At 72.8% G+C, this 57,166-nt stretch carries 46 protein-coding genes and 1 pseudogene (1 of these 47 running past the window's edge); 29 read left to right on the top strand and 18 right to left on the bottom strand.

All coding sequences use genetic code 11. From position 1 onward, the window contains the following. Both AB0C76_RS12095 and AB0C76_RS12090 read right to left on the bottom strand, forming a co-directional pair. Nucleotides 1-672 carry the 5' portion of a pyridoxal phosphate-dependent aminotransferase gene (locus tag AB0C76_RS12095; protein WP_359963447.1) on the bottom strand. The gene continues 543 nt to the left of window position 1, outside the view, so 672 of the gene's 1,215 nt are visible here — the first part of the coding sequence; the start codon lies at nt 670-672; its stop codon lies beyond the left edge, outside the window. Between the two features lie 101 nt (nt 673-773). Next, nucleotides 774-1,472 carry a hypothetical protein gene (locus AB0C76_RS12090; protein WP_359963446.1) on the bottom strand — a complete coding sequence of 233 codons (699 nt, stop codon included), beginning with the start codon at nt 1,470-1,472 and terminating at the stop codon, nt 774-776. 98 nt (nt 1,473-1,570) lie between these two features. On the opposite strand from AB0C76_RS12090, the gene AB0C76_RS12085 reads away from it, so the two are divergent. Then, nucleotides 1,571-2,281 (top strand): prepilin peptidase, encoded by a 711-nt coding sequence (locus tag AB0C76_RS12085; protein ID WP_359963540.1) that lies wholly within the window; start codon nt 1,571-1,573, stop codon nt 2,279-2,281. Nucleotides 2,282-2,404: 123 nt separating this feature from the next. Here the strand turns inward: AB0C76_RS12085 and AB0C76_RS12080 are convergent, their stop codons facing one another. After that, nucleotides 2,405-4,012 (bottom strand): glycosyl hydrolase family 18 protein, encoded by a 1,608-nt coding sequence (locus AB0C76_RS12080; protein WP_359963445.1) that lies wholly within the window; start codon nt 4,010-4,012, stop codon nt 2,405-2,407. Between the two features lie 387 nt (nt 4,013-4,399). Between AB0C76_RS12080 and AB0C76_RS12075 the strand changes: the two genes are divergently transcribed. From AB0C76_RS12075 to AB0C76_RS12060, 4 genes are all read left to right on the top strand, one after another. After that, complete coding sequence (locus AB0C76_RS12075; RefSeq protein ID WP_359963442.1) at nt 4,400-5,194, top strand: isoprenyl transferase; 795 nt, start codon at nt 4,400-4,402, stop codon at nt 5,192-5,194. A gap of 213 nt (nt 5,195-5,407) precedes the next feature. Further along, nucleotides 5,408-6,742, top strand: a complete 1,335-nt coding sequence (locus AB0C76_RS12070) for a PhoH family protein (RefSeq protein WP_359963440.1) — start codon at nt 5,408-5,410, stop codon at nt 6,740-6,742. Nucleotides 6,743-7,174: 432 nt separating this feature from the next. Further along, complete coding sequence (locus tag AB0C76_RS12065) at nt 7,175-7,933, top strand: transglycosylase SLT domain-containing protein (protein WP_359963437.1); 759 nt, start codon at nt 7,175-7,177, stop codon at nt 7,931-7,933. 483 nt (nt 7,934-8,416) lie between these two features. Then, nucleotides 8,417-9,910, top strand: coding sequence for an AI-2E family transporter (locus AB0C76_RS12060; protein WP_359963434.1), 1,494 nt, complete (start codon nt 8,417-8,419; stop codon nt 9,908-9,910). An 88-nt stretch (nt 9,911-9,998) separates the two neighbouring features. Here AB0C76_RS12060 and AB0C76_RS12055 read toward each other — a convergent pair whose 3' ends face one another. Then, nucleotides 9,999-10,541: an alkyl hydroperoxide reductase gene (locus tag AB0C76_RS12055; protein ID WP_329927374.1), complete on the bottom strand. Its 543-nt coding sequence runs from the start codon at nt 10,539-10,541 to the stop codon at nt 9,999-10,001. A gap of 3 nt (nt 10,542-10,544) precedes the next feature. Continuing rightward, on the bottom strand, nt 10,545-11,096 hold the full coding sequence (locus tag AB0C76_RS12050; RefSeq protein WP_359963431.1) for a peroxiredoxin: 552 nt from the start codon (nt 11,094-11,096) through the stop codon (nt 10,545-10,547). Nucleotides 11,097-11,218: 122 nt separating this feature from the next. Between AB0C76_RS12050 and AB0C76_RS12045 the strand changes: the two genes are divergently transcribed. Then, the gene (locus AB0C76_RS12045) at nt 11,219-12,187 is read left to right on the top strand and encodes a LysR substrate-binding domain-containing protein (protein WP_359963537.1); all 969 of its coding nucleotides are present in this window, start codon (nt 11,219-11,221) and stop codon (nt 12,185-12,187) included. Between the two features lie 7 nt (nt 12,188-12,194). Here AB0C76_RS12045 and AB0C76_RS12040 read toward each other — a convergent pair whose 3' ends face one another. Beyond that, on the bottom strand, nt 12,195-12,824 hold the full coding sequence (locus AB0C76_RS12040; protein WP_359963428.1) for a TetR family transcriptional regulator: 630 nt from the start codon (nt 12,822-12,824) through the stop codon (nt 12,195-12,197). Nucleotides 12,825-12,980: 156 nt separating this feature from the next. Here AB0C76_RS12040 and AB0C76_RS12035 point away from each other — a divergent pair, with 156 nt between their 5' ends. Further along, a complete protein-coding gene (locus AB0C76_RS12035) occupies nt 12,981-15,179 on the top strand; it encodes an MMPL family transporter (protein ID WP_359963425.1) in 2,199 nt (732 codons plus the stop codon). A 63-nt stretch (nt 15,180-15,242) separates the two neighbouring features. Here AB0C76_RS12035 and AB0C76_RS12030 read toward each other — a convergent pair whose 3' ends face one another. The 3 genes from AB0C76_RS12030 to AB0C76_RS12020 all read right to left on the bottom strand — a co-directional run bounded on the left by AB0C76_RS12030 (nt 15,243) and on the right by AB0C76_RS12020 (nt 21,367). Further along, on the bottom strand, nt 15,243-17,048 hold the full coding sequence (locus AB0C76_RS12030; protein ID WP_359963423.1) for an ATP-binding SpoIIE family protein phosphatase: 1,806 nt from the start codon (nt 17,046-17,048) through the stop codon (nt 15,243-15,245). 101 nt (nt 17,049-17,149) lie between these two features. After that, nucleotides 17,150-17,914 (bottom strand): class I SAM-dependent methyltransferase, encoded by a 765-nt coding sequence (locus AB0C76_RS12025; protein WP_359963420.1) that lies wholly within the window; start codon nt 17,912-17,914, stop codon nt 17,150-17,152. Between the two features lie 507 nt (nt 17,915-18,421). Further along, nucleotides 18,422-21,367: a BTAD domain-containing putative transcriptional regulator gene (locus AB0C76_RS12020; protein ID WP_359963418.1), complete on the bottom strand. Its 2,946-nt coding sequence runs from the start codon at nt 21,365-21,367 to the stop codon at nt 18,422-18,424. 237 nt (nt 21,368-21,604) lie between these two features. On the opposite strand from AB0C76_RS12020, the gene AB0C76_RS12015 reads away from it, so the two are divergent. Together AB0C76_RS12015 and AB0C76_RS12010 are read left to right on the top strand one after the other, a co-directional pair. Continuing rightward, on the top strand, nt 21,605-21,889 hold the full coding sequence (locus tag AB0C76_RS12015) for a hypothetical protein (RefSeq protein WP_359963415.1): 285 nt from the start codon (nt 21,605-21,607) through the stop codon (nt 21,887-21,889). A 676-nt stretch (nt 21,890-22,565) separates the two neighbouring features. Further along, nucleotides 22,566-23,324, top strand: a complete 759-nt coding sequence (locus AB0C76_RS12010; RefSeq protein WP_359963413.1) for a GntR family transcriptional regulator — start codon at nt 22,566-22,568, stop codon at nt 23,322-23,324. 190 nt (nt 23,325-23,514) lie between these two features. On the opposite strand, the gene AB0C76_RS12005 is transcribed toward AB0C76_RS12010, so the two are convergent. Next, nucleotides 23,515-25,182: a fumarate hydratase gene (locus AB0C76_RS12005; protein WP_359963410.1), complete on the bottom strand. Its 1,668-nt coding sequence runs from the start codon at nt 25,180-25,182 to the stop codon at nt 23,515-23,517. A gap of 206 nt (nt 25,183-25,388) precedes the next feature. Between AB0C76_RS12005 and AB0C76_RS12000 the strand changes: the two genes are divergently transcribed. Further along, complete coding sequence (locus AB0C76_RS12000; protein WP_359963535.1) at nt 25,389-26,102, top strand: DUF1707 domain-containing protein; 714 nt, start codon at nt 25,389-25,391, stop codon at nt 26,100-26,102. A 294-nt stretch (nt 26,103-26,396) separates the two neighbouring features. Continuing rightward, nucleotides 26,397-26,822: a WhiB family transcriptional regulator gene (locus tag AB0C76_RS11995; protein ID WP_359963407.1), complete on the top strand. Its 426-nt coding sequence runs from the start codon at nt 26,397-26,399 to the stop codon at nt 26,820-26,822. 99 nt (nt 26,823-26,921) lie between these two features. Here the strand turns inward: AB0C76_RS11995 and glpX are convergent, their stop codons facing one another. Continuing rightward, on the bottom strand, nt 26,922-27,962 hold the full coding sequence (glpX, locus tag AB0C76_RS11990; protein WP_359963404.1) for a class II fructose-bisphosphatase: 1,041 nt from the start codon (nt 27,960-27,962) through the stop codon (nt 26,922-26,924). 248 nt (nt 27,963-28,210) lie between these two features. Between glpX and AB0C76_RS11985 the strand changes: the two genes are divergently transcribed. After that, complete coding sequence (locus AB0C76_RS11985) at nt 28,211-28,726, top strand: DUF4245 domain-containing protein (RefSeq protein ID WP_359963401.1); 516 nt, start codon at nt 28,211-28,213, stop codon at nt 28,724-28,726. Nucleotides 28,727-28,856: 130 nt separating this feature from the next. On the opposite strand, the gene AB0C76_RS11980 is transcribed toward AB0C76_RS11985, so the two are convergent. Together AB0C76_RS11980 and AB0C76_RS11975 are read right to left on the bottom strand one after the other, a co-directional pair. Beyond that, on the bottom strand, nt 28,857-29,459 hold the full coding sequence (locus AB0C76_RS11980; protein ID WP_359963398.1) for a malonic semialdehyde reductase: 603 nt from the start codon (nt 29,457-29,459) through the stop codon (nt 28,857-28,859). Nucleotides 29,460-29,606: 147 nt separating this feature from the next. Further along, nucleotides 29,607-29,867, bottom strand: coding sequence for an exodeoxyribonuclease VII small subunit (locus AB0C76_RS11975; RefSeq protein ID WP_359963395.1), 261 nt, complete (start codon nt 29,865-29,867; stop codon nt 29,607-29,609). A 92-nt stretch (nt 29,868-29,959) separates the two neighbouring features. On the opposite strand from AB0C76_RS11975, the gene AB0C76_RS11970 reads away from it, so the two are divergent. Then, on the top strand, nt 29,960-30,448 hold the full coding sequence (locus tag AB0C76_RS11970; protein WP_359963393.1) for a GNAT family N-acetyltransferase: 489 nt from the start codon (nt 29,960-29,962) through the stop codon (nt 30,446-30,448). Here AB0C76_RS11970 and xseA read toward each other — a convergent pair. Next, entirely contained in the window at nt 30,445-31,671 is a 1,227-nt protein-coding gene (xseA, locus tag AB0C76_RS11965) for an exodeoxyribonuclease VII large subunit (protein WP_359963390.1), read from the bottom strand. The two genes, AB0C76_RS11970 and xseA, sit on opposite strands and share 4 nt — an antisense overlap. A gap of 10 nt (nt 31,672-31,681) precedes the next feature. Then, entirely contained in the window at nt 31,682-33,085 is a 1,404-nt protein-coding gene (locus AB0C76_RS11960; RefSeq protein WP_359963387.1) for an APC family permease, read from the bottom strand. Between the two features lie 87 nt (nt 33,086-33,172). On the opposite strand from AB0C76_RS11960, the gene AB0C76_RS11955 reads away from it, so the two are divergent. Together AB0C76_RS11955 and ppgK are read left to right on the top strand one after the other, a co-directional pair. After that, complete coding sequence (locus AB0C76_RS11955; protein ID WP_359963384.1) at nt 33,173-34,147, top strand: 4-hydroxy-3-methylbut-2-enyl diphosphate reductase; 975 nt, start codon at nt 33,173-33,175, stop codon at nt 34,145-34,147. A gap of 131 nt (nt 34,148-34,278) precedes the next feature. Then, nucleotides 34,279-35,025: a polyphosphate--glucose phosphotransferase gene (gene ppgK / locus AB0C76_RS11950; RefSeq protein WP_359963381.1), complete on the top strand. Its 747-nt coding sequence runs from the start codon at nt 34,279-34,281 to the stop codon at nt 35,023-35,025. Between the two features lie 21 nt (nt 35,026-35,046). Here ppgK and AB0C76_RS11945 read toward each other — a convergent pair whose 3' ends face one another. Then, the gene (locus tag AB0C76_RS11945; RefSeq protein WP_359963379.1) at nt 35,047-35,661 is read right to left on the bottom strand and encodes a DUF6542 domain-containing protein; all 615 of its coding nucleotides are present in this window, start codon (nt 35,659-35,661) and stop codon (nt 35,047-35,049) included. Nucleotides 35,662-35,836: 175 nt separating this feature from the next. On the opposite strand from AB0C76_RS11945, the gene AB0C76_RS11940 reads away from it, so the two are divergent. From AB0C76_RS11940 to AB0C76_RS11920, 5 genes are all read left to right on the top strand, one after another. Then, nucleotides 35,837-36,229, top strand: a complete 393-nt coding sequence (locus AB0C76_RS11940; RefSeq protein WP_359963376.1) for a glyoxalase — start codon at nt 35,837-35,839, stop codon at nt 36,227-36,229. Between the two features lie 74 nt (nt 36,230-36,303). Continuing rightward, entirely contained in the window at nt 36,304-37,377 is a 1,074-nt protein-coding gene (gene ychF / locus AB0C76_RS11935) for a redox-regulated ATPase YchF (protein WP_359963373.1), read from the top strand. A 177-nt stretch (nt 37,378-37,554) separates the two neighbouring features. Then, the gene (locus AB0C76_RS11930) at nt 37,555-37,836 is read left to right on the top strand and encodes a type II toxin-antitoxin system prevent-host-death family antitoxin (protein WP_359963370.1); all 282 of its coding nucleotides are present in this window, start codon (nt 37,555-37,557) and stop codon (nt 37,834-37,836) included. Continuing rightward, nucleotides 37,833-38,087, top strand: a complete 255-nt coding sequence (locus tag AB0C76_RS11925; RefSeq protein WP_359963368.1) for a Txe/YoeB family addiction module toxin — start codon at nt 37,833-37,835, stop codon at nt 38,085-38,087. The genes AB0C76_RS11930 and AB0C76_RS11925 overlap by 4 nt, the downstream gene beginning before the upstream one ends. 306 nt (nt 38,088-38,393) lie before the next feature. Next, nucleotides 38,394-39,920, top strand: coding sequence for a hypothetical protein (locus AB0C76_RS11920; protein WP_359963365.1), 1,527 nt, complete (start codon nt 38,394-38,396; stop codon nt 39,918-39,920). Between the two features lie 261 nt (nt 39,921-40,181). Here AB0C76_RS11920 and AB0C76_RS11915 read toward each other — a convergent pair whose 3' ends face one another. Together AB0C76_RS11915 and AB0C76_RS11910 are read right to left on the bottom strand one after the other, a co-directional pair. Continuing rightward, entirely contained in the window at nt 40,182-40,844 is a 663-nt protein-coding gene (locus AB0C76_RS11915) for an HAD-IA family hydrolase (RefSeq protein ID WP_359963362.1), read from the bottom strand. Nucleotides 40,845-40,938: 94 nt separating this feature from the next. Continuing rightward, a pseudogene (locus AB0C76_RS11910) lies at nt 40,939-42,068 on the bottom strand (dihydrofolate reductase family protein). Nucleotides 42,069-42,218: 150 nt separating this feature from the next. On the opposite strand from AB0C76_RS11910, the gene AB0C76_RS11905 reads away from it, so the two are divergent. The 9 genes from AB0C76_RS11905 (at nt 42,219) to AB0C76_RS11865 (ending at nt 57,143) form a co-directional block, all read left to right on the top strand. Next, nucleotides 42,219-43,031: a methyltransferase domain-containing protein gene (locus AB0C76_RS11905; RefSeq protein WP_359963361.1), complete on the top strand. Its 813-nt coding sequence runs from the start codon at nt 42,219-42,221 to the stop codon at nt 43,029-43,031. Nucleotides 43,032-43,191: 160 nt separating this feature from the next. Further along, nucleotides 43,192-44,553, top strand: a complete 1,362-nt coding sequence (locus AB0C76_RS11900; protein ID WP_359963358.1) for a DUF4190 domain-containing protein — start codon at nt 43,192-43,194, stop codon at nt 44,551-44,553. A gap of 116 nt (nt 44,554-44,669) precedes the next feature. Next, the gene (locus AB0C76_RS11895; RefSeq protein WP_359963355.1) at nt 44,670-44,834 is read left to right on the top strand and encodes an SPOR domain-containing protein; all 165 of its coding nucleotides are present in this window, start codon (nt 44,670-44,672) and stop codon (nt 44,832-44,834) included. A 10-nt stretch (nt 44,835-44,844) separates the two neighbouring features. Further along, nucleotides 44,845-45,270, top strand: coding sequence for an NUDIX domain-containing protein (locus AB0C76_RS11890; protein ID WP_359963352.1), 426 nt, complete (start codon nt 44,845-44,847; stop codon nt 45,268-45,270). A 185-nt stretch (nt 45,271-45,455) separates the two neighbouring features. Next, nucleotides 45,456-48,212 carry a SpoIIE family protein phosphatase gene (locus AB0C76_RS11885; RefSeq protein ID WP_359963349.1) on the top strand — a complete coding sequence of 919 codons (2,757 nt, stop codon included), beginning with the start codon at nt 45,456-45,458 and terminating at the stop codon, nt 48,210-48,212. Between the two features lie 448 nt (nt 48,213-48,660). Next, nucleotides 48,661-51,078 (top strand): SpoIIE family protein phosphatase, encoded by a 2,418-nt coding sequence (locus AB0C76_RS11880; RefSeq protein ID WP_359963532.1) that lies wholly within the window; start codon nt 48,661-48,663, stop codon nt 51,076-51,078. A 92-nt stretch (nt 51,079-51,170) separates the two neighbouring features. After that, nucleotides 51,171-52,961 carry an ABC transporter family substrate-binding protein gene (locus AB0C76_RS11875; protein WP_359963346.1) on the top strand — a complete coding sequence of 597 codons (1,791 nt, stop codon included), beginning with the start codon at nt 51,171-51,173 and terminating at the stop codon, nt 52,959-52,961. A gap of 220 nt (nt 52,962-53,181) precedes the next feature. Then, nucleotides 53,182-55,086, top strand: a complete 1,905-nt coding sequence (gene typA / locus AB0C76_RS11870; RefSeq protein WP_359963344.1) for a translational GTPase TypA — start codon at nt 53,182-53,184, stop codon at nt 55,084-55,086. A 431-nt stretch (nt 55,087-55,517) separates the two neighbouring features. Continuing rightward, on the top strand, nt 55,518-57,143 hold the full coding sequence (locus AB0C76_RS11865; protein ID WP_359963342.1) for an ABC transporter substrate-binding protein: 1,626 nt from the start codon (nt 55,518-55,520) through the stop codon (nt 57,141-57,143). Nucleotides 57,144-57,166: the final 23 nt, after the last annotated feature.

Here is a 57,166-nt window from a genome sequence, read left to right as displayed (position 1 = left end):
CGTGGCCAGCGGGACGTGCTCGGCGTCGTCGTAGAGGATCTTGTCGTAGATCTCGTCCGCGTAGACGACCAGCTTGTGGCGGCGGGCGATCTCGACGATCCCCTCCAGCACCTCGCGCGGATAGACCGCGCCGGTCGGGTTGTTGGGATTGATCACGACGATGGCCCGGGTCCGGTCGGTGACCTTGGCCTCGATGTCGGCGAGGTCCGGGTACCACTCGGCCTGCTCGTCGCAGCGGTAGTGCACGGCGGTGCCGCCGGCCAGCGAGACCGAGGCGGTCCACAGCGGGTAGTCGGGCGCCGGGACGAGCACCTCGTCGCCGTCGTCGAGCAGCGCCGTCATGGCGAGCTGGATCAGCTCGGACACGCCGTTGCCGAGAAAGACGTCGTCGACGGAGAGACCGTGCAGGCCGCGGTCCTCGTAGTGCATGACGACGGCGCGGCGGGCGGACAGGAGGCCCTTGGAGTCGCCGTAGCCGTGCGCGGTCGCGAGGTTGCGCAGGATGTCCTGGAGGATCTCCGGGGGCGCCTCGAACCCGAACACGGCGGGGTTCCCGGTGTTGAGCTTGAGGATGCGGTGGCCCTGTTCCTCCAACCGCATCGCCTCGTCGAGCACCGGCCCGCGGATGTCGTAGCAGACGTTGGCGAGCTTGCTGGACTGGATGACCTGCATGCCTGCCTACTTTAGGGCCACGACCGGGCCCCGCGGCGCGTGTCCTGGAACACATGCGGCGGGGCCCCGCGAGGGCTCCTTCGATCGGCAGGCGGGCGCCGTCAGCCGACCTTCCAAACCAGGGGTGCCGTGTCCAGGATGTTGCCGTACGTGAGGAAGGCCGGCGGGTTCTCGTTCGGAACGAGATAGACGGCACACAGCTTCACCGACTGCCCGGGCGCGAGCGTCACGAGCGCCTTGGTGTCGCACTGCGGGATCGCCTTCTCCAGGGTCGGCGCCGGCAGCGCGCCCGCCGAGTGGTCCTTCGGCTTCACCCACACCCGCATCATGTAGGCGTCCTGGGCGAGCGCGGTCCCGGTGCGGTTGGTGAACGTCATGCTGACGTAGTACGGGGTCTTGCCGGTGGTGAGGTCCGGCAGGAAGCCGAACGGGGCGATCTCGTTCGCGGTGCCCTTGGTGATCGAGACGGCCGTGGCGTCCACGGTCGAGCTCTTGCCGAGGTAGCGGCCGGTGCCGCCGAGCGCGAGCGGGTGGTCGTAGCTGACCTGCGTGACGTTGTTGCCGCCCGCGGTGACCGACGGCTGCGGGCCGTCCCCGGGCGCGGCCGGGGCGCCGGTGGCCGCGGAGGGGGCGGCGCCGGGCGTGGCCGGCGGGGTGGCGGTGGCGGGCGGCGCGGCCGGGGCGCCGGTGCTCGCGGCCGGATCGGCGTTGTCCGGGCCGCAGGCGGTCAGCAGCAGCGCGAGCGCCGCGGCCGGAACTGCGGCGCGGGCGGCCCGGGTTGTGAACCGGGTCTTCGTCATGGTCGTTCCCCCGTTGGATGATGTGGGTCGGTGGGCCCCGCCCGCCGGGCGTCCCGCTTCGTCATGCGGGCGCCGAGTGAGAGGGGGTTGCGCCGGTGATGCTAGCGGCCGCCGGGGCGGTGCCGGCCGGTTTTCTGATGGCCCCGCTGCTGCGGGGCCTGGTGGCCAGGTTCGCCGTGCCCGAGGGCGGGGCGTGGTGCCGGGTCTGTCCGTCGTGCGCGGCTCCGACGCTGCTGCTGCCGCCGACCGGGCGCTGCCCGGGCTGCCGGGAGCGGCTGGGCGCCGGCGCGTGGACGGTCGAGGCCGCCGCCGCGGCCGTCGCCGTCGCCGTGGTGCTCGCGGCGGACGGGTCGTCGGCCGCGGCGCTGGCCTGGGCGGCCGGGCTCGGCGTGGTACTCGCCTTCGTCGACGGCCGGGTGCGCCGGCTGCCGTACCGGCTGACGCTGCCGCTGGCCGCCGGACTGGCCGTGCTGCTGGCCGGGTCCGCCGTGGCCGAGGGCCGGCCGGGGGTGCTGGTGCGCTGCCTGCTGGTGGCGCTCACGGCCGGGGCCCTGTTCGAACTGCCGGTCTGGCTGGGCCTGATGGGCCCGGGGGACTCCCCGCTGGCGTTCGCGCTGGGCGGTCTGCTCGGCTGGTACGGCTGGGGCGTGGCGTTCAGCGGGCTGTTCTTCACCGTCCTGCTGGCCGGTCTGTGGGCGGTGCTGAGGGCCGTCGCCGCCCTGGCGCGCCGCCGGCCGGTGCGCGGACTCGACATCCCGGTGGGCCCGTTCCTGCTGCTCGGCACGCTGTTCGCGGTGGTGGTGCGCTGAGCGGCCGGGGCACGCACGGGCGGGGCCCGCAGCACCGGTCGCGGTACTGCGGGCCCCGCCGCGGACGCGCCCGCCCCACCCTCGAGGAGCGGCGCGTCGCGGGGAGTCAGGTCCTTGCGGTGCTCACTGCATCTTGTGGACGAACGGGCCGACCGCGTTGGAGAACGCGTTGCCGTTGCTGGCGTCCCAGTTGGTGGACCAGGTCATCGCGCCGCGGATGGTCGGCCACTTGGCCGGCGGGACGAAGCTGCCGCAGTTGTTGCCGGTGGCCAGGCAGTTGAGCGCGTTGTCCACCACCGACGGGTCGACGTAGCCGCCGCTGGCCGCCTTGGCGGAGGCGGGGACGCCGATGCCGACCTGGTCGGGCCGCAGCCCGCCCTGGATGTGGGTGCAGACCTGCGAGGTGATGAAGTCGATCGTGCCCTGGTTGTAGACCTTGCCGTCGCAGCCGTTCATGCCGCCCGAGTTGTAGAACTGGGTGTTGACGACGGTCAGGATGTCCTTGGTGTTGAGCGCCAGCTGGAAGTAGGTGCCGGCGGTGCTGTACATCCCGATCGTCTCGGGCGCCATCGTCAGGACGAAGCCGGGGCCGACCTTGGCCTGCAGGGCGTGCAGCGCGTCGCCGAGCGGGCCGGGCTGGACGCCGTTCTCCAGGTCGACGTCGATGCCGTCGAAGCCGTAGTCCTTGAGGATCGCGGCGGCGCTGTTGGCGAACGCGGCGCCGGCCGTCGCGTCGCCGACGCTGATCGCGCCGTTCTGGCCGCCGATGGACAGGACGACCTTCTTGCCGGCCGCCTGCTTGGCCTTGATGTCGGCGCGGAACTGTGCGTCGGTGTAGCCGCCGAGGGCCTTGGACAGGCCCGGGTCCAGGGTGAAGCCGATCGCGCCGGTCTGGGTGGGCACGGCGTCGGCGAAGGAGACCGCGATGATGTCGTAGGCGCTCTGGACGTCGGCCAGGCGCTGCGGGGTCGAGCCGTTGTCGAAGTTCTGCCAGTAGCCGGTGACGGCGTGCGCGGGCAGACCGGTGGCCGGTGGCGTGGTCGGCGGGGCGGTCGGGGTCGCGGTGGCGGTCGGCGTGGCCGTGGGGGTCGGCGTGGCGGTCGGAGTGGGGGTCCGGGTCGGCGTCGGGGTCGCGGTGGCCGTCGGGGTCGCGGTCGGCGTGGCGGTGGCCGTCGCGGTCGGGCTCGGCGCCGGGGTGCCACCCGGGCCGGCCAGGCTCACGTCGTCCGCGAGGTAGGCGGCCTGGCCGTACCAGCCGTGCAGGTACAGCGTGATGCTGGTGGCGTTCGGGCCGGTGGTGAAGGTGGTGGCCAGCTGGTTCCAGCCGGTCTGGTTCGACCACACGCTCGGGTCGGTGGCGCCGGTGCCGCGCGCGCCGAGGTAGACGTACGGGCCCTGGACCCACGCGCTCAGCGAGTAGCTGGAGTTGGGCAGCACGCTGACGGTCTGGGTGCACTCGGCGGTGTCCGCCGATGCCGGGGCGGCCTGGAGCGCGCCGCTGCCGGAGTGGACCGGGGCGGAGACGGCGGCGGCGGTGCCGGTGCAGGTCCAGCCGGCGAGCCCGTTCTCGAAGCCGCCGTTGGTGACGAGCTCTCCGACGGCCGCGCTCGCGCCGCCGGCGAGGAGCGCGAGGCCGGTGCCGGCCAGCGCGAGGGCGGTCGCACCGGCGGCGACGGCCGGGAGGGGGCTGCGCCGGCGCTTGTGCGCGGGCTGGTTCGGCGTAAGGGCCATGGGGTGACGCTCCTGGGGGAGGAGCGGCCGCCGCGGTGGGGGTCGCGGCGGCCGCGTGTGGGGGAGGGGAGGTCCGCGGTCATGCTGGAGGAGGGGCCGGGACCGTCGCGTCGATCTCGTTCCGTCCCGGATCAAAAGCTGGACTAGACCATTGCCGGGCGTCAAGCACCGGAACGTCGGCTTACGGATTCCTTAAGGAACCGGAGACCGTTCCGTGGCCGTCGCCGCCGGCCCCGCCCGCGGCCCGCGACACGCACGCCGCGACAGACTTCGTACAGGACCGTGACCAGACCGCTACCTGCGGCTTTCCCGGTCGCCTGCGCGCCGGAGTAGGCTGCGCCGGGGTGGTGACGCACCCGCCGAAATGAGTACGGAGGGGCCGAAAACATGGGTCTGCGCGATGTCGTGGAACGCACGCCGGGGCTGCGCACGCTGCTGCACGGCGCGTACGGGCTCTACGGCCGCCGGGTCGAGGTCCACCTCGCCCGTACCCCCAACCACATCGGCGTGATCCTCGACGGCAACCGCCGCTGGGCCAAGGCCGCCGGCGGCTCCACCGCGTACGGCCACCAGCGCGGCGCCGACAAGATCAGCGAGTTCCTCGGCTGGTGCGACGAGACCCACGTCAAGGTCGTCACCCTCTGGATGCTCTCCACCGACAACCTCGACCGGCCCGCCGACGAACTCGTCCCGCTGCTCGGGATCATCGAGGACGCCGTCACGGGCCTCGCCGCCGCCCGCCGGTGGAAGGTGCACCCGGTCGGCGCGCTGGACCTGCTCCCGCAGCACACCGCCGACGTGCTCAAGCGCGCCGCCGAGGAGACCGCCGGGATCGAGGGCATCACCGTCAACGTCGCCGTCGGCTACGGCGGCCGGCACGAGATCGCAGACGCCGTCCGCTCGCTGCTCCAGGAGCACGCCGAGCGCGGCACCTCGATCGAGGAACTGGCCGGGATCCTGGACCCGGAGCACATCGCGGAGCACCTCTACACCCGCAACCAGCCCGACCCGGACCTGATCATCCGCACCTCGGGCGAGCAGCGGCTGTCCGGATTCCTGCTCTGGCAGAGCGCGCACAGCGAGTTCTACTTCTGCGAGGCGTACTGGCCGGCCTTCCGCAAGGTCGACTTCCTGCGGGCGCTGCGCGCGTTCGAGCAGCGGCACCGGCGCCTGGGCCTGTAGCGCCCGCCGCTCCCGACTGACCCCCCGTAGGGGTGGCCTACCCGGCCGCCGCGCGAGGCCAAACGTTCACCGGCAATGATCCGTCAGTTCGCCAGGGGCGCGAATGCACCGCCCCTCGCCTGGGAATACTCCAGTCAGTCCGGTCCCGGGGCCACCGGGGCAGCGGGGCCGGCTTGCCGCGGATGACGCAGGGTCATCCGCTCTGGAGGCCTAGTGGTCAGTTCCAAGAGCCGCCGGACACCAGACCGGCGCACGTACGTTCTCGACACCAGCGTGCTCCTGGCGGACCCTCTCGCCATGACCCGCTTCGAGGAGCACGAGGTCGTCCTCCCGGTGGTCGTCGTCACCGAGCTGGAGGCCAAGCGGCACCACCCCGAGCTGGGCTACTTCGCCCGCCAGGCGCTGCGGCTGCTCGACGACTACCGCATCCGCCACGGCCGGCTCGACGAGCCGATCCCGGTCGGAGAGCTCGGCGGGACCATCCGGGTCGAGCTCAACCACTCTGACCTGTCGATACTGCCGGCCGGCTACCGCTCCGGGGGAGGCGAGGCGGACACCCGGATCCTCGCGGTCGCCCGCAACCTGCAGGCCGAGGGCTACGACGTCACCGTCGTGTCCAAGGACCTGCCGCTGCGGATCAAGGCCAGCTCGGTGGGCCTGCTCGCCGAGGAGTACCGGGCCGAGCTCGCGATCACCTCCGGCTGGACGGGCATGTCCGAGCTGCACGTCGCGGCCGACGACGTGGACGCGCTGTTCGCGGCCGGCCACGACGCCGCGGTGGACATCGAGGGGGCCGCCGAGCTGCCCGTCCACACCGGACTGGTGCTCACCTCGGAGCGCGGCCGCGCGCTCGGCCGGGTGACCGGCGACGGCCGGGTCCGGCTGGTGCGCGGCGAGCGGGAGGCGTTCGGCCTGCGCGGGCGCAGCGCCGAACAGCGGGTCGCGCTGGACCTGCTGCTCGACCCGGACGTCGGCATCGTCTCGATGGGCGGCCGGGCCGGCACGGGCAAGTCCGCGCTGGCGCTGTGCGCGGGGCTGGAGGCGGTGCTGGAGCGGAGGCAGCATCGCAAGGTGATGGTCTTCCGGCCGCTGTACGCGGTCGGCGGGCAGGAACTCGGCTACCTGCCGGGGTCCGAGACGGAGAAGATGAGCCCCTGGGCGCAGGCGGTCTTCGACACCCTCTCCGCCGTCACCACTCCGGACGTGATCGAGGAGGTCATCGCACGGGGGATGCTGGAGGTCCTGCCGCTCACCCACATCCGCGGGCGCTCGCTGCACGACGCCTTCGTGATCGTGGACGAGGCGCAGTCGCTGGAGCGGAACGTCCTCCTGACGGTCCTGTCCCGGATCGGCCAGGGCTCGCGGGTGGTGCTCACCCACGACGTGGCGCAGCGGGACAACCTCCGGGTGGGCCGGTACGACGGCGTGGTGGCGGTGGTGGAGAAGCTGAAGGGGCATCCGCTGTTCGCGCACATCACCCTCACCCGCTCGGAGCGCTCGCCGATCGCGGCTCTGGTCACGGAAATGTTGGAGGACATCCACCCGTGATCCACAACTGACCGGGACATAGTCGGACAATCCGGTCAACTTTGCATGTGGGGCCCGCTCCTGACGGAGCGGGCTCCGTCCGTTTCATCACATCGAGTACCTGTCTGTCCGGAGAACTCCCGTGCGATGAATGTGACATGCGCCACGCGGACGGGAATTGCGTCGAACGTGTCCGGTGCGGCATGGTGAGGTTTCTGTCAGGCCCCGCGTACGGCGCGGCAGGGCTTCCGGGTGACCGGAGTCCGGCCCGGAAGGTCCGCCAACTCCGTTCGGTGGACGCACAATTGAAAACCGATGAGCCGTACGCCGCCCGATTCAAACGCCCGGTCGCCTCACCTCGGCCGGACGCCGGGCCAGCACCTCCCGTGACCAGAGCAGCTACGGAGGTCCGTGCCAAGGGGCATGTTGCGTCCGCACGGTCACGCGTGGGCGATGCTGGAAGGAAACCATGTGACTCGGATCTCGGTCCGGGGAGTTGCTGTGGCCTCCGCCACCGCCGTCACCGCCGTCGGTGCCGTCGTGGGTGTGGCCTCGGGCAGCGAGGGCAAGACCACGCAGACGGTCGACGTCGCCGGCGCGACCTTGCTCGCCGAAGTCCCCTCTGGCGCCCAGGCGCAGATCATCAGTGACAACATCGGCCAGCAGGCGTCCTCCCAGCAGGCCTCTGCCGAGGCTGCCGCCAAGGCCGCCGCGGAGCAGAAGGCCGCCGAGGAGGCCGCGCGCCAGAAGGCCGCCGCCGACGCCCAGGCGAAGGCGGACGCGCAGGCCAAGGCCGACGCCGCCGCCAAGGCGGCCGCGGACGCCCAGGCGAAGCGGCAGGCCGACGAGGCCGCCAACCGCTCCAAGGCCCGCTCGGCCCTGGCCGCCACGGACAACAGCGCCCCGCCGGTCTCGGTCAGTCCGGGCTCGGTGCAGGACATCGCGCGGCAGATCGTCGGCAACGACACCCAGTTCCAGTGCTTCAGCCAGATCGTGAAGCGCGAGAGCGGCTGGGACTACACCGCGACCAACAAGAGCTCCGGTGCCTACGGCCTGGTCCAGGCGCTGCCCGGCTCCAAGATGGCCTCGGCCGGTGCCGACTGGCGCACCAACCCGGCGACCCAGATCCAGTGGGGCCTCAGCTACATGAACAGCCGCTACGGCAGCCCCTGCGGCGCCTGGTCGTTCTGGCAGGCCCACAGCTGGTACTAGGAGCCACCCGCCGCGGCGGACTCCACGCAAGGCCACGGCCCCCGGCCGCTCACCCGCTGAGCGCCCGGGGGCCGTGTCGTTCGCGACCCCGCCGGGCGGGCGGGCCGCGCCGCCCGGCCGCGCTGACCAACGCGCTCACGGGCGGTGCGGTCCGGGGTGCGGACGCGGGGCGCGGGAAGGGGTCCTGGTTTTGCTTCCCGCGCCGACCGGTCCGCCGGCGGATGGCTGGGGGCCGCTCCGGCTTCGGGGTCTCGCTCCGACACCTCCCCAGCGTCGTGCATCCGAAACCTTGCGTTCCGTCCCCATTTACGGGTGTTTGCCCGCCGGGTGGGTGCGTTCGAACCGGAGTCGGCCGGGCCGAACCCGCCGGGCGGCCGGTCGCACCCCGCCCCGGGCGGGTAGCGTCATCCCTGACGGCCGTGGCGTGACGCACGGCGTACCGCCGGGCGACGGCGGACCGGCACGGGAGCGGTGGTAGCGAGGATGGCGCGGGGCGGGAAGGCCTTCAAGGCCGTGGCCAAGGGCATGGCCGTGGTGGCGAGTGCGGCCGCCGTGATCGAACGGCGCCGGCGGGCCGCGATGGCGGCCGATCCGCACGACGCCGTCCCGCTCCCGGACGCCCTCCCGGACACCGACCGGGCCGGCGCGCCCGCCGCCGTGGCCGCACCGGCCCCGGCCGACGCGGCCGGGCCGCTGCCCGTCCCGCGCACCGACCCCGCCCCCGTCGCGGAGGCGCCGCCCGCCCCGGTGGAACCGGCCGCTCCGGCGCCGGTCGCGCCGGGTGCCCAGGGCGCGCACCCCCGGGAGTACCACCCCGGCCGGCCCGCGACGCCCGTCGAGGCCGTGCCGTGGGGTCTGCGGGTCGCCGCCGAGTCCACCTGGCGGCTGCTGCTGCTCGGCGCCGCGCTCTACGTCGTCTTCTACGTCGTCGACATGCTGCGGCTGGTCGCCTTCTCGGTGCTGGCCTCGCTGCTGATCTCGGCGCTGCTGGAGCCCTCGGTCTCCTGGCTGCGCCGCCACGGCGTGCCGCGCCCGCTCGCGGCCGTCGGGGTGTTCCTGAGCGGCCTGGCCGGGATAGGGCTGGTCGGCTGGTTCGTGGTCTGGCAGGTCAGCACGAACCTGTCGGACGTCACCAGTCAGGTCCAGAAGGGTGTCATCCAGCTGCGGGACTGGCTGATCGACGGCCCGCTGCACCTGACCCAGCAGCAGATCACCGACTTCGCCAACCAGATCACCAAGGCGATCACCACCAACACGGACCAGATCACCTCGGCCTCGCTCACCACCGCGCAGATCGCCGTCGAGGTGCTGACCGCGGTGCTGATGACCTTCTTCACCACGTTCTTCTTCATCTACGACGGCCAGAAGATCTGGAACTGGGCGCTGCGCGGGCTGCCCCGGCACTCCCGCTTCGCGATGGCCGGGGCCGGGCCGAAGGCCTGGACGACACTGACCGCGTACGTGCGCGGCACCGTGTGCGTGGCGTTCATCGACGCGGTCTGCATCGGCATCGGGATCGACCTGCTGGGCGTGCCGATGGCGATGCCGCTGGCCGTGATCATCTTCCTGGGCGCCTTCGTGCCGCTGGTCGGCGCGCTCGTCACGGGCACCGCGGCGGTCCTGATCGCGCTGGTCACGCAGGGCCCGTGGACGGCGCTGATGGTGCTGGTCGTGCTCGTCGCGGTGATGCAGATCGAGAGCCACGTGCTCCAGCCGCTCATCCTCGGGCGCGCGGTGCGGGTCCACCCGCTGGGCGTCGTGCTCGGCGTCGCGGCGGGCGGCATCATCGGCGGCATCGGCGGCGCGGTCGTGGCCGTCCCGCTGATCGCCGTCACCAACACCGTCGTGACCCACCTGCGCAAGCGCAACGAGGCCGGGCAGGCCGTGTTCACCGCGCTGGAGAACGCCCGCGAGGCGGCCGGGCGCACCGCCGCGCCCCCGGCCGCCGCTCCCGCCCCGGCTCCGGTCGCCGACTGAGACGACCGGGCCGACCGGTCGACCGGGACGACGGAAGGGCCCCGCCGGACGGCTGTCCGGCGGGGCCCTTCGGGTACGCGCGCGTCCGTCAGGCGTCGACGGCGGCGAGGGCGGCCTCGGAGTCGAGGACGCCGGCCACGGCCTGGAGCACGGCGGCGATCTTCATCGAGGCCTGGATGACCTCGCGCTCGACGCCGGCCTTGCGCAGCACGGCCTCGTGCGAGTCGAGGCACTGGCCGCAGCCGTTGATGGCCGAGACCGCGAAGCACCAGAGCTCGAAGTCGACCTTCTCGACGCCCGGAGTGCCGATGATGTTCATCCGCAGACCGGCCCGCATGCTGCTGTACTCCTTGTCGGAGAGCAGGTGCAGCGTCCGGTAGTAGACGTTGTTCATCCCCATGACGGCCGCGGCGCCCTTGGCGGCGTTGTACGCCTCCGGGGAGAGGTTGGCCTTGGCCTCGGGCTCCAGCTCGCGCAGCACGGCGGGGCTGCGGGTGGCCATCGCGCAGGAGAGGACGGTGCCCCACAGCTGCTGGGCGGGGAGGTCGGAGTTGCCGATGACCGAGCCCAGGTTGAGCTTGAGGTCCTTGGCGTAGTCCGGGAGGGCGGACTTCAGGTCGTCGAGGGCCATGGGTCAGCCCGCCAGCAGGGCCTGGGCGTCGAGGGTGTCCTCGCCCTTGTTCCAGTTGCAGGGGCACAGCTCGTCGGTCTGCAGGGCGTCCAGCACGCGCAGGACCTCCTTCGGGTTACGGCCGACGGAGCCGGCGGTCACCATGACGAACTGGACCTCGTTGTTCGGGTCGACGATGAACACCGCGCGCTGGGCGGTGCCGTCGGCGGCCTCGACGCCGCAGGCCTGCATCAGCTCGTGCTTGACGTCGGCCAGCATCGGGAAGGGCAGGTCGCGCAGGTCCTTGTGGTCCTTGCGCCAGGCGTGGTGCACGAACTCGGAGTCGCCCGAGACACCCAGGATCTGGGCGTCGCGGTCGGCGAACTCGTCGTTCAGCTTGCCGAAGGCGGCGATCTCGGTCGGGCAGACGAAGGTGAAGTCCATCGGCCAGAAGAAGACGATCTTCCACTTGCCCTCGTAGGACTTGTGGTTGATGTCGGCGAAGGCGTTCGCGGCGTCGAGGTCGACACAGGCCTTGAGGTCGAACTCGGGGAACTTGTCACCGATCGTGAGCACGTTCGCTTCTCCTGAAGTGAGACTGCGGGGAGTTGTCCGGATTGCGGACAGGGCTCCACGATTCCACATCGTGGACTGATCAGGGAAATAGCTACACTCGATGTGTCTGATCGGAGAAAGTTATCAATAACCAGTCCGCCGGCGCCCCCGGCCCCGTTCGCAGTCCCCGCGCGCCCACGCTCGCGCAGCTCAGGGCGTTCGTCGCGGTCGCCGAGCACCGGCACTTCCGCGAGGCGGCCGCCGCCACCGGCACCAGCCAGCCCGCGCTCTCCGGAGCGGTCGCGGCACTGGAGGAGTCATTGGGTGCCCAACTCGTCGAGCGTACGACGCGCAAGGTGATCGTGACGCCACTGGGGGAGCGGGTGCACGCGCACGCCCGCCGGGTGCTCGCGTCGCTCCAGGCGCTCACCGAGGAGGTCGAGGCCGCGCGCCGCCCGTTCACCGGGCCGCTGCACCTCGGCGTCATCCCGACCGTCGCGCCCTACCTGCTGCCCACCGTCCTGCGGCTGGTCCGCGACCGCTACCCGGAGCTGGAGCTGCACGTCCACGAGGAGCGCACGCCCTCCCTGCTGGAGGGGCTGGCGGTCGGGCGGCTGGACGTCCTGCTGCTCGCGCTCCCGGCCGGCGGCACCTCGCCGACCCGGGACATCCCGCTGTTCGACGAGGACTTCGTGCTGCTGACCCCGCCCGGGCACCCGCTCGCCGGGCGGATCGACGTCCCGCGCGACGTGCTGCTCGACCTGGACGTGCTGCTGCTGGAGGAGGGCCACTGCCTGCGCGACCAGGCCCTCGACATCTGCCGCGAGGTCGGCGCCGACCCGGCCGGGTCGACCACCCGGGCGGCCGGCCTGTCCACACTGGTCCAACTCGTCGCCGGGGGCCTCGGCGTGACGCTGCTGCCCGCGACCGCCCTGGACGTCGAGGCCGGTCGCGCCGACCGGCTCGCCGCCGTGCGCTTCGCCGCCCCCGCGCCCGGCCGGCGCATCGGCCTGGCCACCCGCCCGGGCTCGGCCCGCAGCACCGAGTACGACCGTTTCGCCGCCTCGCTGCGCGAGGTCCTGGCCGAACTCCCGGTCCGGATCGTCGAGTAGGGCGTGACTAGGGGATCTCCGCCGGCGCCGCCAGGCACAGTCCGACCGTCGTCGCCACCAGCAGGTCGAGCGCCCGCACGGTGTCCGCGTCCGGCTCGGCGGCGGGCTCCGCGCCCAGCGCGAGGTAGCGCGCCGTCAGGCCGTCGAAGCCGCTGAGGAAGTGGACGGCGATCTCGCGCGCCGGCATCGGCAGGGTCAGCCCGTGCGCCGCCGCGAGCGCGGTGAGCATCTCGGTCGCCGTGCCCTCGACCTCGCGCTGGAGCGCCAGCATGATCTCCTGCAGGTCGGCGTCGCGCATCGCCAGCGCGCCGAACTCGCTGAGCAGCACGCAGCGCCCCTCCTCGCCGGTCGCGGCGTCCCAGAGCGCGTGCACGAGCGTGCGGACCTGCTCGCCGAACGGGCCGTCGCCGGGGGAGGCCGCCCGGACCTGGCCGATGAAGTCGGCGGTCAGCTGCTCGACGACGGCCCGGTAGAGGTCCTTCTTGGTGCCGAAGGTGTAGTGCACCGTCGCCTGGGCCACGCCGAGCTCGGCCGCGATCGCCCGGGTGCTGCCGGCCGCGATGCCCTCGCGGCTCATCAGGTCGAGGGCGGCCTGCACCAGCTGGGGCCGCCGTTCTGCGGCGGGGACGTGTGCCATCCAGCCAGGGTATCGCCATGGTCGGGCAACTGCGTCGAACGAATCTGTCGATTGCTCGTGTCGATCGACTTTGTCATCCGACAAAGTCGAGCGTACGGTGGATCCGAGACCTGGTCAGGCACCCGCCTGCCCGACGACCGGACCGAAGGGTCAGCCATGGCCACGTACCTGTACCGATTGGGCCGCTACTGCTTCCGGCGCAGACGGGCCGTCCTGGCCGTCTGGATCGCCGTGCTGATCGCCGTCGGCGGTGCCGCCGGGGCGTTCGCGGGCAAGACCGGTAACGAGTTCAAGGTCCCCGGCACCGAGGCGCAGGCGACCCTCGACCGGATCAAGGACGCCTTCCCGCAGCAGGGCCACGGCTCCGCGCAGATCGTCTTCGCCGCCCCGGCTGCCGAGGGCATCAAGGCGCCGGACGCGGGCCGCGCGGTCAGCGAGGCCGTCCACCGGATCGCCGCCGTCCCGGGCGTGGCCGCCGCGCCCGACCCGTACGCCACCGGCGCGGTCTCGCCGGACGGCAAGGTCGCGATCGCACTGGTCTCCTTCGACCGCAAGCTCGGCGACATCACCGACCAGCAGCGCGAGGCGGTCAGGGCAGCCGCCGAACCGGCCCGCGCGGCCGGGCTGGACGTCGCCTTCGGCGGCGACGCGTACAACCGGATGGCCCAGGTCGACGGCGGCGAGGCGATCGGCCTCGCGGTGGCCGGCGTGGTGCTGGTGATCACCCTCGGCTCGCTGGTCGCCGCCGGACTGCCGCTGCTCACCGCGCTGGTCGGCGTCGGCGCCGCGATGGCCGGACTGCTCGCGCTCACCGGCTCGTTCGAGATCATCACCACCGCGCCCGTGCTGGCGCTCATGGTCGGGCTCGCGGTCGGGATCGACTACGCGCTGTTCATCCTCTCCCGCCACCGCCGCCACCTGGACGAGGGCCTGACGCCCGAGGAGGCCGCGGCCCGCGCCACCGCGACCGCCGGCAGCGCCGTCGTGTTCGCGGGCCTGACCGTCGTCGTGGCGCTCGCCGGGCTCGCCGTCGCGGGCGTCCCGTTTCTCACCGTGATGGGCCTCGCCGCCTCCGGCGCCGTCGTCGTGGCCGTCCTGGTGGCGATCACGCTGCTGCCCGCGCTGCTCGGCTTCGTCGGCCGCCGGATCGACCGGCTTCCGGTCTGGCGGCGGGCCATGCGCACGGGCGGCACCACCACGATGGGCGAGCGCTGGGCCGGTTTCGTCGTGCGCCGCCCGCTGCCCGTCCTGCTCGTCGGCCTGGCCGGGCTCGGCGTCCTCGCGGTGCCCGCCGCGAGCCTCAGCCTCGGCCTGCCGGGCGGCGGTTCGCAGGCCGCGGGGACGGACGCGCGCAAGGCGTACGACCTGGTCAGCGAGGGCTTCGGGCCCGGGTTCAACGCGCCGCTCGTCGTCGTGGTGGACGCGAAGGGCACGCCGCAGCCCGAGCGGGCCGTGCAGGGCGTGGCGGCGGAGCTGCAGACGCTGAAGGGCGTGCAGACGCTGCTGCCGCCCGCCGTCGACCGGGCCAGTGGGACGGCCCTGCTGACCGTCATCCCGCGGACCGGGCCCGACGACGAGGCCACCAAGTCGCTCGTCAACGAGATCCGCGACCAGCGCGCCGAGTTGAAGGCCTCGACCGGGGCCGGCATCGCCGTCACCGGCACCACGGCCGCGAACATCGACGTCTCCACCAAGCTCGGCCAGGCGCTGCCGCCCTTCCTCGCGGTCATCGTCGGCATCGCGATGGTGCTGCTGGCGCTGGCGTTCCGCTCGGTGCTGGTCCCGCTCAAGGCGGTGGCCGGGTTCCTGCTCAGCATCACCGCCTCGCTCGGCGCCGTGGTCGCGGTCTACCAGTGGGGCTGGCTCGACGGCCTGATCGACGTGCCGAAGGTCGGACCGGTGGTGAGCTTCGTGCCGATCCTGCTGATCGGGGTGCTGTTCGGGCTGGCGATGGACTACGAGCTGTTCCTGGTCTCCGGGATGAAGGAGCAGCACGTCCACGGCACGGCGCCCCGGGAGGCCGTGGTGGCCGGGGTGCGAGGCGGCGCCCGGGTGGTGACGGCGGCCGCGCTGATCATGGTGGCGGTGTTCGGCTCGTTCGTCTTCGGCCACGACCCGATCGTCCAGCCGATCGGCTTCGCCCTCGCGGTGGGCGTGCTGGTGGACGCCTTCGTCGTGCGGATGGCGCTGGTGCCGGCCGCGATGGCGCTGTTCGGCAAGGCCGCGTGGTGGTTCCCGAAGCGGCTGGAGAAGATCGTGCCGCGGGTGGACATGGAGGGCGAGCAGTTGATCGCGCGGCTGGAACGGGAACCGGAGCGGCAGCCGGGGGAGGCGAAGCAGCCGGCCGGGGTCTGACCGGCCCCACGAGCCGTGCCCGGCGGGAGGCGTTCCCGCCGGGCACGGCTGTCGTCACGGTCGTTACTGCGGCAGCCGCTGCTCGAACCAGACCACCTTGCCGGTGCCCAGCCTGGTCGCGCCCCAGCGGTCGGCGCAGCGGGCCACTATCTGCAGCCCGCGCCCCCGCTCGTCCTCGGGGCCGGTCCGGCGCGGGCGGGGCAGCAGCGGGCTGTCGTCGCCGACCTCGCAGCGCAGCCTGGTGGTGCGCACCAGGCTCAGGGTGACCGGACGCGTCGCGTGCTGGACGGCGTTGGTGACGAGCTCGCTGACCATCAGTTCGGTCGCCTCGCTGAGCTCGCCGAGTCCCCAGCGGCGCAGCGTGTGCGCGGCCAGCCGGCGGGCCCGGCCCGGCGTCTCGTTGCGCGGCTGGAGGTACCAGTGCGCGACGTCCCCGGCCGGGATGCCGTCGAAGCAGGCGCCGAGCAGGGCGATGTCGTCGCCGCGGTCGCCCGGCGGCAGGATCCGCAGCGCCTCCTGGCACAGCTGCTCTGGGGCGTGCCAGGAGGAGCCGGCGATCTTGGCGCGGAGCAGTTCGAGGCCGTCGCTGAGCGGGCGGCTGCGGGTCTCGACCAGGCCGTCGGTGAACAGCAGCAGGGCCGATCCGGGCGGGGCGGGCAGTTCGACGGAGTTGAAGTCGACCCCGCCGACGCCGATGGGCGCCCCGGAGTCGAGCTCGACCAGCTCGGCCGTCCCGTCCGGCCGCACGAGCACCGGCGGGACGTGCCCGGCGTTGGCGATCACCACGCGGTTGGCGATCGGGTCGTACACCGCGTAGACGCAGGTGGCCAGGTGCTGTTCGCGGCCGAGCCGCTGGGCCTGTTCGTCCAGGTGGTAGAGCACCTCGTGGGGCGGCAGGTCGAGCGCGGCCAGGGTCTGCGCGCTGGTGCGGAGCTGGCCCATGATGGCGGCCGAGGTGAGCGAGTGGCCCATGACGTCGCCGACGATCAGGGCGACCCGGTTGCCGGGCAGCGGCACCGCGTCGTACCAGTCGCCGCCGACCTGGGCACCGCGCTCGCCGGGCAGGTAGCGCTGGGCGAGGCGCACGCCGTGCGGCTGCGGGAGGCGCAACGGCAGCATGCTGCGCTGGAGTTCGTTGGCTATCTCCCACTCGCGGGCGTACCGCAGGGCGGTGTCGACGGCCAGCCCGGCCTGGGTCGCGAGGTGGGCCGCGGTCGCGGTGTCCGCGGCGTCGAACGCCGGGCGGCCGGTGCGTTCGGGAGGCCGTCGGATCAGGACGAGCAGACCGAGCACCGCCTTGCGCCCGCGCAGCGGCAGCGCGAGGACGGACGTGCCCGCGCCGAGCCGGGCCAGCCCGCGGGCGCCGTACAGCTCGCGCAGCAGCGTCTCGGTGCGCTCGGCGCCGGGCGTGCCGATCACGGCGGCCTCGGCGGGCCGGCGGCTGAGCAGGGCGTGCGCGAGGGCGCCGCCGCGGGTCACCGGGGTGGCGGGCCCGCCGTCGGCGTTCGAGCGGGTGCCCCAGCGGGTGCGCCGGCGGTCCTCCGCGCCGCTGGGGCGGCCCTGGCGCCCGATCCGGGTGCCGGTGCTGTAGTGGATCCGCAGCTCGTCGGGGAAGCCGGGTTCGCGCTCGACGTTGGGCAGCGGGTCGCGCAGGTGGACGACGGCGGCGTCGGCGAGGGCCGGGACCAGCACCCGGCCGACGTTGCGCAGCGTCGCGGCGAGGTCGAGGGCGCTGTTGATCCGCCGGGTCGCCGAGTCGAGCCAGCCGAGGCGCCCGGCGACGTCGTCGCGCCCGGCCACCGCGGGTTCGCTGCGCGGCTGGGGGAGCGCAGGCGGCTGTCCGGCCTCGGTGTTGAGCTGGTCGCGCACGGCTGCCTGTCCTGGGCTCGGGGTGGGCTCTGGGGTGTTCTGCTTGCTGGTCTCTTCCGCTGTCGCGGCTGTCGGCGTGCTCGGGAGCCGCCGCCGGGCGGTCAGCCGACGCGTCGACAGCAGAGGAACAGTTGCTCCTCCGGCGGCAGCGAGGTACTGGCCGGCGCGTACGGGTGCCCCGAACACTCCTCGACGGCGAATCCGGACGCGACCAGAACCCGTTCCAGATCCTCCCGCAGATACCCGCTGATCCGCAGCTCTCTGCCAAGGAACGGAAGCGGAACGTGATCCAGATCGGCCTCGACCATCCCGAGCGCCAGCAGCCCGCCCGGCCGCAGCAGCGCGTGCAGCCGGCCGAGAACGGTCGGGATCTCGTCCTGCGGCAGCAGGATCAACGAGAAGAACGCGGTGACGGCGGCGAACCCGCCCGCGCCGTCCGGCCCGAGCCCGGGCACGTTCCAGACCCGCCCGGCGCGCTCGGTGCCCAGGTCGTAGAGGTCGATCCGGTGGTAGACGGGCGGGTGCTCCCCCTGGTGGTGCGCCTGCGCGGCCAGCGTGAGCATCACGTCCGAGAGGTCCGTCCCGATGACCCGCAGTCCGCCCGCGGTCAGCTGGCGGACCGTCGGCTCCCCGGTGCCGCAGCCGACGTCGAGGACCCGGGCGCCCGGCTCCAGCTCCGCCAGCAGCCGCCGTGCGCACGCGAGCTGCCCGTCCTTGGCCGGGAACGCCTCGCCGTACCCGGCGCCGATCGTGTCGAAGGCGACCGCCTGCAACGCCCGTACGGCCCGGCGCCGCCGGGCGTCGGGCTCGTCGTCACCCGCGTCCTCGCCGACGGGGAACGGGTCCGATATCTGTCCGGTCGTCACGATAGAGAGGCACCCTTCCACCCTGGCCTCCGCCAGCCTGGCCGGCCGCTGCCGGTGGCGGTGCGTCACGCTCCCCGCATCACACGGACGGACTGCACTCCGCACGCTGAGAACTGGGCATTCCGAAACTCTGGCACGTCGCCGGCAGACACTTGTGTGTGCACTGGCATCTGAGAATATGCGTGATCACACCGCCGTGGGGCCCCTTTCCGGCCAACTCGTCGTACTTGGGCCGTTGTGGACGGTGTTGCGGAAGCACGACGGTGCGGGCCGGGGTGGTGCGAACCGGTCCCGCACGCCGCACAGCACGCCGGGGGCGTGGGTGTTGACCTGCGCTTTTCACCGCTCCGCAGGCTGACAATCGGACGTTTATCGAACGTCAATCGGCGCGGTGCACAGTAGGGACCAGCGCCGGGGAAGCGTTGAGGGCGCTCCCGCAGCCGGGGGGCTGCGGGAGCGCCGACGCAACGCGAATCGGGGGAGGATCTCCGCTGGGGGGCGGAGGCCTCACGGCGCCGGGGGAGAGGAAGAGGCAGGCTCGGTGTGCTGCTGGGAGATGAGGTCCGCCACGGGGGAGGCCTCCGGCACACCGAGCCGCGTGAACATCGCGTGCGCCTCCCGCAGACACGCCAGCCCGCGGGCCGGCTGCGCGAGCGCCAGCAGCGCCTCGCCGAGCGCGGCGTTGGCGAGGCCCTGGCAGTAGGCGCCGTCCATTTCCTGTCCGATGGACAGCGACTCCTCGGCCGCCTCGGCCGCCTCGGCGTGCTGGCCCGCGGCGAGCAGGGCGGACGAGAGCCTGGCCAGGGTGTAGCCCTCGCGCAGACGGTTCTGCTGGGACCGGTACAGCTGGTGCGCCTCGCGCAGGTGTCCCACGGCGGCGGCCGGGGCTTCGGTCGACGAGATGACGACGCCGAGCTGGTACAGCGTGTCGGCGAGGCAGGGGCCGTTCTTCGACGCGCGTGCGGTGCCGACGGCCTCGGTGACCGACCGTACGGCCGTCGCGGTCTGTCCGAGCCCGAGCTGCGCCCGGGCGAGGTTTCCGAGGAGCCTGGCCTCGCTGATCGGAGCACCCACGACGCGGCTGATGGCGAGGGCCTGTTCGAGGAACGGCAGTGCCTCGTCCGCGCGGTTGGCCATGCTCAGGATGGCTCCCAGCGCGTTGGCCGCCATCGACCGCATGACCGACATGTCCTCGTTGCTGTGCAGACCGAGGCTCCGGCGCAGGGACAGCTCCGCCTGCTGGAAGTCCCCGCCGATCGACTGGAGGGTGCCGAAGGCGAAGTGCACCCGGGCGAGGGCGGCGGAGTCCCCGTACGTCTCCGCGTTGCGCTCGGCGGTCTCCAGCATCCGGTGCATGCGCGGGCCGTGGGTCGGGTCCTCGACCAGGCTGTTGAGCACGATCAACAGGTCCACGGCCGGGCGCAGGAGCTCGCTCGGACCCGCGACGGCGGCCTCGACCGAGCTGAACAGCAGCGCGGTCTCGGCCCGCAGCCACTCCTGGGCGGCCGGCCCCGTGGGCAGCGAACGGCCCGGTGCGCCGATCGGGTTGAGCGGTTCCGGCAGCTGGTCGTCCGGCTCGATGGCCTGCGCCGAGTTGCGGACCGTGGGCAGCAGGAGGTCGAGCAGCCGACGGATGGCGGCCTGCTGGTCCTCCTTGTCGCCCACGCGCTCGTTCTGCCGCTGGGCGTAGAGCCGGAGCAGGTCGTGGTACCGGTAGCGGCCGGGGGTGAAGCACTCCAGCATGTTGGCCTCGACGAGGGCCTCGGCGAGGCCTTCCGCCGCGTCCTCGTCCATGCCGAGCAGCGCGGCCGCGGCCGCCAGGGGGAAGTCGGGGGAGTCGATCAGCGAGAGCAGCCGAAAGGCGCGGGCTTCGGCGGGGGACAGCTGTCCGTAGCCGAGGCCGATCGTGGTCTCGACCGCGAGGTTGCCGAGCTGCAGCTCGTCCAGCCGGCGCCGTTGATCGGCTAACCGCCGGGCGAGGTCCGAGACGCTCCACCGCGGCCGGCTGGCCAGCCGGGCGGCCGCGATCCTGACGGCCAGCGGCAGGAACCCGCACGCGGACACGACGGCCATGGCGGCCTCCGGCTCCGCCGCCACCCGGTGTTCACCGACGATGGCCGAGAAGAGCGCCAGCGCCTCGTCGGGCGTCAGCTCCTCGACGTCCACCAGGTGGGCGCCGGGGATACCGGCCAGCCGGGACCGGCTGGTGGCCAGCACGGCGCAGCCGGAAACGCCGGGAATGAGCGGGCGGATCTGTTCGGCGTCCCGGGCGTTGTCCAGCAGGATCAGCATCCGCCGGTTGGCCAGCAGGGAGCGGTACAGGGCCGCGCGTTGTTCGAGCGAGTCGGGGTTCTCGGTGGCACCGAGTGCGTGCAGGAAGTCGCCCAGGACCACGGCGGGATCGGCCGGCGAGGCGCCCGCGCCGCGCAGGTCGACGTACAGCTGCCCGTCCGGGAACTCGCCCCGCACCCGGTGGGCCACGTGGACCGCGAGCGTCGTCTTCCCGACGCCGCCGATGCCGGCCAGTGAGGTCACCACGACCGCCTGCCCGGTGGCGTTCATCAGGACTGCGGAGAGGTCGGTGACGAGTCCCGATCTACCGCTGAAGTCCGATACGTCAGCCGGGAGTTGGGCCGGCGGTGGAGGCGCCGGCGGACCGTCCTCGCGAACCGGGGCGGCGGGGAGGGAGAGCGTCGGGTCGGCGGCGAGGATGCGCGAGTGCATCGCGGACAGGCCGGCCCCGGGTTCGACCCCGAGCTCGTCGATGAGGAGCTTGCGGGTGTCGGTGTAGACGCCCAGGGACTCGGCCTGCCTGCCGCAGCGGTACAGGGCGAGCATCAGCAGTTCCCGCAGCCGCTCCCGAAGGGGGTGCTCGGCGGTGAGCGAGTTCAGCTCACCCACCACCTCGGCGTGCAGTCCGATGTCGAGGGCTGCCGCGCACATGTCCTCGGAGGCCGCGACCTGACGCTCGGCCAGCCGCAGTCGTTGCGCCTCCGCGTAGGGGCCGGGGATGCCGGTGAGCGGGCGCCCGCTGAACAGCCCGAGGGCGCGGACGAGGAGGCGGTGCGTCTCGTGGAGGTCGCCCGCGGTCCGGGCGGCGGCGGCCTCGGCGGAGAGGTTCTCGAAGACCGTCACGTCGAGTGCGTCGCCGGGGATGCGCAGGGCGTAGCCGTCGGCGACCGAGACCAGCAGCTCGGCGGGTGCGCGGACCTCGCGGCGGGGTTCGATGACGGTGCGCAGGCGGGAGACGTAGGTGCGCAGCGCGGCGACGGCCTGCGCGGGTGGGCGGTCTCCCCACAGGCCGTCGACGAGGTCCTGGGTGGTGACCGGGCGGCCGGAATGCAGCAGAAGGGCGGTCAGAATCGCCTGCTGCTGGGGGGACCCGAGCGACAGCGGTTTCTCGTCGAGCCAGGCCTGGACAGGACCGAGGACCTGGAAGCGCAGCGCAGGCACAGGCGGCGTCTCCCGAAACTCCATGAAGTCCCCCGATGGCCTTTGGTGTCGATTCCGTGAAGGGCGCTCGGCGGTCCGCCGTGGTCGGTTCAGCTTAGGCGGACGGCCGACTCTGCCGGACAGCACCGCAAGTCGCACGATGTTTATCGGACATTTAATCAACCCTACGATACTGTCCGCGCGCCCGCGCCAAGCAGGTCGGGCTGAAGACATTGATGACCGAAAGGCGGCCGCCCAATGGCCAACGACCAGAGCGAGACCCCGGTGCCGACGACGCCCGACGCCGAGGCGAAGACGTCGGCCCCGGCTGCCGCTGTGGAGGCCGGCAAGGCTGTCGAGGGCGCGGTGGCCGCGTCCTCGGACCCGACCACCTACACCGAGCCCACCGCCGCCGAGAAGGCGGCCATGGAGCAGCAGCTGCTCGGCGACGAGTCCGAGCACGTCGTCGAGCCCGCCAAGCCGGCGACCGGCGAGCCCGGTGAGGTCTACGAGCCGCAGGGTGTCATCTGGAGCCAGCCGTAACCCGCGTCCTGGAACTGTGCCCCCGCTTCCCGCGTTCGGCGGGCGGGGGCACGCGCGGTTGCGGCCTCGTGAATACGGGTTCGCGGCGGGCGGTGGCTATTTCACGTCCACGGCGCACCCAAGGTGACTGCGGATATCCGTAACGTGCCAGGCAGCACCGTTCCGCGTTCCGGAATATCGGGTTCAGCAGGAACTCGCTTCAGCCCGAACTGTTGTAGTTTGCCGTGATTTTGCCGGAATTGGCGGCGACCGTCTCGGGCCTCGGTGGCCGGATCTCACCGGGTCCGGATCGGCGTCGGGGCCGTGGTCGGCCGGGGTGGGGGTCGGGGCGGGGGCCGGGGTGACGTGGGTCGGGTCGGCGGTCCATTCGCGGCCGCCGGACTCGGGGCGGAGGTAGTGCTCGCCGCCGATGGTGTCCATGTAGATGCCGGTGCGCCCGGTCCTCCGGTCGAGGACGCGGTCACCCGCGTGCGGCCGGTGGGCGGCGGCGTTGCGCTGACGGGGATTCACCGAACCCTCCCTTGCTCTGCGGTCGCCGTCCGCGCGTCCGTGGTGACGCTCGGCGACTACCCAGCATCTCTAGAGAAGCTAATATCTCTAGAGATGTCAACGGTCGTATCTGCTTACTTGCGGCCGCGGGCGCGCCTACGATTTCCGAGAGGGAGAGGGAGCGGCGATGACCGGCAGCAGTGGCGACAAGCAGCCCAAGTACCAGCGGATCGCCGACACGCTCAGGGCGGCCATCGACGCCGGCGAGTACCGCGCGGGCGACCGGCTGCCGGGCGAGAACGACCTCATGGACGAGTACGGCGTCGCCCGGATGACCGCCCGCCAGGCCCTCGGGGTGCTGCAGAGCGAGGGCATCGCCGAGGCCCGCCGGGGTGCCGGGGTGTTCGTCCGGGACTTCCGCCCGCTGCGCCGGCGCGGCATCCAGCGGCTCGCGCAGGGCCAGTGGGGCTCCGGGCGGTCGATATGGTCCGCGGACATCGACCGGCGCACCCTCGTCGTCGACCAGGTGTCGGTCACCGAGCGCGGCGCGCCCGAGCACGTGGCCCGCGTCCTCGGCGTCGATCCCGGCGCGCCGATGTGCGTGCGCCACCGCCGCTTCGTCCTGGACGGCAAGCCGGTGCTGCTGTCCACGTCCTACCTCCCGGCGGTCCTGGTCGCCGGCACGGCGATCACCCGCGAGGACACCGGCCCGGGCGGTACCTACGCCCGCCTGGCCGAGATCGGCGCGAAGCCCGTCCACTTCCGCGAGGAGGTGCGCTCACGCATGCCGAGCGCCGAGGAGGGCGTGCGCCTGGACCTGACCGCCGGCACCCCGGTGATCCTGATCTGCCGCACCGCCTTCGCCGACGAGGGCCAGGTCGTCGAGCTGAACGAGATGATCCTCGACGCCGCGTCCTACGTGCTGGAGTACGACTTCGACGCGTGATGTCCGCGGGCGGCGCCGGGCACCGCCCCCGCTGTGGGCGGTGGCGGGCCTCGAGGATCTTCATCTGCTCCTCGTCGGCCCGGTGCACCAGGCGGCGCCACGCCCCTCCGGTACCGGTGGCCGCGCCGTGCGAACGACACCGCCCCGGGCGCGCGGAGGCGGCCGGGGCGGCGGGACGGAACGGGGAGGGCTACTCCTTCGAGCGCACCCGCAGGTTGGTGATCAGCGGGCCCTCGGTGGTCTCACGGAAGAAGTCGTTGCCCTTGTCGTCGACGACGATGAAGGCCGGGAAGTCCTCGACCTCGATGCGCCAGACGGCCTCCATGCCGAGCTCGGCGTACTCCAGGACCTCGACCTTCTTGATGCAGTCCTGGGCGAGCCGGGCCGCGGGGCCGCCGATCGAGCCGAGGTAGAAGCCGCCGTGCGCGGCGCACGCGTCGGTGACCTGCTTGCTGCGGTTGCCCTTCGCGAGCATGACCATCGAGCCGCCGGCCGCCTGGAACTGGTCGACGTAGGAGTCCATCCGGCCCGCCGTGGTGGGGCCGAAGGAACCGGAGGCGTAGCCCTCGGGGGTCTTGGCCGGGCCCGCGTAGTAGACCGGGTGGTCCTGGAGGTACTTGGGCATGCCCTCGCCGGCGTCCAGGCGCTCCTTGATCTTGGCGTGCGCGATGTCGCGGGCGACGACGAGCGTGCCGGTGAGCGAGAGCCGGGTCTTCACCGGGTACTTGGACAGCTCGCTGCGGATCGCGGACATCGGCTGGTTGAGGTCGACGCGCACCACGTCGTCGTCGAGGTGCTCGTCGGTGGTGTCCGGCAGGTACTTGGCCGGGTCCGTCTCCAGCTGCTCCAGGAACACGCCCTCGGCGGTGATCTTGCCGAGCGCCTGGCGGTCGGCGGAGCAGGAGACGGCCATGGCGACCGGCAGCGAGGCGCCGTGGCGCGGCAGGCGCACGACGCGCACGTCGTGGCAGAAGTACTTGCCGCCGAACTGGGCGCCGATGCCGATCTTCTGGGTCAGCTCGGTGACCTTCTGCTCCAGCTCCAGGTCGCGGAAGCCGTGGCCGGTCTTCGCGTCGCCGGAGGTCGGCAGGTTGTCGAGGTAGTGCGCCGAGGCGTACTTGGCGGTCTTGAGCGCGAACTCGGCGCTGGTGCCGCCGATCACGATGGCCAGGTGGTACGGCGGGCACGCGGCGGTGCCGAGCGAGCGGATCTTCTGCTCCAGGAACGAGAGCATGCTCGCCTCGTTCAGGATGGCCTTCGTCTCCTGGTACAGGTACGACTTGTTGGCGGAGCCGCCGCCCTTGGCCATGAACAGGAACTTGTACGCGTCGCCGTCGGTGGCGTACAGCTCGATCTGGGCCGGCAGGTTGTTCCCGGTGTTCTTCTCGTCCCACATGGTCACCGGGGCCATCTGGGAGTAGCGCAGGTTGAGCTTGGTGTATGCGTCGTACACGCCGCGCGCGATGGCGGACTCGTCGGCGCCGGAGGTGAGCACGTTCTGGCCGCGCTTGCCCATGACGATCGCGGTGCCGGTGTCCTGGCACATCGGCAGGATGCCGCCGGCCGAGATGTTGACGTTCTTCAGCAGGTCCAGCGCGACGAAGCGGTCGTTGGGGCTGGCCTCCGGGTCGTCCAGGATGCGGCGCAGCTGGGCGAGGTGCGCGGGGCGCAGGTAGTGCGAGATGTCGTGCATCGCCTCGGCGGTGAGCAGGCGCAGCGCCTCGGGCTCGACCTGGAGGAAGGTGCGGCCGCCGGCCTCGAAGGTGGAGACGCCCTCGGAGGTGAGCTTGCGGTACGGGGTCGGGTCAGCGCCCAGGGGGAGCAGGTCGCTGTACTCGAAGTCTGGCGTGGGAGCCATGGGGGCGGTCCTTAGGTTTCCAGTGATCCGGCTGCGTCGGCGAAGCACCATCCAGGGTAGGACCCGGGGATCGCGGGCACGCGGACAGGTCGGCCTTGCGTGACCGGGCTCACTCGGGCAGCAGTGCGAGCGACTAGTCTTGGCCCGTGGACAACTCGCCGCCGCAGGACGATCAGGGGCAGCCGCCCGTGTCGGCGCCCGTGCCGATGACCAAGCCCGAGAACCAACCCGAACCGCTGACGCAGGACCGGCCGGCGCCGGCGCCCGCGCACGCCCCGGTGGCCGAGGCCGAGCTGCGGGCCTCGGACGCCGACCGCGAGCGGGTGGCCGACCTGCTGCGCGACGCCTACGCCGAGGGCCGGCTGGACGTCGACGAGCACGCCGAGCGCATCGAGGCCGCGTACGCGGCGAAGACCCTGGGCGAGCTGGCGCCGCTCACCCGCGACCTTCCCAGCCACCGTCCGCTCTCCTTCGAGAAGCCGCCGCTGGACGCCCCCGCCGCCCGCCCGTCCGCCCCGGCGCAGCCGGCGGCCCGCCAGGAGGCGCCCCAGATGGTGGCGATCTTCGGCGGGGCGTCCCGCAAGGGCCGCTGGCGGGTCGGCTCGCACCTGAAGGTGGTCGCGGTCTTCGGCGGCGTGGACATCGACCTGAGCGACGCCGTCTTCGAGTCGCCGGAGGTCGTCATCGACGTGCTGGCGCTGTTCGGCGGCGTCGAGGTCCGGGTGCCGGAGAACGTCAGCCTGCACGGCGGCGGCGTCGGCATCTTCGGCGGCTTCGACGTCAAGGAGCAGACGGCGGCGGACCCTTACGCCCCGGTGGTCCGGGTCCGGGGCACGGCGATCTTCGGCGGCTGCGACGCCAAGCCGCGCCGGGGCAAGAAGCTCAAGGAGTGGGTGCGCAAGCAACTCGGCGTCGAGTAGCGGGGGTTGGCCGGCATCTGCCCGGCCGCCGACCTGGCGTGATCCGACCGGTGCCCGGCCGCGGGAGCAACTCCCGGCCGGGCACTCGGCGTTGCGGCGGGTGCAGTGGGTAGTCGATTGCGTGCAGTGTGCATGAATCGCGGCCCGGCGGGGTATTCCCTCTCGCACATCGCTTCTTGTACGGCTGCGCACCGGGGGCGGCCAGCGGCCGGCCCGGGGGTGGAGAGCGGGGGCTCGCAGCCGGGCAGGGGAGCGAGCTTCCCCGTGTCCGAGAGTCTCGTCAGGAGTACGGCCGTGCTGCATCCGATCGAGTCCCGCACCACCTCGCCCGTCGCCGCCGCACAGCTGTTGGAGCCCCGCCCCGACAGCCGCCCGCAGCCGCAGGGCTCACCGGCCGGCCAGGGGCCCCAGGGAGAGGACAACCCCTGGCACACCGGCGCCGCGTGCCGCCGGGACGAGGTGGGGCTGTTCTTCGCGCCGTCCAAGGAGCCGACGGCGGCCCGGCTGTCGCGCGAGGACCAGGCGAAGCGGGTCTGCGCCCGCTGCCCGGTGCTGCTGGAGTGCCGTGAGCACGCGCTGGCGCAGCCGGAGCCGTACGGCGTCTGGGGCGGGCTGACGGCCGCCGAGCGGCGCGTGGTGCTGGCCCGTCGCCGCCGCCGGGAGTCGGAGCTGCGCGAGGCGGCCCGGGTGTCGACGGCCCACCGGCGGATAGCGGGCTGACGGCGCCGGATCGCGCGCCGGAACGCACCGCGGCCCCGGCGGAGGGGGATTCCGCCGGGGCCGCGTCGTGCTGAGCTGTGAACTCCTGTGCCAGGAGCCTCAGTTGGCGCGGTCGAAGTCGATCGCGCTGTAGGCCCGCAGCTTGGACAGCTTGTGGGTGGAGTGGATCTCGCGGATGGTGCCGCTCTTGGAGCGCATCACCAGCGAGCTGGTGGTGGCGGTCTCCGAGCGGTAGTGCACGCCGCGCAGCAGCTCGCCGTCGGTGATGCCGGTCGCGACGAAGAACACGTTCTCGCCGCTGACCAGGTCGTCGGTGGTGAGGACCCGGTCGAGGTCGTGCCCGGCGTCGAGGGCCTTCTGCCGCTCGGCGTCGTCCTTGGGCCACAGGCGGCCCTGGATCACGCCGCCCATGCACTTCATCGCGCAGGCCGCGATGATGCCCTCGGGGGTGCCGCCGACGCCCATCAGCAGGTCGACGCCGGTGCCCTCGCGGGCGGCCATGATGGCGCCGGCCACGTCGCCGTCCGAGATGAACTTGATCCGGGCGCCCGCCTCGCGGATCTGGCGGACCAGACCGTCGTGGCGCGGGCGGTCGAGGACGACGACCGTGACGTCCTCGACGGCGCTGCCCTTGGCCTTGGCGACCCGGCGGATGTTGACGGCCGGCGGGGCGGTGATGTCGACGAAGTCGGCGGCCTCCGGGCCGGCGACCAGCTTGTCCATGTAGAACACGGCGCTGGGGTCGAACATCGTGCCGCGGTCGGCGACCGCGAGCACCGCGACGGCGTTGTTCATGCCCTTGGCGGTGAGCGTCGTGCCGTCGACCGGGTCGACCGCGACGTCGCACTCGGCGCCGGTGCCGTCGCCGACCCGCTCGCCGTTGTAGAGCATCGGGGCCTCGTCCTTCTCGCCCTCGCCGATGACGACCACGCCGTTCATCGAGACGGTCGAGACGAGGGTGCGCATGGCCTTGACGGCCGCGCCGTCGGCGCCGTTCTTGTCGCCGCGGCCGACCCACCGGCCGGCTGCCATCGCCGCCGCCTCGGTGACCCGGACGAGTTCGAGCGCGAGGTTCCGGTCGGGAGCCTCGGGCGCGACCTCAAGGGCACTGGGAAGGTGGTGCGGGTACTGCGTGGTCATCGTCGTTACCTCTCTGTACGCGACGGCCAGTGAGCGCCCGACTACTGCCTGGTCGAACGCCGTGGTGAGGGTCCTGCGATCGTATCTGCCTTAGAGATGACTGTCTGTGGCGCGGGTCGCCACGCTCGGCCCCGATCCCTCCCGGTAACCGCCGGTTCGTCCCGCTTCACCCGTACGCGGGCACCCCGGGTGACCTGTCCGGTGTGTGGATGAGTCACCATGTGGGGGTGGCAGGAGAGAGCAAGGGCATGAGGGGCCGGCAGACCGTGCGGGACATGGTCCTGTCGATGCTGGCGGTCGGCGGCGTGGTGTGGATCGGGTACCTGTTCCTCCCGCACGACGCGGACAGCGTGCCCCAGCACAAGGTCGAGTACCGGGTGGAGGCGGCCACCGCCAAGCGCGCCGCCCCGTACAAGCTGGTCGCCCCGGAGGGACTGTCCGACAAGTGGCGCGCCACGTCGGTCAGCTATCAGTCGGCCGCGCAGAGCAACGGCAAGGGCAACGCCTGGCACCTGGGCTTCGTCACGCCGTCCGGCCAGTACGCGGCGGTGGAGCAGAGCGACGTCCCGCGCGAGTCGCTGGTGTCGGACAAGGTCGACGGCGCCAAGCCGGACGGCACCGCGGAGGTGGCCGGCCGCACGTGGGACCGCGTGCAGGGCGACAAGGCCCGCGCGCTGACCTCGCAGGACGGCGGCGGCACGACGCTCCTGACCGGCACCGCCTCGTACGACGAGCTCGCCGAGCTGGCGCAGGCGCTCAAGTAGGCCGCAGGCCGTCGGGGGGTCGTGCGCCGCACAGCCCCGTACGCCGAACGGCCCGAAGGCCGCAGGGGCCGCACGCGGAAGGGCCCGCACCGGATGATCCGGTGCGGGCCCTTCCGCATGACCGGGCGCGTCAGACGGTGGTGACGACCTCGTCGTAGGCCAGGCGCGGCGAACGCGGGTACCAGGCGTCCTCGCCCGGCTTGCCGATGTTGACCACGGCCAGCACCGAGTGCTCGCCGTCGCCGAAGAACTCCTTGTTGATGCCCTCGGCGTCGAAGCCGGTCATCGGGCCGGCGGCCAGGCCGGCGGCGCGGACGCCGATGATGAAGTAGCCGGCCTGCAGGGCGCCGTTCAGGCGGGCGGAGTTCTCACGGGCCGTGCGCTCCGAGAAGAACGCGTCCTTGGCCTGCGGGAAGTGCGGGAACTGGGTCGGCAGCTCCTCGTGGAACTCGTTGTCCACGGCCAGGATGGCGACCAGCGGGGCGGCGGCGGTCTTGGCCTTGTTGCCGTCCGACAGGTGCTGGACCAGGCGCTCGCGGCCCTCGGCCGAGCGGACCAGGACGACGCGCAGCGGCTGCTGGTTGAAGGCGGTCGGGCCGTACTTGACCAGGTCGTAGATGGCCTGGACCTGCTCCTCGGAGACCGGCTCGTCGGTGAAGGTGTTCGCCGTGCGCGCCTCGCGGAACAGCAGGTCCTGAGCGGCGGCGTCGAGTACCAGGGCGTCGGTGGTCATGCTTGTGCACCTCATACGGGAGGGGGTCGTCGGTGTGGCCGACCGCGGTCGGTCACTGCTCCCAACATAGGTGAAGTTTCAACTATTCCCAAGTGGTATGTGGCGCACATCACTTCGAAGGTGATGCCGGTGCCCCCCCGAGGCCGGTCACTCCCCGGCCCCGGCACCCTCCTCGGCGGCCAGTGCGGCGTCCAGCCGGGCACGGGCGCCGTCCAGCCAGCGCTGGCAGACCTTCGCCAGCTGCTCGCCGCGCTCCCAGAGCGCCAGCGACTCCTCCAGCGACGTGCCGCCGTTCTCCAGCTGCCGGACGACCTCCAGCAGCGCGTCCCGCGCGTGCTCGTAGCCGAGGGCGTCGTCCGCGCCCTGCGGCACCTCGCCGGGGTGGTCCTGCTCCTGCTGCTCTGCCATGCGAGCCAGACTAGGGGCTGACGCCGACAGGACGGCCGCACCGGGTGGAATTCGCGTGCGCGCGGCCGCTCCCTGCCGCTACCCTCCGCCGCATGATCGAGGTCCGCCCCGCCGTCCCGGCCGACGCCCCCGAGCTGGTCCGCCTGCGCAACCTGATGTTCGAGGCGATGCCGAGCATGGCCGCCCAGGCCGGCCCCGGGCCCTGGCAGGCCACCGCCGAGCGGATGCTGCGCGAGCGCCTCGCCGTCCCGGCCGACGCGCTCACCATGCCGTCCTTCGTCGTCGACGACCCCGCACGGCCCGGCCGGCTCGCCGCCTGCGCCGTCGGCACGCTGGAGGAGCGGCTGCCCGCGCCCGGCAACCCGGAGGGCCGGTTCGGCTTCGTCTTCAACATCTGCACCGACCCCGGCCACCGGCTGCGCGGCTACGCCCGGGCCTGCACCGAGGCGCTGCTGCAGTGGTTCGACGACCACCGGGTCGGCCGGATCGACCTGCACGCGAGCAGCGGCGGCGAGGCGCTCTACCGCAGCCTCGGCTTCGGTGAGCACTCGACGGCGCTGTCCCGCCGGCGCTCGTACTAGCCCGCGGAGGGCCCCTCCTCGGCCACCGTCACGCCGAACCCGCCGCCCGCCACCCGGGCGTGCAGCGCCTCCCCGGAGGCGACCTGGGCCGGATCCGTCACCACGGTGCCGTCCGCCCGTTGGAGCACCGCGTAGCCGCGCTCCAGGGTGGCCGCGGGGGAGAGCGCGACCACCCGGGCCAGCGTGTGCCCGAGGTCGCTCTGCGCGTGGTCCAGCCGGTGCCGCAGCGTGCGCCGGGCCCGCTCCAGCAGCCCGTCCACCTCCTGGCCCCGGCCCTCCAGCATCCGGTGCGGCGCGGCCAGCACCGGGCGGCTGCGCACGCCGTCCAGCCCGTGCTGCTCGCGCTCGACCCGTCCGTGGACGTACCGCCGGGCCCGGTCCCGCAGGTGCAGCACCTTGGCGAGCTCCTCGCCGACGTCCGGCACCACCCGTTTGGCGGCGTCGGTCGGAGTGGAAGCGCGCAGGTCGGCGACGAAGTCCAGCAGCGGCTGGTCCGGCTCGTGCCCGATCGCGCTGACCACCGGCGTCCGCGCCGCAGCGACCAGCCGCACCAGTCCCTCGTCCGAGAACGGCAGCAGGTCCTCGACGCTGCCGCCGCCGCGGGCCACGATGATCACGTCCACCCCGGGGTGCTCGTCCAGCTCCCGGACGGCCGCGCTCACCCGCTCCACCGCGCTGACGCCCTGCACCGGCACGTTCCGCACCTCGAAGCGGACGGCCGGCCAGCGCCGCCGGGCGTTCTCCAGGACGTCCCGCTCGGCCGCCGAGCCACGACCGGTGACCAGTCCGACGCACTGCGGCAGGAACGGCAGCGGCCTCTTCCGCTCGGCCGCGAACAGTCCCTCCCCGGCGAGCCGCCGCTTCAGCTGCTCCAGCCGGGCCAGCAGTTCGCCGAGCCCGACCGGCCGGATCTCCGAGGCCCGCAGCGACAGCTGCCCGCGCGCCGCGTACCACTCCGGCTTGGCGTGCACGACGACCCGCGCGCCCTCCTGCACGACGTCCGCGACCTGGTCGAAGACCGACCGGAAGCACGTCACCGTGAGCGACACGTCGGCCTGCGGGTCGCGCAGGGTCAGGAACACCACGCCCGCCCCGGGCCGCCGGCTGAGCTGGGTGATCTGCCCCTCCACCCACACCGCGCCGAGCCGGTCGATCCAGCCGCCGATCAGCGCGGAGACCTTGCCGACCGGGAGCGGGGCTTCGGGTGAGCTGCTGTTGGCCATGCGTACGAGGCTAACGGCGCCCGCCGACAGCGTCCGCGCCCGTGTCGCCCGTGCCGCCCGTGCCGCCCGCGCCGACCGAACCCTGCACGGCCAGCACCACCAGTCCGACCGCCAGCCACGCCATCCCGACGATCTGCGCCGTCGTGGAGGCCTCGTACACCACCGCCCCGATCACCACGATCCCCAGCACCGGCACCACCACGTGCCGCAGCCAGTCGCGCGAGCCGTGCCGCACCGCGTACCAGCCGACGACGGAGGCGTGCAGGAGCGCGAAGGCGGTCAGCGCGCCCACGTTCACCACCGAGGTGAGCTGGTCGAGACCGTCGTCCCGGTTCGCCGCCCAGAGCGCCGCCGCCAGAGTGATCACCGCCGCCGCGAGCAGCGCCCGGCGCGGCACCGCCGAGACCGGGTCGACCGAGCCGAGCAGCCGCGGCAGCCGCCCCTCGCGGCCCATCGCGAAGACCAGCCGCCCGGCCGCCGCCTGCCCCGCCAGCGCCGCGAAGGCCGCGCCGATCGCCTTGCTCGCCGCCACCAGCACGTGCAGCCAGTGCCCGACGCCGCCCTCCACGGTGCCGTAGAACGCCGAGCCCTGCGCCACCGGGTCGGCCGCCAGCTGCGCCGGGGTGAGCGGCTCCAGCAGCGCCGCCAGGTACGTCTGCGCGACGAACAGCACCCCGGCCAGCGCCAGGCACCACAGCATCGCCCGCGCCACCGCGGCCGACGCCCCCACCGCCTCTTCGACGAACGTCGCGATCGCGTCGAACCCCAGGTAGGAGAGCACCGCGACGGACACCGCCGAGATCACCGCCGTCGGCGAGAAGGGGCCGACGGCGGTGAACGGCGTGTCCCAGGCGCGCCGGGCGCCGTCCTGGACCAGCACCACCACGGCCGCGACGACGAACACGGCGAGCACCGCGATCTCCATGGCGAGCACCGCGAAGCCGACCGAGGCCGCCGTCCGGACCCCGACCAGGTTGAGCGCCGTGGTCACCACGATCGCGAGCGCCGTCCACACCCAGCGCGAGACGCCCGGTACCAGCGAGTGCAGCGCGATCCCCGAGAAGAGGTAGGCGACCGCGGGGATCAGCAGGTAGTCGAGCATCACCATCCACCCGGCGACGAACCCGGGCCCCTCGCCGAGCCCGGCCCGTGCGTATGCGAACACCGAACCGGTCCGCGGCACGGCGCGCACCATCTGCGCGTACGAGAACGCGGTGAAGCCCATCGCGACCGTCGCCGTCAGGTACACCGTGGCGACGGCCCCGCGGCTCTTGGCGTCCAGCACGCCGAACACGCCGACCGGGGCCATCGGGGCGATGAACAGCAGCCCGTAGACCATCAGGTCGCGCACGCCCAGGCTGCGCCGCAGGCCGCCCGCGCCGCCCGGGGCGTCCTGCGCGATTCGCTTACTCATGAGCACCACACTTGAGCACCGGCGACCGGATCCGTCCGGATTGCGCCTCCCGTCGGCGCGGCTCCCCGCCGCCCGTACGATGGACCCATGTCCAACACCGCGCAGCGCCGTGTCCTGCTCGCCGCCCCCCGGGGCTACTGCGCGGGAGTCGACCGCGCCGTGATCGCCGTGGAGAAGGCCCTGGAGCAGTACGGGGCCCCCGTCTACGTCCGCAAGCAGATCGTCCACAACAAGTACGTGGTGCAGACCCTGGAGAAGAAGGGCGCGGTCTTCGTCGAGGAGACGGAGCAGGTGCCCGAGGGCTCGATCGTGGTCTTCTCCGCGCACGGGGTCGCCCCGTCCGTCCACGACGAGGCGAAGGCCGGCAAGCTGGCCACCATCGACGCCACCTGCCCCCTGGTCACCAAGGTGCACAAGGAGGCCGTCCGCTTCGCCGACGAGGACTACGACATCCTGCTGGTGGGCCACGAGGGCCACGAGGAGGTCATCGGCACGATGGGCGAGGCCCCGGAGCGGATCCACCTGGTGGACGGCGCCGAGGACGTGGCCAACGTGCGGGTCCGCGACGAGTCCAAGGTCGTCTGGCTGTCCCAGACCACCCTCTCGGTGGACGAGACCATGGCGACCGTCGGCGAGCTGAAGAAGCGCTTCCCGCTCCTGGTCAGCCCGCCCAGCGACGACATCTGCTACGCGACCCAGAACCGCCAGGTCGCCGTCAAGCAGCTGGCCCCCGAGACCGACCTGCTGATCGTCGTCGGCTCCAAGAACTCCTCCAACTCGGTCCGCCTGGTGGAGGTCGGCCTGGAGTACGGCGCCAAGGCCGCCCACCTGGTGGACTTCGCGGAGGAGATCCGCGAGGAGTGGCTGGAGGGCGTCACGACCGTCGGACTCACCAGTGGTGCCTCGGTGCCGGAGATCCTCGTCGACGGCGTGCTGGAGTTCCTGGCCGCCCGCGGTTACGACACGGTCGAGACCGTCAAGACCGCCGAGGAGCACCTGACGTTCTCGCTGCCCAAGGAGCTGCGCCGCGACCTGCGCGCCGAGGCCGCGGGCAAGCTGTAACGCCGTGCCGCAAGGCCCGGTGCCCCGTCCGGGGCACCGGGCCTTCTGCTGTGCGCGGCCGCGCGGCCTCTCGTAGTTTTGTGCACAGGCTGTGGACGACGGTCCGCGGCATCCGGCGGAGGGCGGTCGTGATGACGGCGGTATTCGGTGTGGACATCGGTGGTTCGGGCATCAAGGGCGCCCCGGTCGACCTGGGCCGCGGCGTCCTGGCCGAGGAACGCCACAAGGTGCTCACCCCGCAGCCGTCCGCCCCCGAGGCCGTGGTCGCCGCCGTCCGGGAGGTGGTCCGGCACTTCGGCCACGAGGGCCCGGTCGGGTTGACCTTCCCCGGTGTGGTGGTGGACGGCCGGACCAGGACGGCCGCCAACGTCGACAAGGGCTGGATCGGCCTGGACGCCGAGGGGCTGTTCCGCGAGGCGCTGGACCTGCCCGCGACCGTCCTCAACGACGCCGACGCGGCCGGCCTCGCCGAGACCGTGCACGGCGCCGGCCGTGAGCAGTCCGGCGTGGTCCTGGTGCTCACCTTCGGCACCGGCATCGGCAGCGCGCTCTTCGTGGACGGCGTGCTCGTGCCCAACACCGAGCTGGGCCACCTGGAACTGCGCGGCAAGGACGCCGAACGCCGGGCCTCCTCGGCCGCGAAGGAGCGGCACGACCTGAGCTGGGAGCAGTGGGCCGGGCGGGTCGACGAGTACCTGGACCTGGTGGAGATGCTGTTCTCGCCGCAGCTGATCGTGATCGGCGGCGGGGTGAGCCGCAAGCACGAGAAGTTCCTGCCGCTGCTGCGCGAGCGCGGGGCCCGGGTCGTGCCCGCGGAGCTGCGCAACGACGCGGGCATCGTCGGTGCCGCCATGGCCGCGGCCCGCGCGGCCGGCTGAGGCGAAGCGCGGGGGCGCCGCTCAGCGCGAGCGCTGGATCCGGCGCTGGGCGACGAACCGGGCGAGGACGATCAGCGCGGCCAGTCCGGTGCCGGTGAAGAGCCAGCCGGCCCGCAGCGCGAGCCCGGTCGCCAGCGCCACCACCTGGGCGGTCACGCCCGGGGAGCTGACCGGCGCGAGCAGCGACAGCGCGAGCGCGAAGGCGATCGGACCGCTGATCGGCGCCGCGAGCAGGTCGACGTAGCGCACCCGGACGGCCAGCTGGAAGCAGACGACCACGTAGCCGAGGCCGAACAGCCAGCCCAGGCCGTCGAACAGCAGCCGGTCGGCCCCGGCCACCGCGAGGGTCGCCAGCACGCCGACCACGCCGGTTCCGACGGCGGTCAGCCGGGTGGGCCGCCCGGTGCGTCGGCGCCCGTAGAGCCGGGCGTCGCCGCGCCCGCGCAGCGGCAGCCGCAGCCGCAGCTTCGGGGTGGCGGGGCGGACGCTCGCGGGGGCCCCGGCCACCGGCCGCAGCCGGGAGGCGGGGGCCCCGGCGGCCTCGGGGCCGCGCCCGGGACCGGGGACGGCGGCGCCCTTGCCGTTCGGCGGACGGCGTCTGGGCCCTGGCGGCTGGGTACGGATGCTCTGCTCCACCCACCCAACGTACGGTCCGATCATCGCCACACTGTGTAATGGACCGTTCAGGCCTTGCTCCGTGTCTCCGGACGGAGTACTGATGTGATCGTCGTTCAGGTCCGCCGGCCTGCCCGACCGACGCCGCGCGGCGCCGCGGCGACCACCGTCCGATCCGCTCCACCGGGGGACCACCATGACCGCCGCGTTCACCTTCGAACGGCTCCACCACGTCCAGCTCGACATCCCGGCCGGCGCCGAGGACGAGTGCCGGGCCTTCTGGGGCGGTGTCCTCGGGATGACGGAGGTGGAGAAGCCACCGGTGCTCGCGGCCCGCGGCGGCTGCTGGTTCCGCGGCGGCGGGCTGGAGGTCCACCTCGGCGTCACGCCGGACTTCCGGCCGTCCCTGAAGGGCCACCCGGGCATCCAGGTGAGCGCGCTGGACGCGCTGGCGCAGCGGCTCGCCGCGCACGGCCACGAGGTCGTCTGGGACGACAACCTGCCCGGCCACCGCCGCTTCCACTCCAGCGACCGGCTGGGCAACCGGCTGGAGTTCCTGGAGCCCCTGCCGGTGGCGACCGGGGCGTGAGGAGCTGCCCGTAGACTTGGGGGTCGGCCCGCACGGTGCCGGTCCAACTCCTCCAAGCCCCGGGACTGCGCTTCATGTCGCTCACGATCGGAATCGTCGGCCTGCCGAACGTCGGCAAGTCGACCCTGTTCAACGCCCTGACCAAGAACGACGTGCTGGCGGCCAACTACCCGTTCGCCACCATCGAGCCCAACGTCGGCGTCGTCGGCGTCCCGGACGCGCGACTGGCCAAGCTCGCCGAGATCTTCGGCTCGCAGCGCATCCTCCCGGCCACGGTCGACTTCGTCGACATCGCCGGCATCGTGCGCGGCGCCTCCGAGGGCGAGGGCCTGGGCAACAAGTTCCTCGCGAACATCCGCGAGTCGGACGCGATCTGCCAGGTCGTGCGCGCCTTCACCGACCCCGACGTGGTGCACGTGGACGGCAAGGTGTCGCCCAAGGACGACATCGAGACCATCCACACCGAGCTGATCCTGGCCGACCTCCAGACCATCGAGAAGGTCCTGCCGCGACTCCAGAAGGAGGCGCGCCTCAAGAAGGACACCGCCCCCGTGCTGGCCGCCGCCGAGGCCGCGCAGGCGATCCTGGAGACCGGCAAGACCCTCTTCGAGGCCGGGTTCGACACCACCCCGATCCGCGAGCTCCACCTGCTGACCGCCAAGCCCTTCCTCTACGTCTTCAATGTGGACGAGGCCGAGCTGGCCGACGAGGACTTCAAGAACGCCCAGCGCGAGCTGGTCGCCCCGGCCGAGGCGATCTTCCTGAACGCCAAGATCGAGTCCGAGCTGATCGAGCTCGACGACGAGGAGGCGCTCGAACTCCTCCAGTCGATGGGCCAGGAGGAGCCCGGCCTCGCCACCCTCGCCCGCGTCGGCTTCGACACCCTCGGCCTGCAGACCTACCTGACGGCCGGCCCCAAGGAGACCCGCGCCTGGACCATCAAGAAGGGCGCCACGGCCCCCGAGGCGGCCGGTGTGATCCACACCGACTTCCAGAAGGGCTTCATCAAGGCCGAGGTCATCTCCTTCGCCGACCTGGTCGAGACCGGCTCCATCGCCGAGGCCCGCAGCAAGGGCAAGGCCCGCATCGAGGGCAAGGAGTACGTCATGCAGGACGGCGACGTGGTGGAGTTCCGCTTCAACGTGTGATCAATTGATTACTTTGTGATAGATCGACCTGTCAAGTGCGCAGGTCGGACGGGGTCCACCTCGCTGGGGGTGGACCCCGCTCTCTTTTCCGTGCTGACTTGGTGCTGACATCTTCGGCCCGTCGTATCCGCTTGAGTGGTACGTTATGTGGTACCAGTCATGGAGGGAGTTCAGTCGATGTCGATCACTGCCAGCGAGGCGCGCAAGGCTCTCTTCCCGTTGATCAAGAAGGTCAACGACGATCACGAGGCCATCGAGATCGTCTCCAAGCACGGAAACGCCGTACTCGTCTCGGCCGATGACTACGCCGCCCTGCGCGAGGGCTCCTACCTGTTGCGCTCGCCGGCGAATGCCCGCCGCTTGCTCAAGGCGTACGAGAACGCCCTTGGCGGCATAGGGCTTTCCGAGCGGGAGCTCATCGACCCCGACGCGGCGGACGGCGGGAAGGGCGTCGCGTGAGGCTCGTCTTCGAGGAGACCGGCTGGGAGGACTACACCTCCTGGCTCAAGAGCGACCGCAAGGTGCTCGCCCGGATCAACAGGCTCATCGAGGACGTGTTGCGCGACCCGTTCGCCGGCATTGGCAAGCCAGAGCCGCTGAAGTACCACCTGCCCGGGGCCTGGTCGCGGCGGATCGACGACGAGCACCGTCTCGTCTACCTGGTCACGGACCGGGAGATCATCATCCTGGCTGCCCGTTACCACTACTGATCGGCAGTGCAGGCCGGCGGCACCGTGCTGGTTCTGTACTGACCCCGGTCGTCGATAAGGATGTTTTCGCAGGTCGCAGCTTTGTGATGGTCATTCCGCTTCGACGTCTCATCGGATCGGCGCTCCGGGTTGACGTCATCCGTCCAATGGGCGGACCGGTCGGGGCTCGCCTTCTCCCGGGGCAAGTCCCGACCACGCGTCTGGTCCCGTGGCCCGTTCGTCCGGTGTGTTCCGGCCGGGTGGTGTCGGTGGGCGAGCGCGGCGTGGTGGGGCGGGCCCGGTGCGGCGGCCGGATAGAGGTGTGCCATGCCTAGACTCCTTCTGCGCCGATGTCCGGCTGCTCTTGCCGCGGTCGCCGCCCTCCTCCTGACGGCACCGTGCGCGACGGCCGCCGAGCCCTCGGCAGCGCTGTCCCACGGCGCCCGTTCGGGAAGACCAGCGCCGACCGACGGGCGACACTCCCCCGCACCCGACCCCAGCCGCCACCACGTGGCGCGGTTCGAGCACCAGTTGGCCAGGTCCGGCTACGTGTCGCAGTCGGGAACCGAGGAAGTGTTCGACCTGAACCGCAGGTACTGCGAGGGTGCGGTCTTCAGCGCCATGTGGCCCAACATCCAGTCGCCCTACATCATCACCGGGCTGCCGGAGGTACCGGGCCAGGCGCCCAACACCAACCCACCTGCGACGTGGCGCCTCCGGCAGGACGAGGCCGTCGTGCTGATCGGCACGACGCCACCGCCGGAGGAGTACTTCTCCTTCGACCTCACCATGCTGAACGGCTCCCTGCCCACCGGCCCGGTCCTGTGGACCTCCGTGGGCGACCCGGTCAACAACAGGACGGTGCGCACGACCGGGCCCACGCCGTACAACCAGCCGTTCGCCCTGGTGGTCACGGGCAACGCGCGCACCCGGGAGGAGGTGAACAGGATGCTGGCCTCCTCCGGCCTGGGGGACGGGACGAACAACATCACGCTTCCTCCGGCCATGTTCCGGCTGGGCCTCGACGAGGCCTCCCAGCAGTTCCTTCTCGGGACGCGCACGATCGGGCCCGACCCCGGTTTCGAGAAGGCCCTCGACGACTACCGTGCCGCGCCCCCGATCCGGGTCCTCCGGGTGCGGCCGGGGAGCAGTTCCGCGGACCAGACGACGCCGGTGTATGCCCCCGATCCCCTGCCCGTTCCCGACCTGCGCGTCTCCGGGACCGGCGCCACCGAACTCGACCTCAACCCCACGCTCGAGCTGCTGCGCCAGCGGATCGTCGACAGGTACCCGGGTTACGCGGCACACGACCTGACCGTCGAACGCGGCTTCGAGGAGTCGTACCCGGGGCTGCAGGACAACCTGGTGATCGATCCTCCCACCACGGGAGTGGGTGCCCTGTCCTATGACGCGGACGACCCGATCACGCAGACGTTCGGACTGCCGGACGGCTCGTTCGCCGTCACCTACGGCACCAACCACGCGGCCACCCAGCAGGCGAGCTACTCCAGCGTCTCGCTCTACGCGGACGCCAAGGCCGCCGTCGGCGTGGCCGCCAAGAACAACCGTGAACTGCAGGGCAGTGCGCGGGACTTCATCCCCGACCAGCGGGACGCGGACAAGTTCTACGCCTGGGCCTTCAGCCGCGCCGGCAACGCCGGACCGTCCGGCCCGCACGTGACCGCGCTCCCGTCCGCCGGTTCCGACTTCTGCGCGCAGTACGGCACGGACAGGCCCGTCGACATGGGCACGCTGCAGGTCGTGGCCCGCGCCTACATGCAACCGGCCACCCTCACCCGCCCCGCCCTGTCGTCGCTGCTCCTGGACCGCGTGCTCGTCTTCACTCCGAAGTAGGAAGAGGCAGGGAGCGGACGCGGAGCTCGGGAGAAGCCCAGCCGGTCCGCGGGCGGGCCGCAGGACGCCCGCACGCGGCCGTCGGGAGCCGTCGCCCGCCAACCGGGAAATTCCTGGTCGAGGGCCCACGGTTCCGCCGCAGGTCGGGTCCGACCGTCGTCCATTCCGCTTCAAACGTCTGACCGCCGCTCCGCGCAATGGACCGCCCGGTCCCGTGTTCGCGCGGGGCCGGGCGGTTCGGCGTTCGTGGGAGAGGGGGGCTCAGCGGACGGTGACGGTCGTCGTGCCGTCGGGCTCCGCGGTGACGGTGACGGCTTCGAGGGTGTCGGCGTGGGCGTCGGGGCGGTGGGCGGCGGCGCGGGGGCCGATGCCGACGACGCGCAGGCCGGCCGCGCGGGCGGCGGCGATGCCGGCCCCGGAGTCCTCGAAGGCGAGGCAGTCGGCCGGGGGGAAGCCGAGTGCGGCGGCGCCCTTGAGGAAGCCCTCCGGGTCGGGCTTGCTGGCGCCGACCGACTCGGCGGTCACCAGGACGCTCGGCAGCGGCAGTCCGGCGGCGGCCATCCGGACCCGGGCGAGCGGCTCGTCGGCGGAGGTCACCAGGGCGTGCGGGAGGTCGGCGAGCGCGGCGAGGAAGTCGGGCGCGCCGGGGACGGGGACGACGCCGTCGGTGTCGGCGCGCTCGGCGGCGAGCATCCGCCGGTTGTCGGCCAGGTTCTCCTCGACCGCGCGGCCGGGCAACAGCTCGGCCATGGTCGCGTGGCCCTGGCGGCCGTGCGCGACGGCGAGGACGGCGACCGGGTCGAGGCCGTGCACGGCGGCCCAGTGTCGCCAGCAGCGCTCGACGACGGCGTCGGAGTTGACGAGGGTGCCGTCCATGTCGAGCAGGAGGGCGCGGGCGGTCAGCCGGACGGGGGCGGCGGGCATGGGTCGGGCTCCTCGCGGTGCGGGCCGGCGGGTGTCGGCGGGCGGCGGTGGACCCGGTGAAGACGAGCCCTTTGTTCAATGATGATACAAAAGATCATCCGAGCAGGTGGGCGTTGACCGCCCGGGCCTCCGCCGCCAGCTCCGCCAGCTCGACCACCTCCACCCCGGCCGCCTCCAGCAGCGCCGTGCCCTGGCAGTCGGTCACGAACAGGTCCGGCTCGCGCCAGGCCACCACCACCCGCGGCACGCCCGCCGCGATGATCAGCCGGGCGCACGGCACCGGCCGCGAGGCCCGCTGCCCGCACGGCTCCAGCGAGCTGTAGACCGTCGCGCCGCGCAGTCGCGGGTCGCCGGCCGGGAGCTTGCCGAGTGCGGCCTCCTCTGCGTGGTCGTGTGCGTCCACCTCGCGGCTGTACCCCTCGGCGAGCACCTCGCCGTCCGCGCCGACGACCACCGCTCCGACCGAGAAGGCGGTCCCGGACGGCGGGCAGCGGCGGGAGAGTTCGACGGCGCGGCGCAGGTGGTCGAGGTCGGTGGTCACGGGGCGGGCTCCTTCGGGGCGTACCTGAGCAGGACGACATCGCCCACCGTACGTGCCTCCAGCAGGCGCATCCGCCGCGCCGGACCGCCGGGGAAACCGGCCGGGTGGACGAACCGCGGCGCCTGCGCCTGGCCGACCAGCAGTGGGGCCACGGCCAGCTGAAGCTCGTCGGCCAGGCCCTGCGCGAGGAACTGGGTGTGCACGCTGCCGCCGCCCTCGACCATCAGGCGGCGCACGCCGCGGGCGCCCAGGTCGTCCAGCACCGCGCCGAGGTCCACCGCGCCGCCGAGTGCGACCACGTCGGCCAGCCCGTCCAGTGCCGGGCGCAGGGTCGCCGCGCCGGCGTCCGTCGTGTACGCGACCTTGTCGCCGCCGGTGTGCCAGAACCGCAGCGCCGGGTCGAGCGCGCCGCTCGCGCTGAGCGTCACCTTCAGCGGGTACGCCGGCCGGCCGGCTGCGACCCGGGCGGCCCGGCGGCCGGCGTCGTTGACCAGCAGGCGCGGGTTGTCGGCGCGCAGGGTGTTGCCGCCGACCAGGACCGCGTCGGCGGCGGCGCGCTCCTCGTCGACCCGGTCGAAGTCGGCGGCGTTGGAGAGCAGCAGGCGTTCGGGGGAGGCGTCGTCGAGGTGGCCGTCGAGCGACACGGCGGCGCTCAGCAGGACGAAGGGGCGCGGGCCGGGCATGGGGTGGGACCGTTCTGTCGGGGGCGCCTCCACGGTACGGCGGGTGGCGGGGCGGGCACCGTCGAGCGGCCGACATGTGAGACGAATCCTCTCGCGATGCGAGAATGGGAGTAGCGTCGGGGGAAGCCGAACACGATCGAGGGGGATCCGATGAGCGAACCGTCCACCGTCTACACGCACGGCCACCAGGAGGCCGTGCTGCGCTCGCACCGCTCGCGCGGCGCCGCCGACTCCGCCGCCTATCTGCTGCCCGAACTGCGTCCCGGGCAGGCCCTGCTGGACGTCGGCTGCGGGCCCGGCACGATCACCGCCGACCTGGCCGAGCTGGTCGGTCCGAACGGGCGGGTGGTGGCCGTGGACGCCTCCGCCGAGGTGTTGGAGCAGGCGGCCGAGTACGTCGCGGGGCGGGGGCTGTCGAACGTCGTCTTCGAGGTCGCTGACGTCCACCAACTGTCCTACGGTGACGGCGAGTTCGACGTGGTGCACGCCCATCAGGTGCTTCAGCACGTGGCCGACCCGGTGGCCGCGCTGCGCGAGATGCGCCGGGTGCTGGCGCCGGGCGGCGTGGTCGCGGCCCGGGACGTCGACTACGCCTCGATGACCTGGTACCCCGAAGCGCCCGTGCTGGACGACTGGCTGGCGCTCTACCGGCGGACCGCGCGCGCCAACGGCGGCGAGCCGGACGCCGGGCGGCGGCTGCTGTCCTGGGCCCGGGCGGCCGGCTTCGCCGAGGTCGCCGCCACCGCCACCACCTGGACGTTCGCGACGCCCGAGCGGTGCGCGTGGTGGGGCGGCATGTGGGCGGACCGGACGGTCGACTCGGCGTTCGCCCGCACGGCGGTGGCCGCGGGCTTCGCCGACCGGGCGGAGCTGGAGCGGATCGCGGCCGGCTGGCGGGAGTGGAGCGGAGCCGGGGACGCCTGGTTCTCGATGCTCCACGGAGAGGTCCTGGCGCGCGGCTGAGGGCGGGGAACAAAGGGCGGGCCGGTGTTCGAAAAGATCGGGTAAAGTCGCGCGACCGTTCGTTCTCGGGGCCCGTTCGGGTCCGAGCCGTGTGCCGAAGGCCGCCGGACGGCGCAGAACGCCGAGCTGACGCCCGCACCGCCGGGCCGGGGGAGTCCACGTGTCCAAGCCCGATCCCGACGCGCCCGTCCCCGGGCCGGAGAACCCCGCGCCCTACGAGGCTCCGCGACAACCTGCGGACACCCCGGGGGACCGGGTGGACCTCGCCAAGACCGGTCTCCCGGAGGCTCCCGCCGACGTGGCCCCGCTTGCCGCCGCCCCGGCTCCCGCCGACCCGTGGGCCGCCCCCACCGGGGCCCCGCCCCTGACCCCGCCCCCGCCGCCGCCCCCACCCGTCGGGGGCTGGGCGTCGGTGCCGCCCGCCGCGTACTCCGGCTTCCAGCCCGGTCACCCGTACGGCTACCCCCAGCCCCCCAGGCAGGTCAACGGCTTCGCCATCGGAGCCCTCGTGACCGGCCTCGTCTGCGCGTGGCCGATCGCCCTCGTGCTGTCGGTCGTCGCGATGGTCCAGATCAGGAAGCGCGCCGAGCGCGGCATGGGCATGGCCGTGACGGGCCTGGTGTTCGGCGTGTTCGGCATCATGGTCACGGTGTTCGGCGTCCTCGGCGCCGCGCTGGGCCCGGTCGACCGTGCCGACTCCGGCGCGCCGCCCAAGGCCCCGGCCGGCACGGTCCGCTGGTCCGCCCTCAAGTCCGGCGACTGCTACAGCTCCCCGGACGGTGGCACCCGGGTCGACCCGGACGGCGGCGACGAGACGGTGTACTGGGTCCGCAAGGTGCCCTGCTCCGCCCCGCACCACGGCGAGGTGGCCGGCACCGCCCGGACCCCGGCGGGCGACAGCCAGAGCTACCCGGGCGAGTCGGCGATCCGAGAGCGCGCCGCGGAGCTCTGCCGCCCCGTGCTCGACGCCTACGCCCTCGACCAGTGGGCGATCCCGGACGGCATGGACGAGATCTACCTCTATCCGACCGCCGGGAACTGGAAGTTCGGCGAGCGGTACATCACCTGCGCCTTCGAGGACCGCGACGCCGAGCACGTGGGCACCGTCCGCACCGACCGCGGCAGCCTGACCTCCGCCCAGCTCGCCTACCTGGAGGCCGTCCGCGGCTTCAACACGGCCTACGCCGACCAGCCCAAGGGCGAGGTCGCGACGGCCGGCGCCGAGTACGCGACCTGGGCCGGGCGGATGGCGGCGGCCTCCCGCTCCGAGGCCGAGCAGCTGTCCCGCACGACGACGTCCTGGCCGGACGCCGCGAAGCCGAAGGTCGCGGCGCTGGCCGCCGCCCAGCGGGACGCCGCCACCGCCTGGGACTCCGCCGCGCGGACGACCGATCCGGCCGTGCTGGAGGGCGAGATCCGGCGGGCGAAGCTGCTGACGGCCAAGACCACTCCGCTGAGCGTGGACGCCCGCCGCGAGCTGGGCCTGTCCACCGGAGAGCAGGTGCCCGACCTCCGGGTCTGACGCGCCGTCTTACCCGGAGTTAACCCGGCCCGTACCTGCCGGTAGCGAGCCGCCCGTACGGTTCAGACAGGTATCCCCGGCCCGACCCCCACGCAGGCCGGGGATACGCTCCCGCCATGACCACCTTTCGGGTGATGCGGCAGGACGACAACGGCAACCGCTTCGTCGTCGCACGGGGGCTGGCGAAGGACGAGGCCGAGCGCCTCGCGGCCGAGTTCGAGGCCCGCGGCCACAAGCAGCTCTACTGGGTCGAGGTCGAGCGCGCGGCCGGGGACGCCTAGGCTCGGTGCCATGAATCCCGGGACCGTGAACATCGAGGAGCAGGCCGCCGTCCGGATCGTGATCGGCGGCGCGATCGTCCGGGCGGGGCGGGTGCTGGCCGCGCGTCGCAACACCCCTGCGGAGGTGGCCGGGCGCTGGGAGTTCCCGGGCGGCAAGGCCGAGCCCGGCGAGACGGAGGCCGAGGCGCTGGAGCGGGAGCTGCTGGAGGAGCTCGGCGTGCACGCCCGGGCACTGGCGCGGCTGCCCGGCGCGTGGGCCGTCCGACCGGGACTGGAGCTGCACTTCTGGGCCGCCGAGCTGCTCGCCGGCGACCCCCGTCCGCTCCTGGAGCACGACGAACTGCGCTGGCTCGGCCCGGACGAGCTGGACTCCGTCGACTGGCTCGACCACGACCGGGACGTCCTGCCGCACGTCGCCGGACTCCTGCGCGCCTGAGCCCCCACCTGTTGGCGCGGCCCCGGCCCCGGCGCCGCGCCAGGTAGGTCAATCGGACAAGACGACCCGGCAGCCGGGATAGCCTGGGTTCTGCTGGGTATGTCACTTTTCGGTATGTTTCGTCACCATCGGTGAGCCGCCCCAGCCGGCGCCGCCGATCCCGACCAGAGCCGGAGGCCCCGTCGGTGTCGAATACCGGTAACGGCGGCGGGGGAGCGCGGCGGACAGGCGCCGCGGGGAGCGCCGCCGCCCGCGCCCGGCTGCGCCGCGGCGCCCGCCCGGCCGCCCCGCAGCCGGCCGTCGGCCGCCGCCGGGGCCACGGGCCCGCCGCCGTCACCGAGGCCGCCCCGGGCGGTGCCGAGGCCGGCACCCCGCGGCCCGCGCCGACCCTCGACCTCCCCGCCCCCGGCCTGCGCAGCCGTCCCGGCCGCCCGTTCCCCGGCGGGCCCACCGAGCCGCCGGGCGGGGCCGGCGCCCCGGCCGAGGGCAGCCTGCTCGACATGCTCAAGGTCGCCATCGCGATCCTCGACACGGCCGGCCGCGTGGTGCTCTGGAGCCCCGCCGCCGAGGAACTGCTCGGCTGGCCGAACGAGCTGCTGGTCGGCCGCCGGATCGACGAGCTCATCCCGGACCACGACCAGGCCGCCCGGATCCAGGCCGCCATCCAGGACACCCTGCGCAACGGCCGCTGGGCCGGACCCGCCGAACTGCGCGACCGGGACGGCGTGCCGGTCGCCGTGGACGCCCGGATCTCGCTGCTGGTGGACGGCGACGGCACCCCGTTCCTCCAGGTCAACCTGGCCGAGGCGGCCGCCGTCCGGGCCGTCGAGCGCGACCTCGCGGTGCGCGACGCGCTGTTCGAGCAGTCCCCGCTCGGCATCGCCGTCCTCGACACCGACCTGCGCTACACCGCCGTCAACCAGACCCTCGCCGAGATGAACGGCGTCGCCACCGACGACCACGTCGGCCGCACCACCGGCGAGACCCTGCCCGAGCGGGCCGCCGACGAGATCACCGCCATCCAGCGCCAGGTGCTGGCCACCGGCGAGCCGGTCATCGACGTCACCCTCGCCTCCCCGGTCACGGCCCGCTCCGGCTACCGCTCGATCTCCTACAGCCGGATGACCGACCGCTCCGGCCGGGTGCTCGGCATCTCCGGCACCGTCATGGACGTCACCGAGCGCTACCGGGCCGTCTCCAAGGTCGAGCACGCCCGGCGCAGGCTCTCCCTGCTCAACGAGTTCGGCTCGCGGGTCGGCGACCTCCTCGACGCCGCCCGGATCGCCCAGGAGCTGGCCGGCTCCGTCGTCCCCCGGCTCACCGACCACTCCGCGGTGATCCTGCTGCAGGCCGTCGCCCACGGCGACGACCTGCCCCGGCACGGCCACGACCGGCGCACCTCACTGCTCCAGCTCGGCACCGCCTCCGTCCAGGACGGCCCCGAGGTCGACGTCATGCTGCGCCGCGGCGCCCGGATCACCTTCGCCGAGGACTCCGCCTGCGGCCGGGTGCTGCGCACCGGCGTCCCCGAGCTGCTCTCCGGCGCGGACCAGCTGAACGACGTCACCTACCCGGGCGACCCGAAGATGCAGGCCGCGCACGACCTCGGCGTGCACTCGATGCTCGTCGTCCCGCTGCGCGCCCGCGGCATCGTGATCGGCCTGCTGCTGGTCAGCCGGGCCGGCTACCGCGAGGGCTTCGACCGGGACGACCTCGCCTTCACCGTCGAACTCGCCGACCGGGCCGGCAGCTCCCTCGACAACGCCCGCCTCTACGCCCGCGAGCGCACCGCCGCGCTCACCCTCCAGCGCACCCTGCTCCCGCAGCAGGTCCCGCAGCCCACCGGCGTCGAGGTCGCCTACCGCTACGTGCCCGGCTCCAGCGGCACCGAGGTCGGCGGCGACTGGTTCGACGTCATCCCGCTGCCCGGCGACCGCACCGCGCTGGTCGTCGGCGACGTCATGGGCCACGGCCTGCGGGCCGCCGCGACCATGGGCCGGCTGCGCACCGCGGTCCGGGTGCTCGCCGCCCTCGACCTGCCGCCGGACGTGCTGCTGCGGCACGTCCACGAGCTCGCCGACGACCTCGCCCAGGGGCCGGACGAGGCGCTCCTCGCGACCTGCGTCTACGCCGTCTTCGACCCCGGCACGGCCCGGCTGACCGTCGCCAAGGCCGGACACATCCCCCCGGTGCTCGTGGTGCCCGGCCAGGAGACCGAGGAGCCGACCCGCACCGGCGGCCCGCTGCCCGGCGGCACCGGCCGGATCCTCGACCTGCCCTCCGGCGCCCCGCTCGGCGTCGGGGGCGTCCCGTTCGAGTCGGTCGAACTGAAGATCCCCGAGGGCAGTCTGCTCGCGCTGTGCACCGACGGCCTGGTCGAGTCCAGGGACAAGGACCTGGACGTCGGCCTCGGCCGGCTGGTCACCGTCCTCCAGGAGCCGCACGCGTCCATCCAGGCCGCCTGCGAGGCCGTGCTCGACACCATGGAGCAGGGGCGCGAGCCGGACGACGTCGCGCTGCTGCTGGCCCGGCTCGGCCACGGCCAGGCCGGCACCCCGACGGCCGGCTGGACGCTGCCGGCCGAGCCCACCGCCGTCTCCCGGGCCCGGCGGCTGGTGCGCTCCGCGCTCGCCGAGTGGGGCGTCGAGGCGCTCACCGACACTGCGGAGCTGCTGGTCAGCGAGCTGGTCACGAACGCCGTCCGGTACGCCAGCGCCCCGATCGGGGTCCGGCTGACGCTCGGCGAGACGTTGCTGGTGGAGATCTCCGACCCGCTTCCCGACCCGCCCCGCGAGCGGCACGCGGCCGAGGCGGACGAGGGCGGCCGGGGCCTGGAGCTGGTCCGCCGGATCGCGCTGCGCTGGGGCGCCAGGGCCGAGGGCATCGGCAAGGTCGTCTGGTTCGAGCAGGCGCTCACGGGTAATGAGCCCGACGAGCCGTGAGGCGTGCGGCGGGCGAGGGCGTGAGCCGGCGCGGACGACCAGCGGGACGCGAGTAGAACGGGGCTGCATATGCCACCTGGTGGCCAGGGGGAGCGCGCACTCCGGAAGGGGGCGCGGGCGTGGCATTGTGGTTGCGCGGGCGGTAGGACAAAAACCTTCGCCCGATCTGATGTTGTGATGTTGAGGGCGTGTGAACGCACCCCTCGATGATGAATACTCGGTCTTCTCGACATCCGGACGGTCGCGGGTTGGAGGGGTCGGTCCGTTGAACAGCACCCCGGCGCGGAACGCGCCGAGCAGCAGCGGTCATGCTGCCGTGCCCGGGCAGGCCGGTTCACCGCACCTGCCCGCCCCGGTGACCGCCCGCGCGGCCGCCGCGGCCGAGGGCCGGCACGGCGCCGCCGCCCCCGCCGGCACCCACGCGGGCGCCGGCTCGGTCTACGACTACATCCGGGTCGCCACCTTCGCGATCGGCCCCGACGGGCGGATCAGCCAGTGGAGCGAGCGCGCCGCCGAGTTCTTCGGCGTCCCCGCCGCCGACGCGGTTGGCGCCGACCCGATCACCACGTTCGTCCCGCGCGAGCTCTGGCAGCGCGGCCGCGCCCGGCTGGAGCGCACCCTCGGTGGCGAGGAGTGGACCGGCACCACCCCCTACCTCGACGCCGCCGGCGGCGAGGGCCTGGCCGAGCTGTACCTGATGCCGGACACCGCGCTGCCCGCCGGCGCCACCTGTCTCGCCGTCGACCTCGGCCGGCTGCGCCGCGTGGAGACCGACCTCGCCGCCTCGGAGGCGGTTTTCGGCCAGACCCCGACCGGCTTCGTCCTGTTCGACGACCGGCTGCGCCTCCAGCGCGTCAACGACGCCTTCGCCTCCGGCATGGGCCTCGCCCCGGTCGACCTCGAAGGCCTCACCCCGCACGACCTCTTCCCGCCCTCCGAGGCCGACCGGCTCAGCGCCGCCCTGCGCAAGGTCCTCGCCACCGGCGAGCCCGTGTTCGACCTGCGCTTCCACGGTGTCGTCCCCACCCGCGAGGGCAACCGGCTCTGGGCCGTGTCGCTCTACCGCCTCAACGGCGCCGCGGGCCAGCCCATCGGGGTCGCCGGACAGGTCTCCGACGTCACCAGCCGGCACGTCGCCGAGCGCGAGGCCGACGGCGTGCGCCGCAACCTCGCCCTGCTCAACGAGGCCAGCGCGCACATCGGCTCCACCCTCGACCTGGAGACCACCGCCAAGGAGCTGCTGGACGTCGTCGTCCCGCCGTTCTGCGACCTCGCGACCGTCGACCTGTACACCGCGCTGCTCTCCGGCGAGAGCGTCCCGAGCGCCGGGCGCCTCGGCGACACCGTCCTCACCGACGGCAGCGGCGAGCTGCGCCGGGTCGCCGTCTCCAGCGTCGTCGGCGGCGCCTCCTCGGTGCTCGGCTCGGTCACCGGCCTGCCCATCGCCGAGGCCGGCGGCACGCTCTGCTACCCGCGCCGCTCCCCGCACGCCCGGGCCCTGCGCACCGGCCGCAGCGTCGTCCCCGAGCCGGGGCCCGACCCGCTGTTGCGCTCCACGCTGATCGTCCCGCTGGTCGCCCGCGACCAGGTCCTCGGGCTCGTCCAGCTCTCCCGCGCCATCGGCAGCGAGCCCTTCGACGCCCGCGACGTCGCCATCGCCGAGGAGCTCGTCGCCCGCGCCGCCGTCTGCATCGACAACGCCCGGCTCTACCGCCGCGAGCACGAGCGGGCCCTGATCCTCCAGCGCAGCCTCCTGCCGCCCGGCAACCCGGCCGCCAGCGGCCTGGAGATCGCCTGCCGCTACCTGCCCAGCAACAACAACACCGAGGTCGGCGGCGACTGGTTCGACGTCATCCCGCTGCCCGGCAACCGCACCGCGCTCGTCATCGGCGACGTCATGGGCCGCGGCCTGCGCGCCGCCGTCGCCATGGGCCAGCTGCGCACCGCCGTCCGCACCCTCGCGATGCTCGACCTCGACCCCGCCGAGGTGCTCGGCGCCCTCGACGAGATCGCCCGCGGCCTCGGCGACGACTCCGTGCCGGCCGGCCCGGCCAGCCCGTACGGGCGGCTCACCTCGACGGCCGACGAGGAGGCCCGCGAGGTCTACCTGGCCACCTGCGTCTACGCGGTCTTCGACGCCGTCACCCGCCGCTGCGTGTTCGCCAACGCCGGCCACCTGCCGCCGGTCCTGCTCAGCCCCGGCGAGCCCGCCCGGATGCTCGACGTGCCGCCCGGACTGCCGCTCGGCGTCGGCGGCGAGCCCTTCGAGGAGGTCGAGCTCACCCTGCCCGACGGCGCCGTCCTCGGCCTGTACACCGACGGCCTCGTGGAGAGCCGCAAGCACCAGCTGGACGAGGGCCTGCGGGCCTTCCGCACCGCGCTCTCCGTCGAGGGCAAGGACCTGGAGGACCTCTGCGACCACGTCCTCGGCGAGCTCAACCCGCACCACGGGGAGGACGACATCGCCCTCCTGATGGCCAAGGTGCACGCCTTCCCCGAGGACAGCGTCGGCAACTGGTTCCTGCCGCCCGAGCCCACCTCCGTCGCCAAGGCCCGCGAACTCGCCTGCAGCTGGCTGCTCGCCCGCGGCCTGGACGAACTCGTCGACACCACCGAGCTGCTCGTCAGCGAGCTGGTCACCAACGCGCTCAAGCACGGGCGGGGCGAGATCCGGCTGCGGCTGCTGCGCGACCGCGGCATGGTCTGCGAGGTCTGGGACGACGGCTACGCCCAGCCCCGGCAGCGCCGCGCGCAGGAGACCGACGAGGGCGGGCGCGGCCTGCAGCTCGTCAGCCTGCTCGCCGAGCGCTGGGGCAGCCGGCGGACGCCCAAGGGCAAGATCGTCTGGTTCGAGCTGGCGCTCTGAGGCGTCCGGGGATCGGCCGTCCGGGTGCAGTCGCCCGGCGGCCCGCCGTGTCGGCAAGGGCTCGCCCGGCCGGTCGGCGTTCGATGGCCGCCATGCGCGTCCGCCAGCTCACCGCCGCAGCCGCCGCCCTGCTGCTCGCCGCCGTGCTCGGCGGCTGCTCCGACCGTCCGGCCCCGGCCCGGCCCCCGGCCCCCGAGCCCGTCCCCGAGGTCACCGCCGCCACCGGGGACGTCCCGCCCACCGACCGCGCCGCCGTCGGGGACGGCGGGACGCTGCGCTGGGCGGTGGACCGCGTCCCCGCGACGCTCAACGTCTACCAGCCCGCCGCGACCGCCGACTCGGCGCTGCTCGCGCACGCTCTCTACCCGTCGCTCTTCCGGCCCGACGGGCACGGCCGGCTCGTCCCCGACCCGGACTACCTGGCCGGCGCCGAGTCCACCCCGCCCGGTCAGCAGCCGCAGGTCGTCACCTACCGGCTCAACCCGCACGCCGTCTGGAGCGACGGCACCCCGCTGACCGCCGCCGACCTGATCGCGCAGCGGGCCGCGCTCTCCGGCCTCGACCCGGCATACCGGAGCGGCCACCCGGCCGGGTACGACGCCATCGACTCGATCGGGCAGGGCGCCGACCCGCGCGAGGTCAAGGTCACCTTCCGGCGGCCCTGCGCCGACTGGCCGTCCCTCTTCGGACCGTTGTACCCGGCAGCCGAGACGTCCACCGCGGCGGCGTTCAACCAGGCGCTCGCGGGCGGCGAGCACCCCAGCGCCGGGCCGTACACGGTGTCCCGGTACGACGCCGAGGACGGACGGGTGACGGTGGTGCGCAACCCGCTCTGGTGGGGCGACCGGCCGAAGGCCGACCGGATCGACTTCCTCGCGGCGGCCCCCGAACGGCGCCTCGACGCCCTGGACCAGGACCTGCTGGACATCGCCCCGGTCACCGCGGCGGTGGACCGGGCGGCGCCCCCGGCGCCGTCCGCGAGCCCCTCCGCCGCCGCGCCGCCCGCCGCCGCACCCGAGGCGGCCGCGCTCGCCCTGCGGCGGGCCGAGTCGCTGCCCGGGATCACCGTGCACCGGGCCGCCACCGCCTCGCTCACCCAGCTCACCCTCAACGCGGCCCGGGCCCCGCTCACCGACCCGGCGCTGCGCCTCGCGCTCGGCCGGGCCGTCGACCGGCGGCGGGTCGCCGCCGCGGCCCTCACCCCGCTCGGCCTCGCCCCGGCGACCCTGGGCAGCCACCTCCTCGCGGGGGACCAGGACGGCTACCGCGACAACAGCGCCGCCGCCGGCCCTGCCGACGCCGCCCGGCTCTTCGACGAGGCCGGGTGGAAGCGGCCGGACGGCGGCGGCACGCGCGCCAAGGACGGCAAGGCGCTCACCCTCGACCTGCTCGTCCCGGCCGGCTCCGCGACCGCCAAGCGCACCGCCGACGCCCTCACCGCCGGCCTCGCCGAGCAGGGCGTCGCCCTGCGGACGGTGACCGCGCCCGCCGACACCTTCGTCAAGGACCACCTCGCGGTGGGCGACTACGACCTCGCCCTGTTCTCCTGGCCGGCCGGCCCCAGCCCGGCGAGCGAGCAGCGGCCGGCCTACGCCAAGCCCCGGCCGGACCCCGACGGCACCCTCGACCCGGGCAGCAACTACGCCCGCAGCGGCACCGAGGAGATCGACCGCCTCTTCGACCGGGCGGCCGGCGAGCTCGACCGGGCCACCCGTCTGGACCTGCTCCAGGAGGCCGACGTCCGGATCTGGCAGCTCGGCCACTCGGTGCCGCTCTACCAGCGGCCGGAGCTGGTCGGCGTCCGCTCGGGCGTGGCCGGGGCCGGGGTGTGGGGCTTCGACTGGCCGCGCTTCCAGGACGTCGGATGGTCCCTGACGTCGTAGCCCGGCGTGATCCGGCTGTGATCTTGATCCCGCCGGACGGGCTCGTTTCTGCCCCGGTGCGCCCTTCCCCGTACCATAGGAGAAAGCCGAGGCATGTCCAGATGCCCGGCGGGTGGACCGGTAGTAGCAGGCGAACGGGTGGCGGCGGCCGACAGCGGCCGCAAGTGCGCGTCTCGCGGCCGGGCGCCGTAACCCACGATTCCGGGAGAATCCGCTAGGCATGCCCACGCGCAACGACATCCGTAACGTCGCCATCGTCGCCCACGTCGACCACGGCAAGACCACCCTGGTCGACGCCATGCTGAAGCAGGCCGGCGCCTTCGCCGCCCACCAGCAGCTCGACGACCGCATGATGGACTCGAACGACCTGGAGCGCGAGAAGGGCATCACCATTCTCGCGAAGAACACCGCCGTCAAGTACCACCCCAAGGACGGTGGCGCGCCGATCACCATCAACATCATCGACACCCCGGGCCACGCCGACTTCGGTGGCGAGGTCGAGCGCGGTCTGTCGATGGTGGACGCGGTCGTGCTCCTCGTCGACGCCTCCGAGGGTCCGCTGCCGCAGACCCGCTTCGTGCTCCGCAAGGCGCTCTCGGCCCGTCTGCCCGTCATCCTCTGCATCAACAAGACGGACCGCCCGGACTCCCGGATCGACGAGGTCATCAACGAGACCTACGACCTCTTCCTGGACCTGGACGCCGACGAGGACCAGATCGAGTTCCCGATCGTCTACGCCTGCGCCCGTGACGGCGTCGCGTCGCTGACCAAGCCGGAGAACGGCACCGTCCCGGCCGACAGCACCAGCCTGGAGCCGTTCTTCTCCACCCTGCTGGAGCACGTCCCGGCCCCGAGCTACGACGAGGACGCCCCGCTCCAGGCCCACGTCACCAACCTGGACGCCGACAACTTCCTCGGCCGCATCGCGCTGCTGCGCGTCGAGCAGGGCGAGCTGCGCAAGGGCCAGACCGTGGCCTGGATCAAGCGCGACGGCTCGATCCAGAACGTCCGCATCTCCGAGCTGCTGATGACCGAGGCGCTCACCCGCAAGCCGGCCGAGGTCGCCGGCCCCGGTGACATCTGCGCCGTCGCCGGCATCTCCGACATCATGATCGGCGAGACCCTGGCCGACCCGGAGAACCCGGTCGCGCTGCCGCTGATCACGGTGGACGAGCCGGCCATCTCGATGACCATCGGCACCAACACCTCGCCGCTCGTCGGCCGTGGCGGCAGCGGCAAGGGCGCGGACGCCAAGTCCGGCGCCAAGGTGGACCGCAAGGTCACCGCCCGCCAGGTGAAGGACCGCCTGGACCGCGAGCTCATCGGTAACGTCTCGCTGCGCGTCCTGGACACCGAGCGCCCGGACGCCTGGGAGGTGCAGGGCCGTGGTGAGCTGGCGCTGGCCATCCTGATCGAGACCATGCGCCGCGAGGGCTTCGAGCTGACCGTCGGCAAGCCGCAGGTGGTCACCAAGGAGGTCAACGGCAAGACGCACGAGCCGGTCGAGCGCCTCACCGTGGACGTCCCCGAGGAGCACATGGGTGCCGTCACCCAGCTCATGGGCGTCCGCAAGGGCCGGATGGACAACATGTCCAACCACGGCTCGGGCTGGGTCCGGATGGAGTTCGTCGTGCCGTCCCGCGGCCTGATCGGCTTCCGCACCGAGTTCCTCACCAACACCCGCGGCACCGGCATCGCCCACTCGATCCACGAGGGCCACGAGCCGTGGTTCGGCACGCTGACCACCCGCAACAACGGCTCGCTGGTCGCCGACCGGGCCGGCGTGGTCACCGCCTTCGCGATGACCAACCTGCAGGAGCGCGGCGTGCTCTTCTGCGAGCCGGGCACCGAGGTGTACGAGGGCATGATCGTCGGCGAGAACTCGCGCTCCGACGACATGGACGTGAACATCACCAAGGAGAAGAAGCTCACCAACATGCGGTCCTCGACCGCCGACGTGGCCGAGTCGATCGTCCCGCCGCGCAAGCTCTCGCTGGAGCAGTCGCTGGAGTTCTGCCGCGAGGACGAGTGCATCGAGGTGACTCCGGAAACGGTTCGCATCCGCAAGGTCGTCCTGGACCAGAAGGACCGCGGCCGCACCGCCTCGCGCGCCAAGAAGGCGTGATCCCGACGGTTTGATCGGCCTTTGGCCGGAAAGATCCGCCCCCCTTTCCACTGGAGAGGGGGGCGAACTTTTTCAATCACCCCAAGTTGTCGATGCGCGTATAAACGGAATAGCGCCTATCACAGTCGAGTGTCCGCTGAGCGAACATGACAGTCCGTCATTCATGACGACTGTCCGTTTGGTACCTGTCTGGCTATGTCTCATATGTCCGGTTTTCGAAACTTACCGACCGTTCATGTGACCTAATTGAGATCGGCATTGGTCACTTTCGTGTCCGTGCGTGACGGATAGTGGAGCCAGTCAGGCTCGGGTCAAGGGTTAACGCGCAGGGGTGCGCGCCGAAACCACGAGCGCGGACGGCACGGCGGATCCGGTATCAACCAACCGCGGTGCTCTCCTCGTTGGAAAGTCGATTTCAGGAGGCATCCCCCATGCGTGGTGCAACCCAGACCAAGTGGCTCGTCGCGGCGACCGCGATCGCCCTGGCCGCGACCGCTTGCAGCACCGGCTCGAAGAGCAGCGACTCGGCCTCGAAGGACGGCGGCAGCATCGCCGTCCAGCTCGGTGAGCCCCAGCACGGTCTGGTCCCGCAGAACACCGCGGAGTCCGAGGGCACGCAGGTCGTCTACGCCCTCTTCACCGGCCTGGTCGACTACGACATCAAGACCAACGCGCCGAAGCTCGCCATGGCCGAGTCGATCGACTCCACGGACAGCACGACCTGGACGATCAAGCTCAAGGACGGCTACACCTTCCACAACGGCGAGAAGGTCACCGCCAAGTCCTTCGTGGACGCCTGGAACTGGGGTGCCAACCAGGACAACGCCGCCGAGGGCCTGCCCTTCTACGACAAGATCCTCGGCTCCGACGAGCTGGCTCCGGGCAAGGGCAAGACCCCGACCGCCAAGGAGCTCAAGGGCCTGAAGGTCGTCGACGACAAGACCTTCACCGTCACCCTGAAGGCGCCGTTCTCCCAGTTCAAGACGATGCTGGGCTACAACCCGTTCTACCCGCTGCCGACGGCGTTCTTCAACGACCCGAAGGCGTTCGGCGAGCACCCCATCGGTAACGGTCCCTTCCAGATGGACGGCGACTGGGACCACAACAAGCAGATCAAGATCAAGCGTTACGACAACTACGGTGGCACCAAGGCCCACCTGCAGAACGTGACCTTCAAGATCTACGACAACCTGGACACCGCGTACAACGACCTGCGCGCCGACAACATCCAGGCCACCAACAAGCTTCCGATCTCCGCGATGTCCACCGTCGCCAGCGAGTTCGGTGACCGCTACATCAACAAGCCGGAGTCGGGCATCGGCTACATCGGCTTCCCGATCGCCTACAACCCGGCCTACCAGAAGCCGGAGATCCGCAAGGCGATCTCGATGGCGATCGACCGCGACGCGATCACCAAGACGATCTTCGCCGGCACCCGCGTCCCGGCCTCGGACTTCGTCAGCCCGCTGATCAACGGCTACCGCAAGGACGCCTGCGGCGACGCCTGCAAGTACGACCCGGCCAAGGCCAAGGACCTCTTCACCCAGGCCGGCGGTCTGCCGAACAACACCCTGGAGCTCGGCTACAACGCCGACGGTGGCCACAAGGAGTGGATCGAGGCCGTCGGCAACCAGCTGAAGAAGAACCTCGGCGTCGAGGTCACCTTCAAGCCGTTCGAGAAGTTCGGCAAGATCCTGGACGCGCTCCAGGCCAAGCAGTACCAGGGCGCCTTCCGCATGGCCTGGTCGATGGACTACCCGTCGATCGAGGACTACCTGCGCCCGATCTTCTCGAAGGTCGCCATCGACAGCGGCTCGAACTACGGCGGTTACGTCAACGACCAGTTCGAGAGCCTGCTGACCCAGGCCGACGCGGCGAAGACCGAGGACGAGGGCATCAAGCTCTACCAGCAGGCCGACGACATCCTGATCAAGGACATGCCGTACATCCCGGTCTACACGTACCAGTCCTCCGCTGCGTACACCAAGAAGATCAAGAACTTCAACACGGATGCGCAGATGCGCTACAACCTGGCCGAAGTTGAGATGGCCGGCTGATCCGGTAGTCAGACGATCGGGGG

This window comes from Kitasatospora sp. NPDC048722 (genome assembly GCF_040650235.1).
GTDB lineage: Bacteria > Actinomycetota > Actinomycetes > Streptomycetales > Streptomycetaceae > Kitasatospora.
Note: the sequence above shows the minus strand (reverse complement) of the source record. Positions and strands in the feature narration are given on the sequence as shown.

Coding starts and splice junctions, on each gene's coding strand:
- AB0C76_RS12090 (WP_359963446.1), bottom strand. CDS start 1,472: ATGACGAAGACCCGGTTCACAACCCGGGCCGCCCGCGCCGCAGTTCCG.
- AB0C76_RS12085 (WP_359963540.1), top strand. CDS start 1,571: ATGCTAGCGGCCGCCGGGGCGGTGCCGGCCGGTTTTCTGATGGCCCCG.
- AB0C76_RS12080 (WP_359963445.1), bottom strand. CDS start 4,012: ATGGCCCTTACGCCGAACCAGCCCGCGCACAAGCGCCGGCGCAGCCCC.
- AB0C76_RS12075 (WP_359963442.1), top strand. CDS start 4,400: ATGGGTCTGCGCGATGTCGTGGAACGCACGCCGGGGCTGCGCACGCTG.
- AB0C76_RS12065 (WP_359963437.1), top strand. CDS start 7,175: ATGCTGGAAGGAAACCATGTGACTCGGATCTCGGTCCGGGGAGTTGCT.
- AB0C76_RS12060 (WP_359963434.1), top strand. CDS start 8,417: ATGGCGCGGGGCGGGAAGGCCTTCAAGGCCGTGGCCAAGGGCATGGCC.
- AB0C76_RS12055 (WP_329927374.1), bottom strand. CDS start 10,541: ATGGCCCTCGACGACCTGAAGTCCGCCCTCCCGGACTACGCCAAGGAC.
- AB0C76_RS12040 (WP_359963428.1), bottom strand. CDS start 12,824: ATGGCACACGTCCCCGCCGCAGAACGGCGGCCCCAGCTGGTGCAGGCC.
- AB0C76_RS12035 (WP_359963425.1), top strand. CDS start 12,981: ATGGCCACGTACCTGTACCGATTGGGCCGCTACTGCTTCCGGCGCAGA.
- AB0C76_RS12015 (WP_359963415.1), top strand. CDS start 21,605: ATGGCCAACGACCAGAGCGAGACCCCGGTGCCGACGACGCCCGACGCC.
- AB0C76_RS12010 (WP_359963413.1), top strand. CDS start 22,566: ATGACCGGCAGCAGTGGCGACAAGCAGCCCAAGTACCAGCGGATCGCC.
- AB0C76_RS12005 (WP_359963410.1), bottom strand. CDS start 25,182: ATGGCTCCCACGCCAGACTTCGAGTACAGCGACCTGCTCCCCCTGGGC.
- AB0C76_RS12000 (WP_359963535.1), top strand. CDS start 25,389: ATGACCAAGCCCGAGAACCAACCCGAACCGCTGACGCAGGACCGGCCG.
- glpX (WP_359963404.1), bottom strand. CDS start 27,962: ATGACCACGCAGTACCCGCACCACCTTCCCAGTGCCCTTGAGGTCGCG.
- AB0C76_RS11985 (WP_359963401.1), top strand. CDS start 28,211: ATGAGGGGCCGGCAGACCGTGCGGGACATGGTCCTGTCGATGCTGGCG.
- AB0C76_RS11980 (WP_359963398.1), bottom strand. CDS start 29,459: ATGACCACCGACGCCCTGGTACTCGACGCCGCCGCTCAGGACCTGCTG.
- AB0C76_RS11975 (WP_359963395.1), bottom strand. CDS start 29,867: ATGGCAGAGCAGCAGGAGCAGGACCACCCCGGCGAGGTGCCGCAGGGC.
- AB0C76_RS11970 (WP_359963393.1), top strand. CDS start 29,960: ATGATCGAGGTCCGCCCCGCCGTCCCGGCCGACGCCCCCGAGCTGGTC.
- xseA (WP_359963390.1), bottom strand. CDS start 31,671: ATGGCCAACAGCAGCTCACCCGAAGCCCCGCTCCCGGTCGGCAAGGTC.
- AB0C76_RS11960 (WP_359963387.1), bottom strand. CDS start 33,085: ATGAGTAAGCGAATCGCGCAGGACGCCCCGGGCGGCGCGGGCGGCCTG.
- AB0C76_RS11955 (WP_359963384.1), top strand. CDS start 33,173: ATGTCCAACACCGCGCAGCGCCGTGTCCTGCTCGCCGCCCCCCGGGGC.
- ppgK (WP_359963381.1), top strand. CDS start 34,279: ATGACGGCGGTATTCGGTGTGGACATCGGTGGTTCGGGCATCAAGGGC.
- AB0C76_RS11940 (WP_359963376.1), top strand. CDS start 35,837: ATGACCGCCGCGTTCACCTTCGAACGGCTCCACCACGTCCAGCTCGAC.
- ychF (WP_359963373.1), top strand. CDS start 36,304: ATGTCGCTCACGATCGGAATCGTCGGCCTGCCGAACGTCGGCAAGTCG.
- AB0C76_RS11930 (WP_359963370.1), top strand. CDS start 37,555: ATGTCGATCACTGCCAGCGAGGCGCGCAAGGCTCTCTTCCCGTTGATC.
- AB0C76_RS11920 (WP_359963365.1), top strand. CDS start 38,394: ATGCCTAGACTCCTTCTGCGCCGATGTCCGGCTGCTCTTGCCGCGGTC.
- AB0C76_RS11915 (WP_359963362.1), bottom strand. CDS start 40,844: ATGCCCGCCGCCCCCGTCCGGCTGACCGCCCGCGCCCTCCTGCTCGAC.
- AB0C76_RS11905 (WP_359963361.1), top strand. CDS start 42,219: ATGAGCGAACCGTCCACCGTCTACACGCACGGCCACCAGGAGGCCGTG.
- AB0C76_RS11895 (WP_359963355.1), top strand. CDS start 44,670: ATGACCACCTTTCGGGTGATGCGGCAGGACGACAACGGCAACCGCTTC.
- AB0C76_RS11890 (WP_359963352.1), top strand. CDS start 44,845: ATGAATCCCGGGACCGTGAACATCGAGGAGCAGGCCGCCGTCCGGATC.
- AB0C76_RS11875 (WP_359963346.1), top strand. CDS start 51,171: ATGCGCGTCCGCCAGCTCACCGCCGCAGCCGCCGCCCTGCTGCTCGCC.
- typA (WP_359963344.1), top strand. CDS start 53,182: ATGCCCACGCGCAACGACATCCGTAACGTCGCCATCGTCGCCCACGTC.
- AB0C76_RS11865 (WP_359963342.1), top strand. CDS start 55,518: ATGCGTGGTGCAACCCAGACCAAGTGGCTCGTCGCGGCGACCGCGATC.